The following is a 57,671-nucleotide window of genomic DNA, read 5'->3' on the forward strand; positions in this document are numbered from 1 at the left end:
CCGCTTGGTCTTCATGATATCCTTCTCATGCTCAATCCGTTTCCGCATCTCAAGTGCCACGCAGTCGATCACGGCTTTGCCGTCCCGGTTCCGCCTGATGCCGTTCAAGAGCACGGGAAGATCCTTGCCGTCCTTCGACCGGAACGAGAAATACATCTCGTTCACCTGGCCGTAAAGCTGGATGTAAGGATAGAAATAAGTGTGAAAAAACATCTTATTCGCCACCGACATCGTGGACTCGATATGCCGTTCCAGTAATTCCTCGCGGTCATAACCCAGCATCGTTAACAGTGTCTGATTGACCGATTGAATTAGTCCCTTGTCGGTAATCGAGAAATAGCCGCAAGGAGCTTCATTTAACAGGGTATCCATTCAAATACTGCCTTTCTTCGTCGTTTCGTCGTTTAGGAAATCGCCAAATAATCCTTAATGTACTGCGTGGTTTCTTCCGGGTGACTGAGATGCGGGTAATGTCCGGTTGCCTTCATTTGCCGTAAGGTGCTGTTTTTCAGCTGCGCATGCATGAATTCTCCTACTTCAGGAGGCGAGATGCTGTCGTCCGTGCATTGCAAAATAAGCGTCGGGATTGAAGAGGAGGCCAGCTCTGACCGGCAGTCGGACAAGAAGGTTACTTCCGCGAACTGTCTGGCGATATGCGGGTCTCTGGAGCAGAAGCTTTCCTCCAGCTCGGTGGACAGCTCTTGGCGATCTTGATTCTGCATGACGATTGGGGCGAGGTAGCTTGCCCAGCCGATAAAATTCATCTGCATCATCTGCAGCAGCTCGTCTATCTCGTTGCGGTCAAAGCCCCCGTAGTAGCTTGGGAGATCGTTGACGTAACGCGGCGAAGCGCCTAGCATAACCATCCGCTGAAAATATTTCTTATCCCGAATCGAAGCCAGCATGCCAATCATGCCGCTGACGGAGTGGCCAACGAATATGGCGTCTTCCAAACGAAGCGTATCCATCACGTCAAGCACATCTTCGGCGTAGCCGTACAAGCTGTTATATTTGTCGGGGCTGTAGTCGTTGATTTGGGATGCTCCGGAACCGACGTAATCGAATAGAACGATCCGGTAGTCCTGTTCGAAAAGGGGAAGCATGTGCCGCCACATATTCTGGTCGCAGCCGAAGCCGTGGGCGAAGACGATCGTCTGTTTGCCGTGGCCAAGCACTTTTACGTTATTGCGCGTGAGAACATCCGTATTCATAGACGGTCTCCCCTCTTGAGAGAAGTGTAATACTATGAACATTATATCGGATTATTTTGGAATTGGGATGAACTTTTGTAGATTTGTGTCGAATTTACCAGAGAAAAGAGGAGGTTGTTTTCCGGTTCTTCCTAAGCTGAATAGGGGTGAACTGGCTGAAGGATTTGAATTCCTTCATGAAATGGGACTGGTCAAAATATCCGCTTTCCATCGCTACATCCGTCAAGGAGGACGCGCTTCTGACAATGCCGCTAAGCGAACGCTGGAAGCGGATAATCCGGTTGTACAGCTTGGGGGAGATGCCGAGGGATTGCTCGAATTTGGTTCGGATATAACGCTCGGAGTAGCCGGTATCCTCGGCCAGCTCCCGGATCGTAACGCTGCCGTTTGAACGCTGCATGGAAGTCAGGCAGTAATCGATCATCCGGATGGGACGCGCGTCGCCCGTCAGAAGGGGCATGCAGAGCCTTTCAAAGCCTCTTATCCGCTCGGAGAAGCCTTGAAGCTCGGCGATAATCGCTCCCGTGTCTTTGTATACCGACAAAGAATCCTCGAACGGCGCTTGGACCTCGATAATTTCCTTCAACGGCAGATTTGGCAGCAGAAGACTTAGCCTTGCGGACAGTCGAACCCCGAAATAGGTCGTGTCAGCTTCAAAATAAAGCTCTTTTCCCTGCAGCACGGTACCGCAAACTCTGGCGGATGGCTTCCCGGGCTGGCAGCAGAAGAGAAGGTCGACACAGCCGTCCGGGACAACATGGATCATCCGCCCGGATGCATCCGTCATGAACTGATAATAGATAACGGGCTGTCCGTTATAATGGATTTTCCGCTCCGTATAGCCCGTTGTTTCCCATTCGAAGCCGTATTGGATGCCGCTGACAAGTTCCTCCATCATCTGTGCCCGTTCCTCCCGTAACCTTAATATGCGTACAACAATAGCAAACCCTGTGTTCTCTCGTCAATGAGTGAAAGTTATATTTTCTAACATAATTTTCGGGTTTGTTCCGTTTTTTACAATAATCCGCTCTATTATGTGAGGTAAATTAACGTCACGGGAAAACGTAAGAGAATGGGGAGGCATACCAAGATGAAGAAGCTTAAGGGTTCACTTGCTAAAAAATCGGCGGTCCTGGGCACGGCTTTAACGGTTGCGCTAGGCGGCGGGTTAATCGCACCGCTATCGGCGCCAACGGCCGAAGCGCATGGAGGCTCGGAGGATTTTGTTCCGCTTCGCGCAACCATGGAGGAGTTTGGGGCAGAGGTGAAATGGGACAGCTTTGCGGGAACGATCACAATCACGAAGAACAGCACGTTGGTGAAGGTAAAGCCGAATTCCAATATCGCCCTGGTAAACGGTCAGCGTCTGGAGATGGAAGCTCCGGTCATTATGAAAAAAAGCCTGGCGTACGTATCCCATCATTTTGTCGGCGAAGTGTTCCAGTCGGGTCTGGATCAAACGTTTCAGGTAGAGAAAAAGGCCAATCCGCTAAACCCGCTTACTTCCGCCGAGATAGCGGAGACGGTGAATATTTTGAAGGCGGAAGGGAAATTCGGGGACAACTACCGCTTTACCGAAATTACGTTGAAGGCTCCGCCAAAGGAGCAGGTATGGAGGTTTGCGCTTGACGGCACGGACGTATCGGCTCACCGTTCGGCTGCGGTCGTTATTCTGGACGGCAAGCGTGTCATTGAAGGGACGGTTGATCTCGCAGCCCAAAAAGTAACCGCATGGCAGCCGGTCGAAGGCGCGCATGGCATGGTGCTGCTCGATGATTTCGGTACGGTACAGAAAGCCATCGAAGAAAGCCCGGAATATGCGGCAGCTCTGAAGAAACACGGCATTAACGATGTGAAGCAGGTCGTTTCCACGCCTTTGACGGTTGGTTATTTCGACGGCAAGGACGAGCTTCAGCAGGACAAGAGACTGCTTAAGGTAGTCGCTTACCTGAACACGGGAGACGGCAACTACTGGGCGCATCCGATCGAGAATCTGGTCGCGGTGGTCGATCTCGAGCAGAAGAAGGTGATTAAGATCGAGGATGCCGGCGTCGTGCCGATTCCGATGAAGGCAACCCCGTATGACGGCAGCAATATGACAGCTTCGGCGCCCTCGAAGCCGCTTGAGATTACGGAGCCGGAAGGCAAGAACTACACGATTACGGGCAATACGATTCATTGGCAGAATTGGGACTTCCACCTTCGCCTGGACTCCCGCGTTGGTCCGATTCTGTCGACGGTGACCTATAACGATCAGGGCAAAAAGCGCAAAATCATGTACGAGGGCTCGCTTGGCGGCATGATCGTTCCTTATGGCGATCCGGATGTAGGCTGGTACTTCAAGGCTTATCTCGATTCGGGCGAATATGGCATGGGGACTCTGACCTCCTCGCTTGCCCGCGGCAAGGATGTGCCAAGCAACGCCGTATTGCTGGATGCGACGATCGCCGATTATACGGGCGCCGCGATGAATATTCCGAACGCGATGGCCATCTTCGAACGCTATGCAGGCCCGGAATACAAGCATCAGGAGATGGGACAGGACAACGTCAGCGCGGAAAGACGCGAGCTTGTTGTCCGCTGGATCAGCACGGTAGGCAATTATGATTATATTTTCGACTGGGTATTCGCGCAGAACGGCACCATCGGCATTAACGCCGGTGCTACCGGCATTGAAGCCGTAAAAGGCGTAGAGTCCGGCACGATGCATGACGAGACCGCTGCCGACGATACGAAATACGGCACGTTGATTGATCATAACATCGTAGGTACGACGCATCAGCATATTTATAACTTCCGTCTCGATATGGACGTGGACGGCGAGCAAAATTCCCTGATGGAGATTAATCCGGTGGTAGCGGACAATACGGCCGGCGGCCCGCGCGCGAGCACGATGCAGACCGAGACGCGCATTGTGGGGACGGAGCAGGAGGCGGCTCAGAAGTTCGATGCTTCGACCATTCGCCTGATCACGAATACCAATAAGGAGAACAAGGTAGGCAATCCGGTCTCCTATCAGATTATCCCGTATGCCGGTGGGACGCATCCGATTGCCAAGGGCGCCAACTTCAGCGAGGACGAATGGCTGTTCAACCGCGTTAACTTTATGGATAAACAGCTGTGGGTCACGCGCTATTACGAGAACGAGCGTTATCCGGAGGGCAAATACCCGAACCGAGCGAAGACGGATACCGGTCTTGGATTGTTCACCTCGGACAATGAATCGATCGTCAACACGGACAACGTGGTCTGGATGACGACGGGCACCACCCATGTGGCGCGCGCGGAGGAATGGCCGATCATGCCGACGGAATGGGTGTACACGATGCTGAAGCCGTGGAACTTCTTCGACCAGACGCCAACGCTGAACTTGAACGGCAAAAAGTAGCATAGTAGGTACAGGGGTCTCTTGCGGGACTCCTGTTTTTAGTTGTTCCTTGAAATCTATCAAGCTATAATGTTAGAAAATATAACGTACAGGCTGGGATGCCGGGAAAGAGGAGCTGTCCATGGAGAGGGAAATCATCCAGGTAACTCATGACAACAAGGATTTGCACGAATTAATCCGGAAGCTGGACGAGGATTTGGCGGAGCGCTATTCCAATCCGGACGACGTGTTTACGGTGGATTTTTCGGATCCGAAGGTGAAGGACATGATCTTTATGGTCGCTTATTTGGGTGGAACTCCGGTCGGCTGCGGAGCTATTCGTCCGCTGGACGAGGAATCTGCCGAGCTGAAGCGCTTTTATGTAGATCCCGGCTTTCGGAGACAGGGAATTGCGGGAGCCGTCTTATCCGCTCTGGAGGATCAGGCGGTTGCGATGAACCGCCGGATCATGCGGTTGGAAGCGGGAGCGCCGCAGCCAGAGGCTCTTCGTTTTTACGCAAGCAAAGGTTATTACGAAATCGACCGCTTCGGCGAATATACGGATTGCGAATCCAGCCTCTGTTATGAAAAGGTGCTGTAACGGATAGAAGGTCGACTCCGTCCATAGAGGCAGAGTTCTATTTTGCCTCTGGCTTGCGGTTGGGGCGGGCTCTCGATTAACATTATCGGTAGAAAATGACAAATGCAATTTACCGAGAGGGAGCTGCGGAGGATATGAACGACGGTCTGATTGGCGGAGCGTTAGAGAAGGTCAATCCTTATTATTATGCAGGCGGCATTGTTGGCTGCATGGCCGGCTACGCCATGGCGAAAATTTATTTGATCTGGGCGATGATGTTCATCGATGGCGGGTATGATCGATTTACGAGTGACGCCTGGAACCCTGGCTCTACCCCGCTATGGTATACGGCTACCAGACATACCGGGGCATTTACGTTTTGGGTAACCGTTCTTTTCATCGTAATCGGGGTTCTATTCGTTAAGCTATGCAGGGTTGCCTACGATAGAAATAGAGCTCAAGCCTTCCATAATGGCAAGGAGGAGACGCATGAATACAGTAAATAAAGTTGAGGTGCAACAACCATGACAATCACGCATGACGATAAAGAAAAGGTGATCCGCAAGGCCGAAGAGTTCAGCCGTTCCGTACTGGAGAACGATACAAGCGGCCACGACTGGTGGCATATTCACCGAGTGGTGCAGATGGCGAAGCGGATCGCCGGAGAGGAAGGAGCGGATAGGTTCGTCTGCACGATAGCGGCGCTTTTGCATGATGTCGCGGACGAGAAGCTGAATCCTTCGAAGGAAGCGGGGCTTCGGAAAGTTCAAGACTGGCTGGAAGCCAATCTGCCGGAGGAAGAACACCGCGCACACGTGATGGATATTATCTCGAACATGTCCTACAACGGCGGTAAAAATCCCCCGATGCGCACGCTGGAAGGGAAGGTTGTGCAGGATGCCGACCGGCTTGACGCCATTGGGGCTATCTCCATTGCGAGAGCTTTTGTATACGCGGGCTGGAAGGGCACTCCGATCCATGATCCGGCTATTCCGCCTCGCGGCGAGATGACCGCAGAGGAATACCGGAACGGGAAAGGCACGGCGATCAATCATTTTCACGAGAAGCTTCTGAAGCTCAAAGATCTGGTCAATACGGATGCTGCCAGACGGATAGCCGAAGAACGCCACCGCTATATGGAGCAATTCGTAGAGCGGTTCTACGAGGAATGGGACGGGAACCGGTAGAGTAGGTAGCGGGGGGATTACGACGTTGCACGAATTGCAGGATAATCGTCGATCATAGCCCTATACATAGAAATATCCTGCACGGAGTGCAGGATATTGGCTGCTAAACCGCTCCATTCAGCCGCAATACCTCTAATAGACTGCATTCCGTACAGTATAGTTCACTTAAACGCCCTTACCCAAAGTCCATACCCTGCATTTCATGCAGGATATCTCAACCGGACCCCTATGCCAAAAAAATAAGACCCTTCGAGGTCTTATTTTTTCGCCTTGATTTCATTCCACTCGCTCAAGTACGGGACATAATCCAAGCGCTGCGGCTCGTCGTCCAGCCATGCCATAAATTCGAGCTCGTTGCCGTCATGGTCGTTGAAATAGACGCTTGCTGCCGGCATCCATGCATGCACGAAGGGCTCCGGAGGAGCCTCTGTTTTGCCAAAACCCGGCAGCGGGTAGATTCCCCGTTCAATCAGCCAGTCCGAAGCCGAAAGCAGCTGATCAAGCCGAACGCCAAAAGCGAAATGCCGCGGCTGCAGCTTTTGTCCTTTCGGCAGCTCCTTTAAAGCGAGTAAATCTCTGCGTTCTCCTACATAGAAAAAAGCAGATCTCCGCTCGGGCTTATGCAACGCAAGGGTTAGTCCGAGTTTCTTATAAAACTTGATGGAACGGTCTAAATCCGTCACCTGCAAATGGGTTTCGAAGATGGAATCAATCATGCCGGTATGCTCCTTTTGATAAAGGTCTGTTTGTCCTATTGTACTTATCATATCCATGATATGACATTTGTCATCTGAAAGAGATTACGTTCATGCGTAGGAGCAATCCGCTCAAAAAGGTAAGATGTGTATGTAAGCAAGACGCGGCAACTTGAGACGTAAACGCATAACAAATTATAGATAGCGGGAGTGAAGTTGACAATGAGTTACGCAATCGAATTGGATCAGGTCTCGAAGATCTACCAAGGTAAAAAAGCGGTTGATAATTTATCGCTGAAGGTGGAGAGGGGTACGGTGATCGCGCTGCTTGGGCCAAACGGCGCCGGCAAAACAACAACGATCTCCATGATTCTGGGGCTGAAGCAGCCGACCTCCGGAACGATCAAGCTGCTGGGCGGAAGCCCAAAGGACATCAAGGTGCGCAACCGGATCGGCGCGATGCTGCAGGATGTCAGCGTGATCGATAATTTGAAGGTAGCGGAGACGATTGAACTGTTCCGCAATTATTACAGCAATCCGCTCTCCTTGCAGGAGCTGCTCCGGATCTCCGGCTTGGAGAAGGAAAAGGATAAAATGGCCGCGTCGCTGTCCGGCGGACAACAGCGCCGTCTAGGCTTCGCCCTTGCGGCGGCGGGCGATCCCGAAATTATTTTCCTCGACGAACCAACGGTAGGCATGGACGTTACCTCCCGCCAAATGTTCTGGGATACGATCCGTTCGATGGCGGACAAAGGCCGCACGGTTGTTCTGACGACGCATTACCTGGAAGAAGCGGATAGCCTCGCCGACCGCATCGTCGTTATCAATCAGGGCAAGGTTGTGGCGGACGGCTCGCCAAGCCAGATCAAAGCCGAAACAACCGGCCGCGTCATCTCCTTTACGGCTGGCGCTTCCGTAACGAACGAGCAGCTGCAGGCTTTGCCGGGTGTTATCGACGCGGAATGGAACGGAAGACGCGTTAAGCTTCATAGCCGGGATACCGACCGGTTGATCGTAACGTTGATCGAGCAGCGCATTGAAATGAAGGATATCGAAATTCAAAGTGGCGGCCTTGAGGATGCATTCCAGGCGATTGTCCACTCCACGAACTAAGGGGGATCTATATCAATGAGTCAATCCACAAGCATGAAGGCAACGCTGGCGCAATGCAAAGCGGAGCTGCTGCGTACCGTCCGTAACCGCCGATTCGTTATTTTCTCGTTTATTATGCCAGTTGTGTTCTACTTTATCTTTACCAATACCGTTGGCGATAATGTGCAAGTTGGCAATGTCGATTGGAAAGCCTATTACTTGATGTCGATGACGGTGTACGGCGTAGTAGGGGCGAGCTTAACCTCCTATGCGCAGCGGCTGTCGAGAGAACGGAGCCAAGGCTGGCTGTCTCTCTTGAAAATCACTCCGCTCCCGTCCTGGTCTTATGTAATGTCCAAAGTATTGTCGCAGGCCGTTATTAACCTGGCCATCATTATCGTTATGTTCGTTGTAGGCGGCGTGTTCAAGGATGTTAACCTAAGCGCGTCCACCTGGATCGCTTGCGGGCTGTTTATCTTTATCGGCGGCTTCTCGTTTATGGGTCTTGGCACTCTGATCGGCTCGATCAAAAATGCGGATTTTGTTCAAGTCCTTTCCATGATATGCTATATGGGATTGTCCATTCTGGGCGGTTTGTGGTTCCCGACGGATACCATGTCCAGCACGATGAAGACCATTGCTCACCTGACGCCAACCTATCGTCTTGGGCAAGGGGCTTGGGACGCGGTTGCCGGTGTTTCGATTAACTGGACCGGCGTAGGAATCCTGGTTGCTTACGTGGTGGTATTCCTTGCGATTTCGTCTTATATCATGAAAAAACAGGAAGCGGTGTAATGCAAAAATACTTGCATGATTTACGTCGATTTATAATGAAGCGGCCCCCTGAAGGTGGGCCGCCCATTTTCTTTATGCTGTTATGGCTTGTCTATATCCTATTCCCGGTCATGGCGCTCGCCGAACGGCCGCCTGAGGAGCAGTGGATCGGATTTCCTCTTATTATCTTGTTTATCGTCAGTTACATTACAGGGCATTTGAGCAAAGGCTGGCGTATTTGGGCGGTTATTATTCAATTGCTCGTGATTGGGTACTTCAGCTGGCGGTATGATGAAAGCTTTATGTATATGGGCTTTTTTACGGCTTCGCTCGTCGGCATGCTGCCGAGCCTCCGTCAGATCGGGATTGCCATGTCCGGCGTGCTGCTGTTGTACGGGATGGAGGTCTGGCACTATGAAGAAAGGAACGGTTTGGAAGGACTGTACAATTTATTGCCTGCTATGGTTGCGGTCCTGCTGGTTCCTTTTGTCATGTTCATCGGACGACGCTCCAGAGTGCTTCGCGCGCAGCTCGAGCTTGCTAATGACGAGATTGCCCGTTTATCCATTCAGGAAGAGCGGCAGCGGATCTCCCGCGAGCTTCATGATACGCTTGGTCATACCCTTACGATGATCACGCTCAAAAGCGAATTGGCCGAGAAGCTGATCGTCCATCATCCGGACCGGGCGAAGCAGGAAATAAGGGATGTTCAGCTTACCTCGCGTGCCGCGCTGAAGCAGGTCCGGGAGCTGGTTACAGGCATGAATACGGTAACGCTGCAGGATGAGCTGTCGAATGCGAAGCGTATTCTGGCGGCAGCTTTCATAACCATTAAGGTGCAAGGCGACCCCGCTTCCGCATCCTTAAGCCCGCTTATCGATAATATGCTGGGCATGTGCCTGCGCGAAGCGGTAACCAATGTCGTGAAGCATAGCGAAGCTCGCCAGTGCGTTATTGAATGGGCAATGACGCCCGATCAGTACCGCTTGGCTATTCGGGATAACGGGGTTGGCTGTGATTTGGCAGACAAAGGGCCTGCGCATAACGGACTTAGAGGGATGCAGGAACGGTTAAATCTGGTGGACGGCAAGCTGGACTTCAAGTCCGCGAAAGGCAGCGGAAGCGTTATAACGTTTACCGTGCCTAGAGTACACTCGTCATCGAAGAAGGGAGGCTCCACATAAATGAGAGTGCTTGTAGCCGAGGATCAGGGAATGCTGCGCGGTGCGCTTAGCGCCCTGCTCGATTTGGAAGAAGATATTGAGGTTGTTGGACAAGCGGAAGACGGTGAACAGGCGTTAGAGATGATTCGCAGCCTGAAGCCGGATATCTGCGTGATGGATATCGAAATGCCCAAGCTGACCGGACTTGATGTTGCGGAACGGTTGCGGGCGGATAAGCATCCTTGCCTGGTCGTCATTCTGACCACCTTTTCACGCGCCGGGTACTTCCAGCGGGCTATGAAGGCAGGTGTGAAGGGCTTCCTGCTTAAGGATTCCCCGATCGATGAGCTGTCCGCGGCGCTTCGCAACGTCTATGCCGGGAAGCGGGCGGTAAGTCCGGAGCTTGCCCTATCGTTTTGGGAAGCGGAGAATCCGCTCACCGAACGGGAGCGGGAGGTGCTTAGGCTGGCTCGCGAAGGCTTGCCTGCCGGCGAGATTGCCTCCCGGCTGTTTCTGTCCGCGGGGACCGTACGCAATTACTTGTCCGAAGCCATTCAGAAGCTGGATGCCAAGAATCGGATTGATGCGATCGGAATCGCGGAGAAAAACGGCTGGCTCGATTAGAAGGTTACTTATGCCTGCAAAACGACAGGTCAATTCTAAAATTGAGCTCAATAAATAGAACGGAAATGCAAAAAGTACAGTTCATTCCGACGAAAAATGCTCAATTGAGCATCTGGGTACGGTTTAACTGTACTTTTGCAGTTTAATCGGGTTCCTGCCCGTTACGGGAGAAAGTCACCTGCGTGTTCGCGGCTTAATTGTTGTGGGTTGGGATTATCTTACCCGCTTAATCAGGAACGCGTTATCGGCTTTATCAAAGCCGATCCGAGGGTAATAATCCATGGCGGATGGCGCGGACAGCAGCAGAAGAGCAACCTCTTCGCCAAGGTGCTCCTGCAGCCGGTTCACCAGGTTGGTGCCGATACCAAGACGTTGATGCGTTTTGCTTACGGCCAGATCGGAGAGATAACAGCAATAGGCGAAGTCGGTAACCGCCCGGGCAATGCCGACAAGCTCTTCGCCATCCCAAGCCGAGAGAATAAGATCGGCGTTGTCGATCATTTTTTGAATGCGGGGAAGATCGTCGACGGGTCGTTTGATGCCGGAGCTTCGGAATACTTCGGCGACTTGTACGGCTGTAACGGGAGCTTCAATACGGTATTCAACTGGCATGGGGCTGCACCTCTTTTGTTTTTAGTTTAATAAGAAAAATATAGGGGATTGCGCTTTCTGTCAACGTTCTTTTTCGTCAAGCCTCCGTCAACCAGACCTCTTTGATTATCCCGATAAGCCGCTCGCGCGCAGCCGATGGATATACGGTATCCCGCCGATCGAGCAGGCCAACCGGGATCGTAGGCTCCTCCCAGTCAACGGCAAGCGGTTTTACTTGATCGGACAGAGGGGTTGAAGCCAGGACAACGCCAATAAACGGCGGACGCGCAGCAAAGCCCGGAATCGCAGAGATTTGGCTCACCGAGTGGAGCAGCGGCATGCTGTCGAATCGGGCAAGCTGTCTCGATAAGTGCAGATAGTACAGGCAGGTTGGCCCGCCAACCACCATCGGAAAGGGCAATAGCTCCTGAAAAGGAAGCTTGCCTTCTCCATGCAGGTGAAGGGGATGGTCCTTGGCCGCCGCAAAAACTATTTTCTCCTCATGCAAAGGTTCGAAGCGCAGGCCCTTCAGCTCGGGAGGCTCGCCGCATATCGCCAAGTCCAGCTGTTTGCGGCGAAGCTCGCTGGCTGCCAGATCGGTGTTGCCGATCACGAATTGGCAGGCAATGTGTGGCTTTTCTTCGCGGAACCGACTTAATGCTTCTGGCATGATCTGCCGGGCAAGCATCTCCAGCATGCCGATCCGAAGGGTGCCGGTCTCCTCCCGCAAAATGGCTTTTGCCTGGTCGGACACGTAATGCCAATGCTGAATAAGCCGATCCACCTCGGCGGCGTAGATTTGCCCGGCGGGGGTCAGCTCGGCTTCCCAGCCTCGGTCAAACAGCTGGAAGCCCAGTTCTTTTTCGAGGCGCTGAATCTGGTTCGTTATGGTGGACTGGGCGTAATTCAGCTTGGCTGCCGCCTTCGCAAAGCTGCCTTCCTGCAAGATCGTCTGAAAAGCGGTTAGTTCTTTCAAATCCATCTTCGAAAGCATCTCCATTCGTATATCTGAATGAGTTGATTAATTAATTCAATTATATAAATAAAGAAAACGGATATACAATGAAGTCATCTTACTTTAGGGAGTGATGACAGATGCCTTTTATCCGGGTCGGCTATAGGGAGGATCAATATAAGCAGGAGGAGCTGCCGCCAATCGGCCATGCGATTCATCGGGCGTTAACGGAGTATTTTCGCGTGCCGGAGGATGATTATTTTCAAGTTTTTCATGGCCATAAACCGGGGGAGTTCTATTACGATCCGGCCTATCTGAATGTCTCGCGCACGGATCGGCTGCTCTATATCCACATTACCTTGAAGTCCGGAAGGACGGAGGAGCAGAAAAGAGGCTTTTACGCCAGGCTTGCGGAGCTGTTGCCCGCATGCGGAGTGAGAGCGGAGGATATCTTTGTTGTGCTTGTCGGCACGGAGCTTGAGGACTGGACGTTTGGGAACGGAATCGCACAGATGCTGGGACAGAAGAGGGAGGCATAACCCAATGCATAGAAAAATCGATACGGCTCATATCGGCCCAGCATACGGTGATACCGCGTTTGCCCGTTATAGCGAGGATATTCTGTTTGGAGACTTGTGGCGGAGGGAGGAACTTTCGATGCGTGAGCGAAGCTTGATTACCGTAGCGGCCTTAGTAGCAGGCGGGCATATGGAGCAGCTCCCTTATCACTTGCAGCTTGCCAGGGAGAACGGTTTGACGCAAGAGGAACTGGTTGAAGCGGTCACGCATCTGGCATTTTATGCGGGATGGCCTAAAGCCGCATCCGCAATCGACCGTATACGGTCCCAAGCCTAAAAATAAACCGCAGGGTACGGCATCGGCAGGTGCTTAGCCTGCGGTTTTTCTTTACGATGCAACAACAGACGGGTTATGATGAAATAATAGTAAAAAATGGATATCGTTCATTCTTTATGTATGGAGAGGAGCTGCTGCGATGAATATTACGGCGCTGGAAGGCCAACGGGTTGAGCTGCTCCCTATCGCTGAGGAGCATACCGAGGCGTTATTTGCCTGCTCGCGTTCGGACGAAATATGGGAGCAGCTGCCTGTCAAAGTCCATACCTTGCAGGAAATGGAGCGTTTTGTCCATACGGCGATACAAGGAAGAGAACGGGGTGAAGAATATCCGTTCGCCGTCTTTGACAAACAGCTGAACCGGATTGTCGGGACAACGAGATATCTCCGTATCGCCCCGTCCCACCGCAATCTCAATATCGGCTGGACCTGGTATTCGCCCGAGGTGTGGCGGACGGTCGTTAATACCGAATGCAAATATCTGCTTCTGAAGCATGCTTTCGAGCAATGGGAGGCCGTCCGGGTTGAACTCATCACCACGACCTCGCATCATCGCTCGCAGCGGGCGATCGAGCGGCTTGGGGCAACGCGCGAAGGCGTGCTCCGCAAGAAATATAACGGCATGGATTATGTCATATTTAGCATTGTTTCGGAAGAATGGCTTCCGGTGAAGGAGCGTCTGGAGAAGCTTTTGAACAAGGGGGTACAACCGTGATTTTTGCTCCAAAAAGGGACTTATGGATCTCGAATACGATCTGGGTTACGACGAGGCTCCCGGCTTCTCTGCAATCTCCCCCATTAGGATGGGACCTGCATTTCTCCGCTTGAACGGGACGCCCTCCTAACTGAAGCAAAGCTGCCCGCAGCTGACCGCCGAATAGCCAAGCCCCGATAAAGGGGCTTTCTTTTTTTTATTTATATTGTGTATAGTTATGGCGACAGATATTTGGCGGGGGTGTCCGGGTTGTTTCAGTTTAATCGCATGAACACATTGCGCAATCAGATTTTCCTCGGGTTCGTGCTCGTTATGCTGCTGGTGCTTGCATCGGTAGGCTTTTTTACTTACGGACAAGTATCGGAGCTGCTTCGCAATAATGCCGAGAATCATATTCAGCAGACAGCGGTGCAGGCGACCGGCAAGATGGACGTTCTGCTCCATCAAATGGAAACGTTCACCATGCAGGTAGCCACCAACGCGTCGATTCAGAGTCTGATGGCCAAGGAGGCGGGCGGCACCAACCTCACCTTTGAGGAGCGGCAGGTGCTCCAGCATGAAATCCGCAAGCAGCAGGCGTACGTAAGCGGTGTACAGTCGATCGAATTGTACTCGAATGGCTTCCGGGTATTGTTTCCGCTGACGGATATCAGCCTATACAACCGGGTCCCCAATGAATGGATCCGGGAGGCGGACCGTGCCGCGGGCCAACTGGTATGGTTCGGTATCGATCCTAACAATCCGAATCAGATTACGGCGATCCGCCGCGTGCGCCTGATTGACCAATCCTTTTCCAATGCCGGGTATTTATTGGTCCGAATCGACAAAAAATATTTTGAGCTTATTGATACGAATACCTCCTCTGACGGCAAGGAAGAAATGGGCCTGATCGACGGCTCCGGTCAGATTATCGCGGCAAACTTCTCGGCGGACATTCCGCAGGACGTGCTGCAGAAGACCGACGGAAAGACCGTCAGCATGCACGGCAGATTGTATATCCCGATTCAAAAGCAGCTTGAGGGTGCGGCAGGGTGGCGGGTGTTGATTCTGACGCCGGCCGAATACGCCGCCGAAGGCGTCTCGGTGCTGCGCACGGCGATAATCGTATCGGTCATGGTTGGCGTGCTGTTGTTCCTGATCCTGACCTTTATCCTGTCGATCATGATCACGAGCCCGATTCTTAATTTGATCAAGGCGATGAGAGGCGCAAAGTACGGCTCGCTGAGGCCTATACCGGTAACGTCCTCCACGCTGGAGATTAACGAGCTGAACAATACGTACAACCAGATGGTCGCGTATTTGAACGAGCTGATTGAAGTGGTGTACGAGAAGGAGATTATTCAAAGCCGGACGGAGCTCAAGGCGCTGCAGGCGCAGATCAATCCGCATTTTCTTTTCAACACCCTGGAAGCTTTATATTGGGCGCTTGAGGACAAGGCTGAAGAAGAGCTGTCCCAGGTTGTCGTCGCGATGTCCGGCCTGTTCCGGTATGTGATCAACCGCGCCGACGATGACGAATGGGTAACGGTAGCCGATGAGCTGGAGCATGCGGAACGTTATCTGAAAATCATGGAGATGCGTTTGATCGACCGGCTGAAGTGGAGGATAGAAGGAGACGAAAGCCTTCGGAGCGTTCCGATTCCGAAGCTGCTTGTCCAGCCGCTTGTCGAGAATGCGATCTCGCACGGGGTAGAGCAGAGGATCGGACAAGGCTCGGTCGTCATTGACGTGGAGAAAACCGAGCGGCCGGGCTATATCCGGATTTCCGTTACGGACAACGGTCCGGGCATGAGCCTGGACAAGGTGCAATCGCTGTATGCGGCGATGAAGCAGGGACATGTCCATGACGCGAAGGGGAACGGGGTTGGCATATCCAACGTTGACCGAAGACTAAGGCTTTACTACGGGGAAGAGACGGAAGGCCTGGAGATTCAGAGCGAGCAGGGAATGGGCACTAGGATGTCCTTTGAAATACCGATGAACATGGGGGCGAGGCAAGATGAAGACCATTCTGATCGTAGATGATGAGCCAAGAACAAGGGAAGGCGTGCGGAAGGTGCTGGAGTCATGGTCGGCAGGCCGTTACGAAATCACCACATCCTCAAGTGCCGTGGAAGCATTGGAATGGCTGGAGGCGAATGAAGCCAATCTGGTTATTACCGATATCCGGATGCCGGAGATTAACGGGCTGGAGCTGGTAGAGAAGCTAAGGGATAGGCAGCATCCTCCGGTTGTGATCGTTATCTCCGGCCATCCGCAGTTCGACTATGCCCATAAAGCTTTGCAATTCGGCGTTATCGAATATTTGCTGAAGCCGCTGGACAAGAAGAAGCTGGTGGAAGCCGTGGAGCTTGCGTTCCGCAAGGAGGAGGAGCTGAACCGGATTGAGCGCATGGAGCGGCTTGTCGATACGAAGCTGCTGGAGACTAGCGAGCAGGAGACGCAGTACAGCGCGCCGGTGAAGGAATCGATTCAGTATTTGGATGAGCATCTGCACGAGCCGGTTACGATGAGGGATATTGCCGATCACCTGCACATGAACGCAAGCTATTTCAGCGTCCTGTTCAAGGAGCAGACCGGGCTGACCTTCAGCGATTATTTGACAAGGCGCCGAGTGCAAAGAGCCAAGGAGCTGCTGACCGGCACGCGCCTGTCGATTAACGAGATAGCCGAAAAAGCGGGCTACCAGACGGCGAAATATTTCGTTAAAGTGTTCCGGTCGCATGAAGGCGTAAGCCCTGGGCAATACCGGAAAAACGTCTCGCATGCGGAGGAGACAATCCAATAAAAGTAGTACTTTTCCCAACTCGCAATACCTTATGCTGCTGTGAAAGCGCTGTTACAATTTGTTTAGCAATACAAACACATCAGTCAAAAGGGGTTGTAAACGTGTTCAAAAAATCGAAGTGGATGACACTCGGACTTATTCTCTGTCTCGCCATCGTAACGGCAGCATGCGGCAACAACAGCGGCAGCAGCTCAAATAACGGCAACACGGCTTCTAACGGGGGCTCCTCTGAAAGCGGTTCCGACAAGAAGGTAACGATCAACTTCATGCACCTGTGGCCGGAAGGCGTATCCGCGGGTCAGAACAAAATCGTGAACCAGATCATCAACGATTACCAAAAAGAACATCCAAACGTGACGATCAAGCAAGAGGTACTGGATAACGAGCAATACAAAAACAAGCTGAAGGTCCTCTCGGCATCCAACCAGCTTCCTGATGTAGGCGTAACTTGGGCGGCAGGCTTCCTCAAGCCGTATGTAGACGGCCAGCTGTTCACGCCGGTCGACGATCTGCTGAGCGGCGAGCTGAACGGCAAATTCGTAGCAGGCACAACGGAGGCTTACGCGATCGACGGCAAAACGTATGCGCTTCCGCTGGAGTTCAACATCGCTCCGATCTACTACAACAAAGAAATATTCAAGAAGTACAATCTTGAAGTTCCAACGACTTACGAGCAATTCAAGCAAGTTGTGAAAACGCTGTCCGACAACGGCGTAGCTCCAATCGCCCTCGGCAACAAAGACCGCTGGACGGGTTCCCTGTGGTACATGTACCTGGCTGACCGCATTGCCGGTCAAGAGACCGTAGCCAACGCCATCAAAGGCGCGGCGAAATTCACGGATCCGGGTCTGCAGCAAGCGGCTTCCGAGGTGCAATCCCTGGTTGACGCAAACGCATTCGTGAAAGGCTTTAACGGTCTGTCGAACGAAGAAGCGAAATCCGAATTCCTGAACGGCAATGCCGCGATGTACCTGATGGGTACTTGGGAGCTGCCGAACTTCACAACCAACGAAGACATTCCGCAATCGTTCCGCGACAGCGTTGGATTCTTTAAATTCCCGACGGTTGAAGGCGGCAAAGGCAACGCGGACAGCTGGGTTGGCGGTCCCGGCGTAGGCTTGTTCGTAGCGGAGAACTCGAAAGTGAAAGAAGAAGCGAAAGCATTCGTTCAATACTTCGTAACGAAGTGGGGCGAGCAATCCGTAACCGGCGCGGGCGTTATCCCGGCTACGAAGATCGATACTTCTTCGATTAAGCTGCCGCAGCTGTACATCGACCTGTTCAACGAACTGAACAAAGCAAGCAGCATCACCCTGTTCGCGGACGTTCAATTGCCGGCCAATGCGGCTGAGACTCATCTGAACATGATTCAATCGCTCTTCGGCAAAGCCGTTAACCCAGAGAAATTTGCATCCGAGCAAGATGCGGCCATCGCGAAAGGCAACTAGTTCAGACATCCAAAAATAAAGGGAGGCCTATCCGGACGGACGGGTTCGAAATACCGGATAGGCCGCCCTCCTTATTTTTGACAGAGAAAGGAGTCGGCCAACTTGGATAAGGTGCTATCTAACAAGAAAGTCATCGCATTATACGTTCTGCCATCCCTTCTGCTCATTCTAGCCGTCGTTTATATCCCCATCGTTCTGACGGGCTATTACGGATTGAACGAATGGAACGGCATTGGCGCAATGAAGTGGGTGGGCCTCGATAACTACGCAGCGTTGATTAAGGATCAAGATTTCTGGAGCAGTGCGGGACATTCGCTGCTGCTAGCTGTATTTTCCATGGTCAGCCTTATCATCTATCTCATCGTAGCAATGGTGCTTGCGGCAAAGCTTAAAGGAGCAAACCTGTTCCGCAAAATTTACTTAATCCCGATGCTGCTGTCCTCGGTGGCAATCGCTCAGCTGTGGCTCAAAATCTATCATCCTACCAACGGCATTATGAATAGCTTGCTGGAATCCCTTGGCGTTGCAAATCCTCCCGCCTGGCTTGCAGAGACGGATCTTGTTCTGTTCGCATTGTTCATTCCGATTCTGTGGCAGTACGCGGGCTTCTATATTTTGATCTACTACGCGGCATTGAAGAACATCCCATCTTCCCTTGAAGAAGCGGCTAAGATTGACGGAGCGAATTCGTTCCAGATCGCTTGGAGAATCAAATTCCCGCTTGTTATGGAGGTCGTGAAAGTAACGATTGTCCTGGCGGTCGTAGGTTCCCTGAAGTACTTCGACCTGATTTACGTCATGACGGACGGCGGGCCGAACGGCTCCAGCGAAGTAATGGCGTCGTACATGTACCATAAAGCCTTTAAGGCTTATGACTTCGGTTACGGCAGCGCGGTTGGCTTCTTCCTGCTTGTTATCTGTCTGGTAGCAACATGGATCATCCGCAAGGCAACGGCCAGCAAAGACACGATCCAGTATTCCTAAGTAAAATAAATTCTTTAAGCTAATGCTTACGAGGTAAGAATCATCACAAACAGCCTTATAAAGGCTGTTTGGGTGATAATTCTTTTCAGGAGGTACGCTTCATGTCATCGACAACTATGAAACTGGGCGGAGAAGCGAAATCCGGTTCGAGAATAGGAATGAAGGTCGGCTACGCTGTACTGTACATTGTTCTCATTGCCGTAGCGGTGTTCCAGGTTTATCCGCTCATCTGGCTCTTGTTCTTCTCTTTGAAAAACAACCAGGAAGTGTTTAATCTATCGCCGTTTGCTTTGCCATCGCCTCCGCACTGGAGCAACTACAGCAAAGTGTGGAACGCGGGCAATATCGATACGTATTTCCTGAACAGCGTATGGATTACGGTAGCGGCAACGGCTGCGACGATTGTGCTTGGCAGCCTTGTGACGTTCGCGATTACCCGCATGAAATGGAAGCTCAGCTCGCTTGTCCTCGGTCTTTTTATGGTTGCCATGATGATTCCGGTACACTCGACGCTGATTCCGCTGTTCAGCATGTTCAACAAGGTCCATCTGATCGACAATCCGTTGTCTCTCATCCTGTCTTACGTGGCATTTAACATGCCGATCACCATTATGATTCTGCTTGGCTTCTATGTCGCTCTGCCGAAGGAAGTGGAGGAAGCGGCTATCATCGATGGAGCCAGCATCCATAAGGTATTCTTCAGCATCGTGTTCCCGATGACCAGCTCCGTGCTCGCGACAACGGGCATCATCAACATGATCTACAACTGGAACGAATTTATTTTCGTCAATACGTTTATCAGCTCGGATAAGTTCAAGACGCTTACCGTTGGCGTACAGAACTTTATCGGCCAATACACCACCGATTGGGGCGCAATCGGCGCCACGTTGATGATCAGCATCCTGCCGATCCTTATCACGTTCTTGTTCCTCAGCGACCGGATCGTAGAAGGCATCGCGGCCGGTTCGGTAAAAGGTTAAATTGAAAATCGGCAACGGGGCTGGCTGTGCCAAAGTCATGAATAATGACTTTGGCACAGCCATCTTTTGTTTTCACCCCTAGATATGCGTCGTTTTGCTTCAGCCGTACAGCTTGCTCCCGGACATTTTGAACGAATCCGCCTGTTCTTTCATTCCGGCCTGGAAAGCCTCTTCGTTGTTCAGACCCCGTGCTTCCGCGTATTCCCGGATGTCTTGCGTAATCCGCATGCTGCAGAACTTCGGTCCGCACATGGAGCAGAAGTGAGCCGTTTTCGCCGCCTCGGCTGGCAGCGTCTCGTCATGGTAGGCGATTGCCCGTTCGGGATCAAGGGACAAATGGAACTGGTCGCGCCATCGGAATTCGAACCTTGCCTTCGACAAGGCATCGTCCCGGAGTTTCGCCATGGGATGTCCTTTGGCGAGGTCGGCGGCATGCGCCGCTATTTTGTAGGCGATGACACCGTCTTTAACGTCTTCTTTATTGGGAAGGCCCAGATGCTCTTTCGGCGTTACGTAGCATAACATTGCCGTTCCGAACCAACCGATCATCGCCGCTCCTATCGCCGATGTGATATGGTCGTAGCCCGGCGCGATGTCCGTGGTCAGCGGCCCCAGCGTATAAAAAGGCGCTTCCTTGCAGATTTCCATTTGGAGATCGACGTTTTCTTTGATCAGATGCATGGGAACGTGGCCCGGCCCTTCGATCATAACCTGAACATCATGCTTCCAAGCGATTTCCGTCAATTCTCCAAGCGTTCTCAGCTCCGCGAATTGAGCTTCGTCGTTAGCGTCCGCAATGGAGCCTGGACGAAGGCCGTCCCCAAGCGAAAACGTTACGTCGTAAGCTTTCATAATCTCGCATATTTCTTCAAAGTGGGTATAGAGGAAGTTTTCCTTGTGGTGAGCGAGACACCAGGCGGCCATGATGGAGCCGCCCCGGGAAACGATGCCGGTGACGCGCTTGGCGGTAAGCGGAATGTAACGCAGCAGCACGCCGGCATGAATGGTGAAATAATCGACACCCTGTTCCGCCTGTTCAATTAACGTATCGCGGAACACTTCCCAGCTCAGGTCTTCCGCTTTTCCGTTCACTTTTTCAAGCGCCTGGTAAATCGGCACCGTGCCAACGGGAACGGGGGAGTTGCGGATAATCCATTCGCGGGTCGTATGGATGTTTTTGCCCGTGGACAAGTCCATGATCGTATCCGCTCCCCAGCGGGTCGCCCACGTCATCTTCTCGACTTCCTCTTCAATAGAGGAGGTAACGGCCGAATTGCCGATGTTGGCGTTAATCTTCACATGGAAGCGGCTCCCGATGATCATCGGTTCGAGTTCGGGATGATTGATGTTCGCCGGTATAACCGCACGTCCGCGGGCTACCTCCGAACGGACCAGCTCGGGATCAACACCCTCGCGAATCGCAATAAACTCCATTTCCGGAGTGACGATGCCTTTGCGGGCGTAGTGAAGCTGGGTCACGTTTCGCCCCGGTTGTGCCTGAAGAGGCCGGTGGTTCAGGCCGGGAAATACTTCCGCGCCTTTCTCCTTCGCGCGTTCCTCGTTTGCAAAGCCGTTGTCTTCCGGCCTGACGATGCGGCCGTCGTAGGCTTCCGTGTCGCAACGTTCGTTAATCCACCCGCCCCGCACAATCGGGAGCCCTTTGCGTACATCGGCCTCGTAGGACTCGTCCGTGTAAGGGCCGCTAGAGTCATACACCCGCACCGGTTCATTCGGCTGCGGCTGTCCGTCTTTCCCTTGGCTGTCGGCTAATACGATTTCGCGCACGGGAACCCGAATATCTTCCCTCGATCCTCTCACATACGTTTTGCGGCTGCCCGGCAGCGGCGTCGATAAAATCGGCATCAAAAAACCTCCTTAAGAACATTCGATAGATTCAGGAATGTCCGCTAGGAGGCCGTTGTTAGGGGAAATGAGAATGTACGCGTTAGGCACGACGAATAGGCAGAGCTCGCCCCGGCAGGGCAAAGCTCGCATCCCCCCGGCCGCTCCCACAAAGACAGCTTTTGATGCGGCCGGACGATATCCGGCAACGAAAAAAGCCGCCCCGTCGGGAGCGGCTTGAGGTGTCGAAATCCGTGCAAATCGAAACGGACGAATGACAATAGCATCCGTTTCTATCGCATATGGCTGACGCGCACAAGACCACTTTCCTACGCTGGCATGACCCAGATCAGGTTCGAAGGGACCAAGGCTAAGCCTTATCTCAGCCCTTGCGGGCGCCCCTAGTGGAATTCCTAGTGACAAGAGTACACTCGTATCCAGTTTCTGTCAAGCAAGCTTTCAAGCGGATTTTTCATTTCATGGCTCATAGGCAGGATGATTTGGCCGTGTATGGAATAGTAATATACAATCTCGTACTTGATCAGGGGAGGTTGGATGAATTGGACAATCAGCCATTCAAGCATGCGGTCAGAAACCCTTCGGGCGTTAAGAACATTTTCGGGATGACGGTGCTGTGTTCACTCTTTCTTGTTAGTACGCTGCGGGGGAAAGACGACGGTACCGCCTTGTCTATTTTCGGAATCGCGGTGTTCTGCTTCTGCGCTGCCGCATTGCTTTGGTCGCTGTACCGGGCCGTTCAGAAGCCGATTGATCTCTGCCTGCGGGAGGATGCGCTTTTGCTCAATGGAAATACGATTGCTCCGGAGCAAATTAAGGTCATCATGATCAGAAGGGACTCGGTTCACCCCATTATCGGGATCAAGCCTCATGGCGCGAGAATTGTTCCTGTCCGCATGTGCTTCAGGTACGTGGATAAAGAGGAGCAAGGCTTCGCTGATATCGCTGACTGGGCGAAGAAGAATAACGTAAAAGTCGATTACGGTTTCTTTTTTAGATGGATATAGGATTTGCACCCAGCTTTACCTATTGGTCGTACAATAAAGATAACCCGCTTCTTCTAAAACGGATCAACCAAGCGATGAAAAAGCTTTAACGCCATTTGAACGGTGTAATATGGAGGGCTGCCATGAAGTCTATTACGATGAAAGCGCTGGTCTATGAAGCTTACGGTTCGCCGGAGGTTCTCCGGATCAAAGAAGTGGAAGTCCCTGCGCCGAAGGAGCATGAAGTGCTGATCGAGGTTCATGCCGCTTCGGTCAATTCATGGGATTGGGATCTGCTCCGCGGCAAGCCGTACATAACCCGCATTGGCGGCTTCCGCAAGCCGCGGTATCCGATTCTTGGCGCGGATATTGCCGGGAAAATAATTGCCGTTGGCGCCTCCGCCACGCGGTTCCGGCCCGGTGATAAGGTGTTCGGCGATCTATCCGGCTGCAACTGGGGAGGATTTGCCGAATATGTATGCGCGCGTGAGGATGCCTTGACCCCAATGCCGAAGCGGTTAAGCTTCGAGCAAGCGGCCGCGATTCCGCAAGCCGCCGTGCTTGCCCTGCAGGGGATGCGCGATAAAGGGAATTTGCAGAAGGGTCAGCATGTGCTTATCAATGGAGCAGGGGGAGGCGTTGGGACGTTTGCGATCCAATATGCCAAGCTGCATGAGGCTGAAGTAACCGCCGTGGACCGTGCAAGCAAGCGGGACATGCTGCTGTCACTCGGAGCGGATCATATGCTGGATTACGAGAAAGAGGACTTTACCGCGACCGGAAGGCAATACGATCTTATCCTCGATGTAGTGGGGACCCGTTCGGTCTTCAAGGTAAAGCGTGCGCTTAAGAAAGGCGGTACGTACGTCATGATTGGCGGCTTAATGCCGCGTCTTCTCCAGACCCTGCTGGCCGCACCGCTAATCCGCAGGCTTGAGAAGAAGAACATGACCATTCTGGTTCATAAGCCGAATCAGGCGGATCAACAGGTATGGCTGTCGCTTGCTGAGGCGGGCCGGATTGCTCCCGTCATTGACCGGCTTTATGGCCTGCAGGATGCCGCCGAGGCTCTCCGGTACTTCGGGGAAGGGGAGTTTAAAGGCAAAATCGTTGTCCGCATGAAAAGCGAAAACCCCAAGCCATAAGGCTTGGGGTTTCTTGACGTTCGTTTTTTATCCCATTATTTCGTGACAGTAACGAATGGTATCGCTTGTGGTAACGCCTGCCGCATTCACTAGCTCGCAGCGGTATTCGTAGGTGCCGGGCTTTTTCTCCGAAACGGCGGTTACGGCGGTTTGCGCCGCGGGAGTAGCTTCCTTCAGCGATTGCGTATCAATTAGCACGCCATTCTCGTATAAGCGATATTCCGATGCGTTTGTGCCCCACCATAGGTTCATCGTTACTTTGTAGCTTCCGTCTTGATCCCAGTTGTCATGGGACAGGACGGCTTTGCCCGGTGAAGCGTCGGTTACTTGAACGACCAGCGTGCTGCTGGACGTTTTGCCGTAGGCATTCATCAATTCCGCGGTGTACGTGTAGGTTCCGTTAGCTTTGCCCGCGATTTTGGTTTGAACGGATTGGGCGAAAGGAGAGGCGTCCTTCAATTGGGCGGTATCGACCAGTACGCCATTCTCATACAGTCGGTACTCTGTGCCGTTATTGCCCCACCACAGGTTCATCGTTACCGTATAGCTACCGTCTTGAAGACCGTTATCCCAGCCGTTGTTATGGGATAAGACGGGCGTTCCCGGAGCACCGGCGGCAAGCGGCTTGCTTGTCACTTTGAACGCGTAGCTTGCGGTGGACGTATTGCCTGCGTTGTCGGTTACCGTATATTTGACCGTATGGCTTCCGATACCAAGCTTGGAGGCTGCGATAGAATATCCATTTGCAATTACGCTATTGTCCAAGAGTAGCTGCTCCGAAGCAACACCGGAAAGCGAGTCGCTGCTTGCAATTTCATAGACAAGAGTCGCCGTCTCAACAACGTCTGCCACTTGTCCGCCGGATTGCGTTAACACCGCAGTTGGAGCGGTCTTGTCCAATGGGACATGGACCGAAGCCACGCTGCTTTTGTTGCCTGCCGCATCAACCGCGTAATAAGTAAATGTATGATTGCCCTCAGCGGTTACGGTAACCGGCGTTGTGTAATCGGAAAAGATATCGTTGTTTAACGCGTAAAACGATTCTACTTTACCTTCCGAGTTGTCTTTAGCGGTTACGGCCACTTGAACATCCCGATTAAACCAGCCTTCCGCATTAGGGGAAGCGGACAGCGAGGCTTCAGCGGTTGGCGGCGCGTTATCCGCCGGTTGAGAAACCGTGAAATCCGCGAGGCTGCGCGGTTTGAGCTGGTACAAGTCTTTGAAAATAGCGGACACGCCGGTAATCGTTACCTTCTGGCCAACGGCGTAAGGGAAGCTGCTTTGCGTAAGGCCCGTGCGACCGTCAACACGGATATGATTAACCGTTCCGTTATCGCTGACCGCATCAAATTCGAAGGAGCCGGATGGCGTAGCGGAGACGATATTGGCAATCGCGACGTCCCTCAGCTGAAGCAGCTGGCCTTGATTGGAGCCGTCCGCTGCGTTTACCGCGCTTGGGGCCGGCAAAGCCGCCGTCCCTGTTTTTTCGATCGCCACAATATCCCCAAGCTCAAGCTCTGTATTATAGAGTGCGGTGGTTGCCGTTACTTTGACAACATCGCCCTGATGATAACCGGCTGCGTTCTGGTACACGTAAATACCGCCTGTCTCATCCTGCAGGTAGAAGGTTTGCCCGCCAAAAATCCCAGGCTCCGTCGTCACCACGCCTTCAACCGTAACGGTGGCGCCTACGGCTGCGGCACGGGATTCCGCAATGGTGCTCTTGGCCGGGATTCCGCCTTCGTCGCCCGGAAGCGGCTCAGCCGGTACGTTGCCGAGCGTAACGGCTTCAGTCAGCAGGTTCGTGCTGTTTTGTCTAAGCCGAAGATTAGCGGCACCGGTGGATCCGGCTTTTAAGCGGATGGTTAAATCCTTATAAGCATGTCCCGCGGCGTCGGCCGTAACGCTGAAGTTCGCGCTGTAGCCGTAAGCCGTCGGCCAAGTTCCGTCCGCATTTTGCACCTGAGCGATTTGGGTGCCGCCGCTCGTTAAATAAACGCCAATCTGATAATTGCTGACGGTCGAATTAGGAGCCAGGTTGTTAAATACGACACGAACCGGGAACGACGTTCCGCTGCTGGGCAGCGTTGACTGGTGGACAAAGCTGTATGCCGGATTCGAGACAGCCGTCGCGCCGCCGTATGAACCAGCCTTAAACGTCGAGCGGTCATACCATTTGTAGCCTGCATTCGGAGCTGCCCATGGTTCAGGCTGCGGCTCCGTGGACAAGGATGGCGTCTCGAAAGGAAGCAGGGCAGTAGGCTGGTCGAGCTGCAAGCCATTTACTTGGCTGAGGCTTGTATAGCTCTCTTTTGTCGACAGCCAGTCGATCAGGTTCACGAGCAATACGCCGTCATTCGCTTCTTTGAAGCCGTCGTAAGTGGTTTTCTTAGCGCCCGTATCTTCACGCAAATATTTAGGCGTGACGTCCTCAACGGGGGAGGAATCGCCGATAAAAGCCGCTTTCCCGCCGCCAAGCTTGGAGACGGCTACATAAGGGCCTTCCGCTGTGCCGCCGCCGTTGTATACCCCTTGGTCAACCGCGCTTGCCCATGCTTCGTTTGTTTGAGGCAGGTACACAATGCCTTTTGCTTTTGCCGGATCAATAATGGCAAGCGTCGAGCCGGCATGCATGGCGACGGCCGATACGCCTTCCGTAATGCCAAACGCCTGATTCGGAGCGACAATGTTTGTTGCGTTAATGTCGCCAAGCGCATTGTAACGGAAGCGGATGCCGAAGTGATCGGCCAGCCAGTCCGAGCTTGCGACATTTTGCATGGCTGAGGAATTGGCTTCCTCCGTGCTCATGCCTTGAGCCGGATTCGCCCATGCGCCGCGGCGGTAGCCGTTAATGGACTCCGAGCCGTCCCAGCGGTTTTTATTCCGGTCCGCGTTGTAATGGTCGCCGATGAAGAAGATGCTGCCGCCGCCTTCCACATATTGCTCCATGGCAGCTTGCTCCGAGGTTTTGAACGGAATGTTGGGTTCAGCTATAACGAATACGTCATAGCCTTTCAAATCGTCATACGTAAACGGGGTCGACTTGCGAAGCTCTTGGACAAAATAGCCATTGTTAGCAAGCCCGTTGGCGAAATCCGAGAAGCCGCCGTCGATAACCCAATCCGCTGCTCCAGCCGTTTGCGCATGCGTGTTGTCGAACAGCACTTTTTTGCCCGCATTCTCGTTGACGACCTTTGCGTTGATGTAAGGGGCAGGATCCGATGGTCCCTCCGCATGAGCGCTATTGCTTGTCCATTGATACTGAACCGGTACAACCAGCAGCAGCATCAGCAGCAACTTGAGCCATTTGTGTCTCACTTGAAGCAATCTCTCCATAACCATACCTCCCATTGTATGTTTCCGGCGTTAGTTTACCACGTGCTTCCAGATTTGTGTGATAGGGTATTGTAAAAGAGGGACCGCTCGGACTAGTTCTAAGGTAGGGCTGCGTACGGCTGTATAATGGCGAGTACTACGATTCCATTCGGATTTGCGCGAGGAATGGGAAGGGCGATAAAATTTGGGCGCTTGCCATAGAATCGCAAGAGCATATTTAAATCCTTATAGTGGGAATAAATATAATATCCCAACATTGAGGTGTTTGCTATTGAAAAAGTGGATATGGACAATTGCGATAATTCTCGGATTTACTTATCTATTCGGGACGCCTGCTTTTGCGAAAGAGAACGACCCCGCTGTTGAATTCGCCAAGGCCATTACGCGCAATGACTATAAAAAAGCACAAAGCTGCATCGATCAAGATTATGTGCGTATTCCCGAGATACCGGAACATGTTTCCGCGCAAAGCTATCAGCTTGTACCCTCGCCTATAAGCGGAGTGCAAGTCCTTATGGTGAACCTTTATGACGAGAAACGAAAAACCGAGCGACTGGCTTATATCTGGGAGTTGTCGGTTAATTACGGCCGTATTACGCAGATCCGTGTTTTATACGAGGGATTCAACCCGCTGGCGGAAGAGGCTCGCTTAATAAGAGAATATCAATACAAATTCAAGCGTCATCTCTTAGCGCCAACCGAGCTGCCTTTTAAGAAGGTGACTGAATTTCATGGCTACATCGAGGAGGACAGCTCAATCGAGCTGTTGTATCGGAACGATGAAATAAACGGTTTTTTCAAGGTTAAAGCGTCTCCCGTAACCGTGGATTTGGATCGCTTCAAGTTTGATAAAGATGATGTGTACTACACGCTGAAAGACGGAACCAAGGCGCTTTACAGAGTGAATTATGATTTAGGCTATGAGTTGAGGTTTCAGAAAAATGGGATGCAGTATATGCTTGGCATCGGCAACAAGAAATATTTGAAGGTCAAATACAAGCCGGAAACCTTGCTGAAAATCGCGAATTCCATGGTTTAACCGGGGCTGTCTCCCGCCGCAAGGGGACAGCTTTTTTATTTGGCTTCTTATTGCGCGATAAGTAGGATATTATTTGCTTTATACCGTATTTTTCTAGAAACCATCACAACTTAACGTTGAAAGCAGGGGCAGTAATGAAGAGGAATAGACTATTGGCATTTTTTATTGATTATATCTTGGTTCTGCTTATTTTTGTTCCAATTAGTATCCTCATCAATTTAAATTCGACTGAAGAAAACTCTAATAGACCTTTTGAAATCTTTTATCCGCTTCTGTTCCTGGTTCTGTTTGTTTTCTATAACAGAGATCTTATAGACGGCAGAAGCATCGGGAAACGAATCGTAGGGATAGGTGTAAGGGATCAATCCAATGTTCAACATACCCCGGGGATCATCAGGCTTTTTTTTAGAAATGTACTTTTGATATTGTGGCCCCTTGAACTTTTGTTTTTCATTATCACGGGGAGAAGACTAGGGGACAGGCTCTTGAAAACTAAGGTAGTCGAATTGAAAAAAAAGGTTCTCTCAAAAGAGGAAGAGACCCCCGAATAATTCGAGGGCTTGAAAAGGTATGCTTCAATGAATGATTGCAATGATAAAACGCTGCTCGACGATAGCCTTCTGTTTATTCCGCGGTTTCGTCAAGATCTTCATTGTAAGCCAATATTCCGCGTTTGAAGTAATGAAGCTTTTCGTCGGTGGTGCTTTCCATCAGGTTCGTGATCAGAAGTCCCACGCTTTCCTTATAGCTGTGGCTATTATACAGGGCCATGGCCAGAAATACTTGAATGGCGCGGTTCCCGGGGAATTCCTTCATGCCTCTCCGCAAAGTCTCGACGGCTTTGTCGTATTGTCCCCAATAACGGTAGGTACTCCCCAGTCCCATCAGGCATCTTTCCAGGTCAGGACCGGATAACCCTAATTCAATTGCTCGTTCGTAATAGGGAATCGCCTTATTACCGAGACCGGAGTTATCGCAGGCGATCCCCATTTGGTAATTAATTTCCGCATCATCGGGATAATGGCCAAGCAACTCTAATAATTGCTCGCGTACTTCGCTTAGAATCCCTTGATCCTGCTTTGCCCGGCCTTCTTCGCGGCGTTCAATGAGTCTTTTCAAATCGTCTCTTGTCATTGTCTCATCATTCCTTTTAAAACTCTTTATTTCAAAGTAAATGAATGCCCTGACAATAGCAAGAAATACTATGTAAATAAAAAATTGCGGGGTAAGAATATGAAGACAATACATAAGCGTTTATTTTCAATCATTCTAGCCTTTGCAGTTGCGGTCTTATGCGTCGAGTCAGCTAGAAGCGGTGGAGTGCTTGCCGCTCAACCTATGCATAGAGACATCAGTTATCTAGGGGAAATCGGCCCTTTAATTACAGAAAAGATTAAATCGGCCGATATTACTAGTCCGCACAATAAGAGATCTCATCTTACTGAAGATGAGATAAGTAATTTTATTGATTTCTTCAAGAAGTTATCAAAGAAGGATGTTACCCGGTACTATGGACCAGCTCCAAAGGGTGGGCCGCCAAGGTTACAAATCACGTTAGGATCAGACGAAAAGGTTTCCCTGTTACTTAACGGTGATTACATATTGTTTTATGGTGATGGAAAAAAAGTATCTCAGGTCTATAAACCGGGCTTAGGTATGTTTACTGTATATAAAATAAGGCATTACAAATAACGAAAGGAAGGCCCATTAAAGCGGCCTTCCTTTTCTTTCGGTCCCCCAAAAAATAAGACAACGGGCGGCGAGGAATAGAGGTAAAAGTTTCTCCTGGAGGAGCGGAGCGTCTGCCTTTGCCCGGAGGGCAACAGCCACACCGAATTTCGGCAACGAACTAGATGTTGCGAAATTCCGGTGAACCGGAAGGAGAACTTTTACCGCCATGACGAGCGCACTTGTCTCCAACCCCCGCCATGACGAGCTTAGTTGTTAACTCCAGGTTTTAGATGTCTTTATAAACAAAATAGTCAAAGTCCGCATGCAAACCTCTGCCCGAGGTATCCTGGCATTGCATGCCGACAAATGCGCCGGTGAAGAAGCCGCCGCCTTGGATATAATCATCCGACAGCTTATGCGACTCGAAGGTGACCGGCAGCGTTGTCCAGCTGTCGCCGTCGAACGAATAGGAGTAGCGGTACGTCAGCTCCGTAACCTCAACGCGGAGGAATACGTACTCCACGCTGTCCGGGATAACAACCTCGGAGCCTTGCAGCGGCTGCGAGAACGAGAAGTTATCGCAAGCAACCAGCTCCAGAATCCTGCCTTTCTCTTCATGCCGGGTAATCTGGCAGGACGTCCAGTTCTGCGTATTGTAATAGTTCACGAGACCCGCGGATTGCTGGAACGTACTTGGGTTGAAGGCAACCTTCGTCTCCGCGGTGAAGTTGAAATGCTGCCAACGGCGGGCAACGAATGCCTGAGTGAACTTCGAAGTGAGCGATTCTTTTCCGTAGATGCGCAGATGGCCCGGGTTGTCCTTCAAGGAGACAATCTTCTCGCCAAGCGGAATACGCAGCGTCTGGAAATGCGGGTTAAGCGTCTCGGAATCGAAATCGTCCTTCTCCGGGAAGTCCGGTCCCCACACGACCTCTTCGATGTTTGGTCCTTCAATGGTCAAGGACGGTTTATTGCCGCCAACCACGTACGGCCAATCGTTATGCCATTCAAGACGTTGAATCGCGGTCTCTCTGCCAAGCGGGCAATAGCCGCGCGGATCGAGCAGCGGTTGTCCTTCACGGGAGAGCGGGCGTCCCACCAGATGGACAAGGAACCACTCATCCGTATGCGTCTGGACGATCGAAGCATGTCCCGCTTTTTGCAGCGCAATCCGCGGATGAGCGTGCGAGGAGATGAGCGGATTTTCCGGGTGAACCTCATAGGGTCCGCGAATATCCTTGGAACGCGCAATGGTCGCCTGATGGTCGTATTTTGTGCCGCCCTCAGCGGTCAGCAGGTAGTAATAGCCGTTGATTTTATACAAATGCGGTGCTTCGGTCAGCTTAATGTCGGTGCCTTTGAAGATCACCTCCGCTTTGCCGACCAGACGCTGTTCAGCCGCATCATACTCCTGCAGCACGATCCCGTAGAACGGATGATTGCCCACGCGCTGATCCCACAGCATATTCACGAAATATTTTTTACCGTCCTCGTCATGGAAGAGGGAAGGGTCAAAGCCGGAGCTGTTCATAGGAATCGGCTCAGACCATTCGCCGTCAATCGTATCGCAGGTAACGAGGTAGTTGTGGCAATCCTTCCATTGGCCTTCGACAACCTTCACGTCGGTGTAGATCAGCCAGAATTGATTGTCGCTGTACGACAATTGAGGCGCCCAAATACCGCCGGAATCCGGATTGCCCGTCATGTTCAGCTGGCTTAGACGGTTCAGCGGACGGGACGCAAGCCGCCAGTGTTTCAGATCCTTGGAATGGTAAATTCCCACGCCCGGAAACCACTCGAAGGTCGATACCGCAATATAATAATCTTCGCCTACGCGGCAAATGCAAGGATCCGGATTAAAGCCCGGCAGAATAGGATTCGTAATAGTAGCCATTTCGACAAAATTCTCCTCTCGTCAGGTCAGCAAATATGCTATTAGGAAGACTGGGATTACTTAGAAATTACCCTTCTTGATCACAGAGCTTCACTTGCTGATATGTTATAATATCTCTATATTATCAAGGGTCTTCAGGTTATCCCATATCCATAGCGGGATACTATTTACCCAAATCGATTAAGCTGATGGCGACACTGGAGAGGAGAAGGAAATGGAGCAAAAAGATCGTCAGAAAAAAGAGTATATGCTGCCCGACATGGACTCGACCTTTCGCGTGTTTGGGGCCCATTCCCGGACCGTGGAGCCGGATTGGAGTTATCCCCTGCATAAGCATCCGATGTTCGAAATCAATCTCGTGCTGACGGGTACCCAGCAGTTTAGCGTTGAACGGACAAGCTACACGCAGCAAGCAGGGGACCTGCTGTTATTCAGGCCAGGAGACCAACACGAAAGCCGGGTGTCGGGGGAAGGAGACATGACGTATTATTGTCTTCATTTTGACGTGGACGAGCCTTCGTTCCGAGAGCTGCTCAACAGGAGCCCGAGATGCTTCTACCCTGCGGACAGCGAGCTGGCGGTGGCTATAAGGCCTGCATTAAATAAGCTTATCGGATTAACGGTTTCGCAAGAAGCGGTGCTGCGAACGGAAGCCCGCATGCATGTCCTGTCTGCATTATTCGAGCTGTTCGCCGCCCTTAGCGGTACGTTGTCCAAGCTGAATCAGGACCCTCCCGGCCTTAGAAGCTCCGAGCTGGCCTCGCGAGTTGCCGTCATGCTGGAGGAGGCGCTGGACGGTACGGCTTCCCCCGGCCATATAAATGACAAGGATACGATCACCTCGATTGCCGCTGCGGTCGGGTATAGCACCTCGTCGGTTAACCGTTTGTTTACTAGGTCCTTTGGCGTATCCCCGAGGCAATATTTATCCACGATTATGCTGAGGAAGGCAAAGCTGATGCTGATGGATCCCGAGCTGTCCGTCGAAGAGATCTCCGCGAGACTCGGCTACAACAATATTGCCCATTTCAGCAGACAGTTCAAGCGCTGGACCGGAGAATCGCCAAGCCGATTCAGGGATAGATTCCACGATTAGACATATAGTGGTAAACTATAGGAAGAAGAATCCTTCGCGAAACGCATGCTTTCGGCAGTCGTTTACGCGTGGATTGTTGAAGAGGAGTGACGCTAGCTTGCATAACTTTAGTCGTATGCGCTCCCTGTTAGGACTGCTATTAGGCATGCTGTTTATCCTATCGGCATGCAGTAGCACGGAACTATCCATGAAGCCGATCTCCTCGTCCAAAACCGTTAATATCGGAGTAACGTACTCGCCAAATACTCTTAATCCCTTGTCGCCTGTTGGACAGGTCTCTTCTTATATTTCCGGTTTAATGTATTTGCCGCTTTTTGAACTCGATCAGGACTTGACCTTTAAGCCAATGCTGGCCGATTCCATTACAACAATGGACCATAGGTTATTTACGGTCAATCTGAATCCGTCCGCCGAATGGAGCGACGGGAGTCCTGTCACCGCGGACGATGTTGTTTTTACGCTGGAGCTGATGACAAGCAGGGAGATTGCATCAAGTTATGCGTATATGTTTGCCATCATAGAGGGGACGGATTCAACAGGCTTCAAGCTGGAAGGAAAGTCTGCATTGGCCGGCGTTCGAGCCGTGGACAAGCATACGTTGACGATTAAGACCAAAGAGCCAACAACGTTAACCATTGTGCAGGATACCATAGGGCGGAACTTGTTTACGCTGCCGAAAAAGGCGCTTGAAAGTGTGCAGGTTGATCAACTCAGAAACGGTGATTTCGTGCAAAAATCGGCTGTCGTCAGCGGTCCTTATCGGTTCGACAGCTATGAGCGGGATCAGCTTGTGCAGATGAAGGCAAACGCTGCTTATTTCAAGGGAGCCCCAAGAATCGGCCGGTTGAACTTTAAAATAGTGAAGGACGAGGCGCTTGCCGATCAGTTCGAAAGCGGGGATGTTGATCTCAATATCCCGTCGTTTGGGGTTATCCCTATTAACGACTACGGTAAAATCAAATCGCTCCCGAATGTGACGGCTGTTAACGGGCCATCCATTACGACCCAATTCATGTATATCAATGAACAAGAGCTGCCGGATGCCAGGCAAAGGCAAGCGATCTCTTACGCGATTAACCGGGAGAGGATCGTAAACGATTTGCTCCGGGGGGCGGGAGAGACGGTCGACGGCTTGTTCACCAGCTACAGTCCTTACCTTGACCCGTCGGTCAAACAGGCGGAATACGATCCGGACAAGGCAAAAAGCCTGCTCGCCGAGTCAGGCTGGGTGCCCGGTACGAAGCTGACGTTATCCGTCTTGTCCGGGGACAGCACGCTGGAGCAGGCAGCTCAAATGGCAGCCAATGATTTAAAGGATGTTGGAATAGACGCCGAGATTCAAGTGATTAATCTAGCCCCGCTTATCCATAAAATCGTCGAAAAGGACTACGATCTTGGCGTAATGACAGTCTCGATGTCGCTCGTTAATCCTCTGCCTGACGTAAGCTATTTCCTGCAGGAGGGGAATCCTAACGGATACCGAAATCCAGAAGTGGACAAGCTGCTTGCTGCGCTGAAATCAGAGACCCGGGAGGCGGATATGAAGCGGACTTACAGCAGGCTGCAGCAAATTATGGCGAAAGACGTACCGATGCTGTCCATTTACGCGACCCGTTCCCTGGGGGTTGTTAATCATGCCGTCACCGGCGTACATCCTTCCGACTACGGCATGTTTATTGATGTGCAGGATTGGGACATTAAGCGTTAAGCTTGATGTCCTTTTTCCATGTTGAGGGTCAGAACAACCGGGCAATGGTCGCTGCCGAGAATCTGAGAATCGATGCCGGCATCAACAATGGCCGGGGCAAGTCTTGCGGATGCTAGGAAATAGTCGATGCGCCAGCCGACATTCCGTTCTCTGATCTTCGGCATAAAAGACCACCAGGTGTACGCATCCGTCCGGTCCGGATACAGGTAGCGGAAGGAGTCGATAAATCCGGCGTCAAGCAGACGCGTCATTTTCTCCCGTTCCTCGTCCGTGAAGCCGGAGTTGCCGCGGTTCGACTTCGCATTTTTCAGATCGATTTCCTGATGAGCCACGTTTAAATCTCCGCATACGATCACAGGTTTACGTTCATCCAGCTTAGTGAGATAACCTCTAAACATGTCTTCCCAAGCCAGCCGGAATTCCAGCCTCGACAGGTCCCGTCTGGCGTTAGGCGTGTACACCGTTACGAGATAGAAGCTCTCGTACTCAAGCGTAATGACCCGCCCCTCGTTGTCCTCGTCTTCTTCGCCCAGGCCGTAGCTTACGGACAGAGGCTTATGCTTCGTGAAAATCGCGGTCCCGGAGTACCCCTTTTTCTCGGCGTAATGCCAGAATAAATGATAGGCTTCGCCAAGCTCCAGCCGGATCTGTCCTTCCTGAAGCTTTGTCTCCTGCAGGCAGAAGAAATCCGCATCCATCTCGTTAAAATAATCCAAAAATCCTTTATTTACACAGGCTCTAAGGCCGTTCACATTCCAGGAAACAAACTTCATCGCTCGCGAATCTCCTTCTCTATTAACTCTCGTACTCTAGTGTAACATACGCCCGTCTGCTCGAAGGCTTTAAAATTTTGCCTATGCGGCATACGCCGTGGCGGACAGTTCTGTTACAATAAAGGGACTTAAAGACGAGAAAGAGGAGATCGCATGAAGTTCAGACCGTGTATTGACCTGCATAGCGGGAAAGTGAAGCAAATTGTCGGAGAAACGCTGGATGCCAATCCAGGGCGCGTGGTTGAAAATTTTGTGTCCGAGCATGACTCGGCTTACTATGCTTCGATGTTCAAGCGGGATGCGCTGACCGGCGGTCACGTCATTATGCTGGGCGGCGGAAATGAAGAGGCGGCGTTATCCGCTTTGCGCGAATACCCGGGGGGCCTGCAGATCGGAGGGGGAATTACGGCGGATAATGCGGCCAAATACCTCGAAGCGGGCGCTTCGCACATCATTGTGACGTCGTATATTTTTCGTGACGGCGAGCTGAATATGGACAACCTGAAGCGGATTGTCTCCGAGGTTGGCAAGGACAAGCTTGTCATCGATTTGAGCTGCAAGCAAAAGGACGGCAGCTGGTATGTCGTGACGAACCAATGGCGGACCTTCAGCAGCTTCCAGGTGAACGAAGCGAATCTTCGCGAGCTGGAATCGTATTGCAGCGAGTTTCTCGTGCATGCGGTAGACGTGGAAGGGAAGCGGACAGGCATTCTGGAGAGCTTGGTGAAGCAGCTGGCGGATGGGGTGACCATCCCGACGACTTATGCCGGCGGCGCCCGCTCGCTGGAGGATCTGGAGCTGTTCCGCCGTTTGACGGACGGCAAGCTGGACATCACGATCGGCAGCGCGCTGGATATTTTCGGCGGCAATCTGTCCTACGATGAGGTCGTGGCTTACTGCTCGCATGGATAAGCGGTCGTTTTAATCGCTAAATAGAGGATAAGCGGAAAATGTATCTCCTGGAGAGCGTCAGCGCCTGCCTTTGTCTTCCCTTTGCAACCATATAAATTGTTCAGGCAAAGGGGAGACAACAGCAGCGGAAGGAGATACATTTTTTGCGTTCCGATTATGGCGGAATTAATCTGACCTTATTCTTTGCCGTGGCGCATAAACAGCCACACGCCGAAGAGGATCACGATGCCCGCGCCTAACTGCCAGCCTGTTAGAGCTTCCTTGAGCAGCGCCCAGGCCAGCAGCGAAGCGATGACCGGCTCGCCCAGCACGGACATGGAGACCGCCGTCGCGTTCATATACTTCAGCAGCCAGTTGAACAGATAATGGCCGAACAGCGTTGGCACAATCGCGAGCAGCAGGAAGATGCCCCACTCATGCGAGCTGTAGCCGGTAAACCGGTAGCCTTGAATAAGGTTATAGACGGCAAGCGTTGTCGCGGCAATGGCAAACACAAGGAAGTTGTAGGCGAAGGCGCTCGTATTGCTCCGGAGCTGCTTGCCGATCAGCATATGAAGCGCTACCGCAATCGTGCCGAGAATCGACAGGACGTCGCCGTACAACGCTTCCTTCGACAAGGCCAGATCGCTAGAGCCGATAATGACCGTGCCGATCATGGCAATTCCCATGCCCAGCAGCATCATTTTGTTTGCTTTTGTCTTGAAGATGAGATAAGAGCCCAGCATCACAAGCACCGGTTCAAGCGCCAGGAAGATCGTGGAGCTGGCCACCGTGGTATGCTTCAGCGACGACATCCAGAAGAGGAAATGCAAGGCAAGCATAACGCCCGAAGCGAACAGCAGCAATAGCTGGCGAACCGTATGATAGAGCAGCTCCTGCTTATATCTCCATGCCAGCGGCAGCATAATCAGGACGGTCAGGTAGAGACGGTACATGCCGATGACCGAAGGCTCGGCACTGGACCATTTGATGAAGATGGACGAGAACGAGATGGCGATGATGCCGACGACGTAGAGGAGCTCGTAGGCGGAGAATGACTTGGATGCGCGATTCATGAATGATACTTCTCCCATGCAATAAATTCGTATAAAACCCCAACATGTAATACTACTACAGGCGGACAACCGGGGCAATTTGTAACTGTTGGTTATGGGCTTTAAAAAACGATTGACAGTCTTTTCCCAACCCGCTATGATCTTATCATCAGATACGGATTGACGAAAATGTCAGTCTGTAGCACGGAGATCGAATCGACTGGACCAACCAGAGATTCAATGGAGATGTCTGCATGGACTTCCATTGGATCTTTTTTTACGCCTTAATCCCAACTATTCCAATGCGTTAAAGTAAGTTTAAGAAGAAAACAATCAAACAGAGGAGGTGCCGGCTATGTCGACGGCATTATTGGAGATTGTAGACGTAAGCAAAACGTTCCGTAATTCTAACGAGGCGGTTCCCGTGCTGGACCGGTTGAAGCTGACCGTCAATCAAGGGGAAATTGTATCGATCATAGGACCAAGCGGCTGCGGGAAAAGCACGCTGCTTAAGATTGTAGCGGGACTGGATGTCGATATCGAAGGTCGCGTGTTGCTTGAAGGGGAGCAAGTGAAAAAGCCTTCCCAGGAGAAAGGGTTTATTTTTCAGGAGCATCGCTTATTCCCTTGGTTGACGGTTGAACGCAACATCGCGGCCGATCTGTCTCTTCGCAATCCGGAGACCCGCAAGAAGGTGGATCAGCTAATTAAGCTGGTCAAATTGGAAGGCTTCGAAAAAGCATACCCGAAGCAGCTGTCCGGTGGCATGTCGCAGCGGGTCGCTATTGCAAGAGCATTGCTCCGCAATCCGAAGGTGCTGCTTCTCGATGAACCGTTTGGCGCGCTGGATGCGTTCACCCGCAGCCATATGCAGGAGGCGCTGCTCGATATTTGGCGCGAAAACCGCACAACGATGCTGTTCGTCACCCACGATATCGACGAAGCGGTCTTTCTGTCGCACCGGGTCATCGTGCTGGATCCTCGTCCCGGCCGAATCAAGACGATCGTCCCGATCGATCTTCCGTTCCCCCGCAAAAGAACGGGATCTGCTTTCCAGGATCTCCGCACTCTAATCCTCCGGGCTCTCGATCACGAGGAGCCGGATAAAGAAACGTATACCATTTAGCTCCGCCCGAATGTATCGGCCTGTTGTGACTCTTGTTTAAGCGTCCAGCGGAGATTGTTTCGGCGGAATGTGACTTTGCGTGTTTGTATCGGCCAGCGTAGGTTGTTTGGTTGAATGTGGCATTGTGGTTTAGCGGCTAGCGTAGGTTGTTTGGTCGAGTGTGACTATTGCGCGTTTGTTTCAGCCTATAAAAAATTCAAATCAAGAAACAAACCGCAAGGAACAATCGACCGAACAACCGAAGCCTCAGCGCCGAACAAGCCGCAAAGGAACAATCGACCGAACAACCGAAGCCTTAGCGCCGAACAAACCGCAAGGAACGCTTGCCCTAAACAACCGGAGCACAGAAAGGAAGATCAACCATGTCCAATCCTGCAACTGAAGCATTACAAGGAGCAACGCCGTCCCCGGCGGCTTCCAAGCCGATCGCGGCTGTTCGCGCCGCGAGGAAGAAAGGGGACTTCAAGGGAAGAAAGCTGCTGATGGGCAGCCTGCTGCCGCTTGTTATTCTTGGAGGCTGGCAATACGTCAGCGGCACGGGAATCGTAGACGCCATGCTGTTCCCGGCGCCATCCTCCATTATTAAAGAGTTTTACGAAATGATCGTCTCCGGCGAGTTGTTCCGCCATCTGGAGATCAGCGTGCTCCGGGCGCTGCTTGGCTTTCTGCTTGGCGGCAGTCTCGGGCTGCTCTGCGGCCTTGCGGTAGGCATGTTCAGCAAGGTAGAGGAGATCGTGGATCCTACCGTTCAAATGATCCGAACCGTACCGCTCCTTGCGATCACGCCGCTGTTTATTTTGTGGTTCGGGTTTGGGGAGACTTCGAAAATCCTGTTAATCGCGCTGGGAGCGTTTTTCCCGCTGTATGTAAATACGTTTCTTGGCGTACGGAACGTGGATTCCAAGCTGTTTGACGTGGCGAGGGTATTGGAATTCAAGCAGGTGAACCAGATGATCCGCCTTGTCCTTCCGGCGGCTATGCCGAACGTGCTGCTCGGACTTCGGCTTTCGATCAGTATTGCGTGGCTGGTGCTTGTCGTGGCGGAACTGATGGGTGCCGACCGGGGCATCGGCTACTTGATTCAAGATGCCCGGTCGTTTATGCGCACCGAGGTGGTGTTTATCGGCATTATTCTGTTTGCTGCCGTCGGCAAGCTGACGGACTCGCTGGTACGGATACTGGAGCGGCGCCTGCTCAAATGGCGCGACAGCTATAAGGGTTAGCTGCCGGCAGGGCTTTGCTGCGGCGGAGCCTGCCGCGGCGGAAGCTTGGCGGCCTCCGCTTCGAAATACTCCTTCAGCTCGGCTTCCTTGCGAGGATCCGTCAGGGCAACCTTGCCCTCCAAGTGCTTGCTGACCAGCAGCTCCCATGTAGGGGCTGCCTTTTGAGTACGCATGGCGCGCACGGCGTTTTTAACCATGCGGCGTTCCTTCGCATTCGTGTACAGGTCTTTGTATTTCTGCTTGTAAGCTTCGAGATCCAAGTGTTCGAAGATGGCGCGGAACACGTCGGCCGTCATGATCGCATCGTCCAGCGCCCGGTGGGCATTTCCTCCGGAGACCAGGTTAAGATCGGTCAATGCGGCTTCAACGCTAACGTCGTTTGTGATATTTTTATAGCGGAGATAGCCCTTCAGCAGGTCGAAATAATCGATGGAGAGCCAGAAGGCGTCATCCAGCTTATGCATCCGGGTATCGTAGACGATCCGTTTCAGGTCTTCGCCGCCCCAAGTAAAGAGCATAAAGGGCTCTCCGCGGTCCAGCCACTTCATGAACTCGCCGATCACGCGCGGAAATTTCGGTGCTATATCAATCTCTTCCTGCGGAATGCCCGTCTTTTTCTTAATAAAGGAATTCAGCTTGGAGAAGTAGACCGGCTTGATCAAGGAAGAAAAAATATCGGTCTGCTGCAAATCGGCATTCAGCCGCACGGCGCCAATCTCAATGACTTCCATGGGGAGGTCGCTTGCGAATTTGCGTCCGTTAAATTCAATGTCCAGAATAATATAATCCATTTATTAACCCCCGATAAATTGCTCATGCCTATCCATTCTAACAGAAATGCGAAGGAAACAGGAATGAGCGTGTGAGAACCTCTTGAGAGGATCATGGCGAAGGAGCAGATATTATGGCCAGGAACGTCATCAAAGACCAGCAGCAAAGGGAACTGCGCCGCAATCAGATATTGTCGGCAGCGGCTTCCGTCTTTACCGTGCGCGGCGTAGCCGTAGCGAAAATATCCGATATCGCGACCGAAGCGGGATTAAGCTACGGCCATGTTTATAATTTTTTCGAATCGAAGGAGAAGATTCTATTGGCACTCGTACAGTCCTCGCAGGAGAGGTATACCGAGCTGCTGCTCGAAGCGCGCGGCGGCGGCGGAACCGCACCCGAGAAGCTTAGGTGGCTCATCGAACAATATCTGCAGAAGGGCAGGACGTCCACGCATTTCTGGGTCGTGCTCCAGGCGCAGGCGACCGAGGTGCTAAGTCCGGAGGAGAAAGCGGAGATCAATGAGAAGGCCCAGGCTAACCGCGATCTGCTCGCTGATATTATACGCGACGGGCAGACGGAAGGCACAATCGTGGATGGGGATGCGGTTGAGCTGGCAACGCTGCTGTTATCGCTGTTTCAGAGCACGTCGATATGGGGTTACCGCGGCTTCGGCGAGCCTTCCGGTCATGCCGTCGATATCATGCTGCGGCTTGTTTTAAGAAAGTAAACCAAACGGATTGGAATAATCGGAAAAAAGTGGTTGACAGCAAAAAAGTCAGCTGTTATGATCAAAATCACCAAATGACAAATTGATCAATTTATCAGTTTGTCGAGCGCAGAGAATGAAGAGTCGACTGGTCTACCGGAGATTCGATTTCTTAACCTTTACCTAATCACAGGGGAAGGTTAAGAATCGAATCTTTTTTATTCTCTAAATCCGATTAAACAAATAAGTTAAGTTTCATTAAGGGAGATGAAGCATGATGAAGAGAAACAAGTTTCGGGCTTTAACGCTGACGGCTTTATCGGTGATAGCGCTGGTTACGGTGCTGGCCGGCTGCGGCGGCAAGGCGTCGAAGGATTCAACCGCATCGGCGGCTTCGGCTAACGGAGGCACGGCTGAACGGCCGCATGTGACGGTCAACGTAGCTATCAACGGAGGATTGTCGCCGCTGCTTCTGGCCAAGGAAAAGGGGTGGCTTGTGGAGGAGTTCAATACGCTTAACGCCGACGTCAGCTGGAGTGAATTCCAGAGCGGGCCTCCGCTGCTTGAGTCGCTAGCTTCCAAACGCGTCGATCTCTCCTTCCTGGGGGATGGCGCAACGATTTCCGGTTTATCGGCAAACCTGCCTTTCGAGGTCATCGCTCTTCTAAGCGACGGCAAGCTGTCCAACTCGATTATTACGCCGAAGGATAAAGGGATCACGAAGGTCGAGGATCTGAAGGGCAAGTCGATTGCGGTTGCCAAAGGCACAACGGCGCATGTGTTCCTGCTCAAAGTGCTGGAGAAATACGGATTGAGCGACAAGGACGTCAATCTGATTGCGCTGCAGCCGGAGGATGCGCTGCCGGCCTTCGAGACCGGCAAGGTGGATGCTTGGGTAACATGGGATCCTTACACGACGAAGGAGACCGCATCGGGCAAAGCGACGGTTATCGCGGGATCCAACGAAGGCATTGCCGCACCGGTATCGGCTATCGCGAGAACGGATTTTGCCAAGAGCAATCCGGAGCTTGTCACGGCGTTCCTGAAAGTTTACAAGCAGGCGATTGATTGGCAGAACGCCCATAACGACGAGGCGGTGCAGATCTATGCGGATCTGAAAAAGATTGATGCGGGCGTGGTAAAAGCGCTGCTTGCCAGCTCCGCGCCTAGTCTTCGCGCTTATTCGCAAGAAGAGCTGGACGCCCAGCAGAAGTCGGCAGAGCTCCTGCTCAGCAACGGCTTCATTAAGAATAAGATTAGCTTCCAGGAGCATGTCGACTCGAGTTTTCTTGAGAAGCTGTCCCAATAAATCATTTATTTAAAAAGGAGCGATTAACCATGACTCAATTAACCGTAGACACATCCCGTCAATTCGATCTTTTTGCGAAACGCACGATTCAAGGCGGCCCGCGTTACCTGCAGCGTTTGGCCGACGGCTTGGAAGACCGTCCTTATACGTTGTTTACGCTGAAGCCGCTAGGTCCGGTCATCGGTGCCGAGATTGAAGGAGTAGATCTCAGAGAGCAAGTATCGCCGGAGGTTAAGGCAGAGCTTCACCGCGCGCTGCTGGAATGGAAGGTTCTTTTCTTCCGCAATCAGGACATTACGAGCGAGCAGCAGCTGAATTTTGCGAAACAATGGGGAGAGCTTGAGAATCATCCGTTCCTGCCAAAGGGCGCAGCGGCCGAGATTACCCGTTTCGAGAAGGATGCGAACATGAAAGGGCAGGAGAACAACTGGCATACCGATGTAAGCTGGCGCTTGGAGCCGTCCCTCGGCGCCGTTCTGCGGTTGTCCGAGGTGCCTCCTCAAGGCGGAGACACGCTGTGGGCGGACATGGGGGCTGCTTACGATAACCTTCCTGAAGCCGTGAAGGAGCGGATTGACGGTTTAACCGCTATTCATGATTTTACGCCGACCTTTGGCCGAAACATGCCGCCGGAGCTGCTTGCGCAGAAGCAGGCTGAATTCCCCGCGGCGGAGCATCCGGTAGTCCGTACGCATCCGGAGACGGGACGCAAGACGTTGTTTGTAAATCCGATTTTCACGACGCGTATTGTTGGCCTGGCTGAGGAAGAAGGGGAGAAGCTGCTTCAGTACCTGTTCCGTCAGGCGGAAATTCCGGAATACCAAGTGCGCTTCCATTGGGAGAAAAATTCGATCGCGCTGTGGGATAACCGTTCGACCCAGCATTACGCCTCCTCCGATTATTATCCAAACCGCCGCGTAGCGGAACGAATTTCCATTCTTGGCGACCGCCCTTATTAATTATATACTTAGGGCAGGCTTGGCCTATCATAGCGTTATAAAAGGAGAGGAAGCACTTGCCCAGCGCAACATGGATTCAGCATTCCGTTATTTTTACCTTGAAGCATGAAGAAGGCTCGGAGCAGGAACGTCAGTTTCTCGAGGACGGCAAAGCGATTCTCAGCTCCATTCCCGTGGTTCGGCAGTTCCGGGTTTTCCGTCAAGTAAGCCCGAAGAATGACTATAAGTTCGGGTTCTCGATGGAGTTCGCCGATCAGGCGGCTTACGAGTCTTATAATGCGCATCCGCTGCATACTGCCTTCGTAGCGGAGCGTTGGGAGAAGGAAGTAGAAGCGTTCCTCGAAATCGATTATTCGGAAGCTTAAAGAAATATAGACAATGGGAGGGTGTTCCTTTGGGGCCGGTTATGGCTGCCGGGAACACCCTCTTTTCGCTTGCGCAAAGCGATTAATAGGCCGGTTCGAAGGTAAATGAGGCAATATTCATGACAAGCACGTATTTGGTCTGGTTCGTATCCGTGGTCAAGGTGAGGTAAGCAGGGTCGAAAGCCGTCAGAATGCCTTGTACATCGCCGGCTGCGGTCGATACGGTCATTAACTGGCCCTTGTGGCGGGTCATCAGGGAGAAGAGGGTGGAGCCCGGCGTAATAAGATGGGAAGCGGATGGCGTTGTCATTGGATTCATTCCTTTCTTGGTAGGTCTGACTCGTATATTATAAGTATCCGCTTACAAGCAAAAACGGAACCAGTTTTTTTGCAGGGTTGTCCGAATGTGAAACATAGGCCTATAATGGAGCGGGAATGTTCAATCTTTTTGCGTTTATTTCACTTATGACTATGGGAGGTCATTTTTCATGAAGAAGCTGAAAGTACTTGGGCAATTAACGGAGGCGGGTGTCGTTGCGGTTCTGCGCGCGGATTCTCCGGAGGAAGTAGCCGAAATGGCGCGCCGTGCCATTAAAGGCGGCATTAAAGCGATTGAAATTACGATGACGGTACCGTTCGCGCTACGCGCGATTGAACAGCTGTCGAAGGAGTATTCCAGCACGGCTTCGCCGGATGCGGACAACTTCGCGATTATCGGCGTAGGCACCGTGCTTGATCCGGAAACGGCGCGCGCGGCGATTATGGCCGGAGCGGAATTTGTGGTAGCGCCTGCTTTTAACCCGGATACGATTAAGCTTTGCAACCGTTACGCGATTCCGGTTATGCCGGGCACGATGACGGTTCATGAAATTCAAAGCGCGCTTGAGATGGGGGTTGACGTAGTCAAGCTGTTCCCTGGCAACCTGTTCTCGCCAAGCATTATCCCGTCGATTAAAGGTCCGCTGCCGCAAGCGAACATTATGCCGACTGGCGGCGTATCGCTCTCCAACCTGAAGGATTGGATCAAGGCTGGAGCCGTTGCGGTAGGTATCGGTTCCGACCTGACGAAGGATGCCGTGGCAACGGGCGACTTCTCGCTGATCGAGCAAAAAGCAAGCGCCTATATGGAAGCCTATCGCGCCGCGAAAGGGCTGTAAGTGATTGAAACGTCCCGGAGATGGAGAGCTTTGCTTCTTCCTCTTGGGGCGTTTTTGCTTGCTGGGCCTGAAATTATGCCGTCCCGGCATGGATATGAGGCGGTAATCGTATTGAAATGACCGGGTGCTTTTGTATAAAGTAGTACTATGTGCATGTAAACATGAAGGAGGCCGTTAAAGAGCATGGAATACCGGATTGAGAAAGACACAATGGGCGAGATTAAAGTTGCTGCGGACAGAATGTGGGGGGCTCAAACCCAACGCAGCTTGGAAAACTTCAAAATCAGCGGCGAAAAAATGCCGCTTCAAGTCGTATATGCGATGGCGATCATCAAGAAAGCGGCTGCGAACGCAAACCTGAAGCTGGGCAAGCTCGACGCGGAGAAAGCCGGCGTAATCGGCGAAGCGGTTGACGAGATTCTGGCCGGCAAATGGGACGAGCATTTCCCGCTTGTCGTATGGCAGACAGGCAGCGGCACGCAAACGAACATGAACGTGAACGAGGTTGTTGCTCACCGTGCGAACCAATTGCTTGCCGAACGCGGCAGCGAAGCCCGCATCCACCCGAACGATGACGTTAACCGTTCCCAAAGCTCGAACGATACGTTCCCGGCAGCTCTTCACATCGCGGGCGTAATCGACGTGGAAGACAAGCTGATCCCGGCAATCGACGTGCTGGCCGGCACGTTTGTCGAGAAGATGGAGAAGTTCGATAACATCGTCAAAATCGGCAGAACGCATTTGCAGGATGCTACTCCAATCACGCTTGGCCAAGAAATCAGCGGCTGGCATGCCATGCTCGAGAAAACACGCGCGATGCTGATCCAAAGCATTGATCAAATGCGCGAGCTGGCGCTTGGCGGTACGGCGGTTGGCACGGGCCTGAACGCTCATCCGGACTTCGCGGTGAAGGTAGCGGAAGAAGTAACGGCTCTGACGGGCAAAACGTTTATCACGGCTCCTAACAAATTCCACTCGCTGACAAGCCATGACCAAATCGTGTACGCGCACGGCGCGGTTAAAGCGCTCGCTGCGGATCTGATGAAAATCGCGAACGACGTTCGCTGGCTGGCAAGCGGTCCTCGCTGCGGCATCGGCGAGATCACGATTCCGGAGAACGAGCCGGGCAGTTCCATTATGCCGGGCAAAGTAAACCCTACGCAAAGCGAAGCGCTGACCATGGCCGCTTGCCAAGTGTTCGGCAACGACGCAACGATCGGCTTCGCGGCAAGCCAAGGCAACTTCGAGCTTAACGTGTTCAAGCCGGTTATTATCTACAACTTCCTGCAATCCGTTGCTCTGATGGCGGACGGAATGATCTCGTTCAACGACAACTGCGCGGTTGGCATCGAGCCAAACGAAGCGGTCATCAAGCGCAACCTGGAGCAATCGCTCATGCTGGTTACGGCGCTGAACCCGTACATCGGCTACGAGAACGCGGCGGCAATCGCGAAAAACGCGCACAAAAAAGGACTGACGCTGAAGGAATCCGCGATCGCAAGCGGCCTCCTCACTTCGGAGCAGTTCGACGAATACGTGAAGCCGGAAGCGATGGTCGGCAAGCGTTAATATTAGATAGGGCAGGCTCCGGGGTTCCCGGAGCCTGTTTTTTGTATGCATGCCTTCCGGGGAGGCGCACCGCGCGGCTGGCGGATCTGCGCCGAAAAGTGAGGGTTAATAAGGTCCCTAAGGGGCCTTAACGGTGTTCGGCGGCGTGTGAATTGTTCTCTTAAGGCCCTTAAAGGGCCTTAGGGTTGGCCAAGGCAGCAAGAAACCGGCTTTGGTTGCAGTCAACGGGCTAAGCTTAACGATGTGGGACATCGTTAAAGTGACTATTTAGTGGAAGGTCAGCGGACTTAGCGATGTGCGACATCGTTAAGGGAAGAGAAAAGTCGGGGAAATGAGCAAAATGGGCGGTTTTGACTGGGCTTAACGATACGCGACATCTATAAGCTGTTTGCGTGAGGCGTGAGGCAGGGCTGCTGAGGTTTCCTGCTGGATGGGTCCGGGTGCCAGCGGACGGCGGAATATGGTATGATACGGATGGCAGATGCCGCAAGCGGCGGCTGCACATTTTGGGTGTAAAGTAGGGTAACTTATTATGCATTTATTATCGGTTGAACATATAACGAAAAGCTATGGCGAGAAAATGCTCTTCGAGGACGTGACCTTTGGCGTCGAAGAGGGCGACAAAATCGGCATTATCGGCGTCAACGGAACGGGCAAGTCGACGTTCCTGAAGGTTATCGCCGGAATAGAACCTGCCGATTCCGGCAGTATCTCGATCGGCAACCGCGTCGTTGTGCGGATGCTGGCGCAGGACCCGACGTTTGCGCCGGGCGAGACGGCGCTCGAGCATGTGCTTGGCGGCGATTCGCCGCAGCTGCGCGCCGTGCGCGAATATGCGGCTTCGCTTGAAGCGCTTGAGCTGAAGCCAAGCGACGAGTCGCTGCAGGAGCGCCTGATCAAGGCTAACCAGAAGATGGACGAGCTGGACGCCTGGACGCTGGAAAGCGAAGCGAAGACGGCGCTTGGCCGGCTGGGGATCCAGAACTTCAACGATAAGGTAGAGACGTTCTCCGGCGGTCAGAGAAAGCGCGTGGCGATGGCGGCGGCGCTGCTGCAGCCTTCGGATATCCTTATTCTGGACGAGCCTACCAACCATATCGATAACGAATCCGTTGCTTGGCTGGAAAGCATGCTGCAAAAGCGCAGAGGCGCGCTGCTCATGATTACCCATGACCGCTATTTCCTGGATCGGGTAAGCAACCGCGTGATCGAGCTGGATAAAGGGCGGGCATTCTTCTATGAAGCGAACTACAGCCGTTTCCTTGAGCTGAAGGTAGAACGCGAGGAGCGGGAAGCGGCTTCGGAGGACAAGCGGCAGAATCTGCTGAGAAGCGAGCTCGCTTGGATCCGGCGCGGAGCGAAAGCCAGATCGACCAAGCAGAAGGCTCGGATCGACCGGTTCGAAGCGCTTAAGGCGCAAGCGCCGAAGCAAGCAGGCGGCAAAATGGACGTATCGGTAGCATCCACGCGCCTCGGCAAAAAAATCGTGGAGATGGAGTCGGTCAGCAAACGGTTTGGCGACCGCACGCTTATTCGCGATTTCAGCTATATCGCCGTGCCGGAAGACCGAGTCGGCATTGTTGGCCGAAACGGCGAAGGCAAATCTACGTTGCTGAAGCTCATCGCGGACAAGCTGCAGCCGGATGAAGGCAAGATCGAGCTTGGCATGACGGTTAAGCTGGGATGGTTCTCGCAGGAGCATGAAGAGATGGACGAATCGCTTCGCGTCATCGAATATATCCGCGAAGGAGCGGAACAGGTGAAAACGGCAGACGGCACTACGATCTCCGCCGGCCAGATGCTGGAGCGGTTTCTTTTCCCGCCTGCGATGCAATGGTCGATTATCGGCAAGCTGTCCGGCGGCGAGAAGCGCCGTCTGCAGCTGCTGCGCGTCCTGATGAACGCGCCTAACGTGCTGCTGCTCGACGAGCCTACCAATGATCTCGATATCGCGACGCTGTCGGTGCTCGAGGATTACCTCGACGATTTCCCGGGCGTTGTGTTTGTGGTATCCCATGACCGTTACTTCCTTGACCGGACCGTAGATAAAATCTTTGCCTTTGAAGGCAATGGCGTGATTACGCAGCATGTCGGCAACTACACCGAATACCAGGAGTATGTGGAGAAGTTCGGCGTCTCTACGGAAATGGCGGGCAGCGTAAAGCCGGCACAGGCGGCAGCTAAGCCTGCAGCAGAACCTTCTGCGGCAGCCGCGGACAGCGGAAGCAAGCCATCCGGCGAACGTTTGCGCATGTCGTACAAGGACCAGAAGGATTTCGAGCAGATTGACGGCTGGATCGCCAAGGCGGAGGAGCAGCTGGCGGCCGTGACGGAAAAAATGAACAACGCGGGCAGCGACTCAGCGCTATTGCAGCAATTAGTGGAAGAGCAGCAGCAGCTGGAGTCCAAGCTGGAAGAGCTGATGGACCGTTGGGCGGAGCTTAACGAGCTGGCCGAGAAGATCGAGGCGCAGAAGAAATAAGTTTATGCATACGAAGCAAGAATGGCTTCGCAATTCTTTTCTAGGAGGATCCCCATTCATGGCAAACGAAATTCGCAACATCTACTGCATCGGCCGGAACTACCGGCTGCATGCGCTTGAGCTTGGCAACGAAGTGCCGGAGGAGCCGCTTGTCTTTACGAAGCCTTCTCATGCGGTAGCGCCGATGAACGGCAACGTCGTCGAAATTCCGGGTGGGCGCGGGGAAGTGCATTTCGAGCTGGAGCTTGTGCTTCGCATTGCGCGTCCGCTTGAGCCGGGCATGTCGCCGGACGAGATTATTGACGGATTGGCGCTTGGACTCGACCTGACGCTCCGCGATGTGCAAAGCAAGCTCAAGGCCAAAGGCCAGCCTTGGCTGGATGCCAAAGGCTTCAAAGCTTCCGCGCCGCTTGGCGAATGGATGGCTTATCCGGGCGAGGAAGGGCTGAAAGCATTCGATTTTGCCCTGATGCGCAACGGGGAGCAAGCGCAGCTTGGCAATTCGAAGGATATGCTGTTTAGCATCTCCGAGCTGGTGCGCCATATCGATTCGCGTTACGGCCTTGGCGAAGGCGACATTATCTTCACCGGCACGCCTGCCGGCGTAGCCGCTTTGCATGACGGCGACGTGCTTGAAGCGCTGTGGAACGGCGAAAAAGCAGCCAGCTGTACGGTGAAGCTGGTTTAGCGTCCCATAAACCGAACTAGACTGTCGAGATCAAGATGATCGACAGTCTTTTTTTTTATTCTGCTTCGGTTTAAATTCCGTTTAAATTCGGCGGGTATGATGATTCCAGATCAACGAAGTAGAGAGGTGCTTAACGGTGACTGTGAATAAAAACAATAAAACGCTCATCCTGATCGGCTTGCTGCTTGGCCTTATATTTGCCGAGATGGATGAGACCGTCGTTTCAACGGCGATGCCAACGATTATCCGCGAGCTGCACGGGTTATCGCTGTACGGCTGGGTAGCCGGCGTGTATATGCTGGCAATGACGATTGCTATGCCGATATTGGGCAGACTTGCCGATGTATTTGGCCGGAAAAAAATATACATGAGCTGTATGGCCTTGTTCTGTCTCGGTTCCATCGTATGCGGCTCCGCCGACTCCATGGCCCAGCTGCTTATCGGCAGAGGCATTCAAGGCATCGGCGCCGGCGGATTAATGCCTATCGCGCTTGTTATTATCGGTGAATCCTTCCCGCTGGAGCAGCGCGCGAAGGTGCAAAGCCTCATTGGTCCATTGATGATTCTGCCGCAGCTAATCGGACCAACCATCGGCGGTTATTTTGTCGGAAATCTCAATTGGCATTGGCTGTTCCTGATCAATATTCCCGTAGCGGTTATCGCGGTTGCCTTCTTGTTCAAAGGACTGCATGAGTCCAAAGGGGAAGAAAAGCATGCCATCGACTGGGCAGGGGCGGGAACGCTTGTCGCCGCGCTGCTGTCCTTCCTGATTGCGCCCGTATTGATCGATAATCAGGGATTAAGCTGGTCGTCTCCGATCATCATCGGCCTGCTGGTTTTATCTGCCGCTCTGATCGCCCTGTTTATTCGGATTGAGTCGAGAGCGAAGGAGCCGATCATTCCGCTTCATCTGTTCCGCAACCGGAATGTCGTTGTCTTATCCCTTCTTGTCTTTACGTTAATGCTTGGGCTAATGGGCGGAATCGCAACCTTCCCGTTCTTTGCGCAAAATGTGATGGGACTTACGCCAACCGAAGCGGGTTATCTGATGTTCGCCTTTATGGCGGGAGCCATCCCGTCCAGTATCGTAAACGGATTTTTAATTACCCGTGTCGCTTATCGCAACCTGTTTATTACCTGCTTCCTCCTGCCGCTTGTGGGAATATTCATGCTCACGCAGCTGGCCGTAAGCACAGCTCCGCTGTTTGTTATCATTGCCTTCTTTGTCATGGGACTAGGCATCGGAGCGTTGTTTGGCGGAGATAACCTGATCGTGCAGGAGTCCGTAGAGAAAAGGCATAGCGGCGTAGCGCTAGGCACGGTACAGCTGTTCCAGTCGCTTGGCGCTACGGTTGGTCTCAGCGTATTCGGCAGTGTTCTCGCCAAGAGTATTAAAGACGGCGTAAACAGCTTGTCGAGCGGAATGGATCCGGGGACGGTCGATTCGATCAAGACGGGCGGGATTCCGGCCGGATTGCCATCTGATCTCGTGCTGAAGATCCAAACGGTATTTGCCCATTCCTTCGACCATATCTTCGCTATCGCGCTTGGATTCGCGGCGGTCTCCTTTGTCATCACCTGGTTCTTGAAGAAGGAAGTGCTCACGAAACATGAGGAGTCAGAAGAGGAGGCAGCTGGACAAACGGTTGCTTGAAACTTTCCGGCATCCTAACAAATACCCCCGCCGAGGCCGGTAGCCTGAAGCGGGGGTGTTTGGTCTTAGGGCGGGAAATCACGCGTTAAACGCGGTCAGCATCCAGACATGCTTCTCGAGGGTGGTGTGGATGGCAAGCAGCATATCGGCGGTGGTTTCGTCGCCTGCGTCTTGCGCGATATCCATGCCTTCCTTCAACTCGCTGATGATAATAGAGAAGTCGTTAATCAGCGCTTCGACCATCTGGTGGGCCGATTCGCTGCCGGAGGCTTCCTTGATGCTGGCGATTCGCAGGTATTCCGCCATCGTCGCAACCGGTGCGCCTTTTAACGCCAGCAGCCGTTCGGCAAGCTCATCGACGTGAAGAGCCGCCTCCTCGTAGAACTCCTGGAATTTGACATGCAGGGTGAAAAACTGAGTGCCTTTGACATACCAATGAAAGTTGTGCAATTTGATGTACAGGACGCTCCAGTTGGCGATTTGTTTATTGAGAACGTCATTTGTTTGTGTCATAGGGTTTCACATTCCTTTCCTAGGCAGTAGTGTGCGTCAAGGAAAGGTTTTGCATACTTAAAAACCGCGGCTGGCGGCAAGGCGGACGGACGATTCGCGAACGATCAGCCGGTGCGGGATAATGACATTCGCCTGATGGATCGGCTCGCCCTGGATCTGGCGGATCAGCAGCTGCGAGGCTGTATAGCCAAGCTGGTACGTGCCGATATCTACCGAGCTGATCGGCGGCGTGGCAAGCTCCGACAATGCAATATTGTTAAAGCTGACAAGGCTGATGTCATCGGGCACTTTATAGCCGATTTCCGTTAAGCCGCGAAGCACGCCAAACGCCACCACATCGTCAATGACCACAAGCCCTGTCGGGCGTTCCGGCAGCCCCATGATAAACGACATCGCGCGGAAGCCGCTTTCCTGCAGGAATTCGCCTTCCACAATCCACTCCGACTGCATGGGCAGTCCTGCTTCGCGCATCGCTTTTTTATAGCCTTCCATCCGGTCGTTCGAGACGGTCAGATTGGTTGGTCCGCTCACAAAGCCGATTCGGGCATGGCCTTGCTTGATCAGATGCTGGGTAGCGTCATATGCAGCTTGTACGTTATCGTTGTTGACCGTCATCACCCGGCTGTAATCTTCGCCGGCGCGGCCGATCAGAATGCTCGGGAACTCCTGCTCGTTCAAATACCGGATAAGCGGATCGTTCACCCTTGCGGACAGCAGGATGACCCCGTCTACGCGTCTGCCGAACACAAGCCGGGAGATCGTCTCGGTCTCGTCATGCGCGCTTGTTGCCGTCGTAAGCAGCATATCATAGCCCGCTCTGGTGGAGTGGGTCAATATTCCTCTTAACAGTTCTCCGAAAAAGAAGTCCTGGAACAGCTCTTCCGCCGGGCGGGGGAGCATGATGGCTAACGTCTTGGTTGTCTTCGAGACCAGGCTTTTTGCCATGACGTTCGGGTGATAGCCCATTTCCTCCATGATCTTTTTAACTTTCGCGGACGTTTCCTTGCTGATTCGAGGATGATTGGATACCACCCGCGACACGGTCGAAGGGGAAACTCCTGCGGCTTTCGCAATATCTTTTATGGTTACCATCGTTATCGTGATCCCCTTACTCTTATGCAATCGTTTGAACTCTATGCATCCATGTTACTTGAATGGTTCTTTAAAGTAAACGGGCAAGTCAGGACTTGGCCATGCAATAAGTGAGATATTGGGTAAAAGCAAGAAAACCGAAGAAAACGGGAGATAACCATAAAATTACTTGCACAGATCATCTGTGCAAACGTTTTAACAAACGCAATAGGCTGTTGTATGATGAATCCGTGGATATAACGCTTTCATGATGAGTTTTGGCGTTAAAAGGGCCAAAAACAGACGAAAACGACAGATGCCCTTTCTTTTCTATTGCCATTTGCACAAACGTTTGCACAAATCGACGAATAGCAGCATTCCTGCTGCAGGCATGGAAAGCGGGTAAGATCGGGCGCGGCTATCCCAAGTCATACAATACGGAAGGGGATCATTAAGGATGAAAAAATGGTTTGTAACGACGATGATTACGGCATTGTTCATCGTGTCGGCTTGCGGAGGCGGCGGCAGCAATAACAACGGCAATTCCGCGGCAACAAACGCTCCTGCGGCAACGGAAGAAGCTTCGGCTAACGCAGGCAATGGAGGCGCAAGCGAGGAGCCGGCAGACGAAGCAATCGTGCCGGAAGAAGGCGCAACGCTTACCGTATGGGATTCGAAGAACGAACGCGGCTTCGTGGAAGAAATGGCGAAGGAATTTACGGCGCAATACAATATTCCGGTCAAAATCGAAGAGGTAGAGTCGCCGGACCAAGTGAAAAAGCTGACAACCGACGGTCCTGCAGGCATCGGTGCCGACATCGTAACGTTCCCGCATGACAACCTTGGCCAAGCGGTAGCGGCCGGACTTATCCTTCCTAACGATTTCTTCGAAGAAGAGACCAAAACAGCAAACGCCGAAGCTGCGGTTAATGCGGTAACTTCGGGCGGTATCCTGTACGGTTACCCGCGTTCGGTCGAAACGTACGCTTTGTTCTACAACAAAGACCTGGTACAGACGCCTCCGGCATCGTTTGACGACATCGTTACCTTCTCCAAAACATTCAATGACCCTGCAAAAAATAAATACGCTCTCATGTGGGAAATGGGCAACTTCTACTTCAACTACATCTTCTTCGCATCAACCGGCGGTTATGTGTTTGGCGAGAACGGCACAAACGCTGCCGATATCGGCCTGAACAACGACGGAGCGGTTGAAGGCCTGAAGTACTTCCAGTCCTTGAAGCAAATTCTGCCGATCAAGTCCGGCGACGCTTCCGCGGACATTATCCAAGGCAAATTCGCGGACAAATCGCTGGCGATGACGATTACGGGTCCTTGGAAAGTCGGCGACTTCAAGAACCTGGGCATTAACTTTGGCGTAGCGCCAATCCCGACCGTTAACGGTAAACCGGCTGTTTCGTTCTCCGGCGTTAAAGCTTGGTACGTGAACTCGTTTACGAAATATCCGAATGCTTCCCGTCTGTTTGCTAACTTTATTTCTTCCAAAGCAGGCCAGCTGAAAGATTACTCGCTGACCGGCGCGATTCCGGCGAACAAAGAAGCAATGGAAGATCCAACGTTCAAAGCCGATGAGATCTCGAGTGGCTTTGCTGCTCAATTCGTAAACTCGCAGGCGATGCCTTCCATTCCGGAAATGGGCAAGGTATGGGATCCGATCGGCGCGGCTCTGGCTGATATCTGGAACGAGAACAAAGATCCGAAGGCGTCTCTCGACAATGCGGTGAAGCAAATCCAAGATGCGGCTAAAGGTACGACAAAATAACGAAATAGCGAAATAAGAGACAGATGGCTCGCCCGCCGAAAGCATGTTTCGGCGGGCGTAAGCTATGGAAGGAGTACACGGGTATGAATGGTCGTCGCAGTGCTATTTTGTCCGCCGTATCTATGGGGCTTGGCCAACTGTACAACCGGCAATACATGAAGGGAATATTGCTGCTCCTGACGGAGGCAGCGGCGCTTGTTTATTTTATCCCTCGCCTTGTGCATGATCTGTGGGGGATTTGGACGCTTGGCGATACGCCATCCAAGATGGTGAAGGTAGGCAAGGTTTATCAGACGGTCAAAGGGGATCATTCGGTCTTCTTGATGATTAACGGACTAATTACGGTTTTGGTATTGGCGCTTTTTATCACCATTTACATTATGAATATCCGCGATGCGTACCGTACGGGGGCGAAAAGAGAGCAAGGCATTCGGGCCGCGACCTTCCGGGAGTCCATCGGCTATGTGTGGGACCGCAAATTCCCTCATTTGCTGCTCACCATTCCGGGCCTCGGCGTATTGTTCCTGACGATTATGCCGATTGTTTTCATGATTTTGCTTTCCTTCACGAACTACTCATTGCCTCAACATATTCCGCCGGCGAAGCTGGTCGATTGGGTTGGCTTCAATACTTTTAAGGACCTTCTAACGCTGAAATCCTGGAGCAGAACGTTTTTTGGCGTCTTTACGTGGACGATTATTTGGGCCGTGCTTGCGACCGCAACCTGCTATTTCGGCGGCCTGCTTGTCGCTCTGCTTATCGAACAGAAGGATGTGAAGTTTAAAAAGCTGTGGCGGACGCTATTCATCCTGCCTTACGCGATTCCGCAGCTGATCTCGCTGCTTGTGATGCGCAACCTGTTTAACGGACAGTTCGGACCGATCAACCAGTACCTGTCGTATTTCGGCTTTGGCAAGCTGCCTTGGCTGACGGATCCGACTTGGGCGAAGGCGACCGCTATTCTCGTTAATATGTGGGTGGGCATTCCGGTGTCGATGGTACTCATTCTAGGCGTGCTGACCGCCATTCCGAAGGATCTCTACGAAGCGGCGGATGTGGACGGAGCTTCCGGCTATCAGAAGTTCCGCATCGTAACGCTGCCGTTTGTCCTGTTCGCGACGGCGCCGATTCTGATCACGCAGTTTGCGGGCAACATCAACAACTTCAACCTGATTTTCCTGCTGACGAACGGCGAACCGCTGAACGGCAATTATCAATATGCGGGCAGCACTGACCTGCTTGTAACGTGGCTGTATAAACTGACGCTGAACAACAGCCAATTCAATATGGCTTCGGCGATTGGCATTATTATTTTCATCATTATCGCAACGTTCTCGATCATTAACTACCGTCGCACGAAGTCGTTCAAAGAGGAGGATATGATCCAATGAAGGCTGGTCAATCGAGAAGCCGTTATATTCGGCTGACGCTCAGCTACGTGGTGCTGACCGTCCTTGCGGTTTGTTGTCTTTATCCAGCTCTTTGGGTGCTGCTGTCCTCTTTCCGGCCGGGCACCTCGCTGTACAGCGATTCGTTTATTCCGAAGACGTTTACGCTGTCGCATTATACGGAGCTGTTCCATTCGAAGGTATTCCTGTATGGCAGATGGTATCTGAATACGCTCAAAATTGCTTTCCTGTCCATGGTCTTCTCGACGATTCTATCGACGATGAGCATGTACGCGTTGTCGCGCTTCCGGTTCAAGGGGCGGAAAACCCTGCTGACGACCCTGCTTGTCCTTGGCATGTTCCCTGGCTTTATGAGCTTGGTGCCGGTCTACATTTTCCTGCTTCAGCTTAATCTGCTCGATACCCATACGGCGATTATCATCGTGTATTCCGCGGGCTCGGTATTGATGAACGGGTTTGTGATCAAAGGGTTTTTCGATACGATTCCGCGCAGCCTTGACGAGTCCGCGCGGATTGACGGCGCGAACCATCTGCAGATTTTCTACCGGATCATGCTGCCGCTTGCGCGTCCGATTCTGATTTATGTCGCGCTGACGACGTTCGCGGGAGCTTGGGTCGACTTTATTTTCGCCCGGCTGGTGCTTCGCTCGAAAGAGAATTGGACGCTTGCCGTCGGCATGTGGGATCTGGTCAGCTCGTATCAGAACTCGAACTTTACGATGTTTGCCGCCGGGGCCGTGCTTATTGCGGTTCCGATCACGCTGCTCTTCGTCTTCCTGCAGAAGTTCCTTGTTCAAGGGCTTACGGCAGGCGCTTCGAAAGGATAAAGGGCGATTATGGCTTATGGAGGTTGGTGCGCCCGTGCTGCGATTGCTGCCGCTTTGGCAGCTTCGCTTGCGGGCTGCTGGGAGAATGATGCCGGTTCGGACGGGAAGATAGAAAACGAGGCTGTTGCCTCGGCAGCGCCGACGGCTGCCGCTGTTGTGAAGAAAGCCGGTGCGGAGCCGGTGGATGAACAGCCGGGTACCGTTTATTATGAGATTTTTGTCCGGTCCTTCTACGATTCGAACGGCGATGGGGTTGGCGATCTGAACGGCGTGACCGCCAAGCTGGACTATCTGCAGCAGCTGGGCATCGGCGGGATTTGGCTGATGCCGATTAATCCGTCGCCAAGCTATCACGGATATGATGTCACGGATTATCGGGCGGTCAATCCGGATTATGGCACGCTTGAAGATCTTAAGAAGCTGACGGATGAGGCGCATAAGCGCGGCATCAAGGTCATTTTGGATCTGGTCGTGAATCACACCAGCACGGAGCATCCATGGTTTAAGGAGGCGCTTGCGGATCCGGACAGTCCTTATCGGAGCTGGTACCATTTTGCCGGGGCTGATGAGGAAGTGAAGGCGGACGGGGCTGTCGG

At 52.4% G+C, this 57,671-nt stretch carries 55 protein-coding genes and 1 riboswitch (2 of these 56 cut by a window edge); of the genes, 39 read left to right on the forward strand and 16 right to left on the reverse strand.

What is annotated here, in order from left to right; all coding sequences use genetic code 11:
- The 3 genes from EV294_RS19860 to EV294_RS19870 form a co-directional block, all read right to left on the reverse strand.
- Positions 1-372, reverse strand: the start of a protein-coding gene (locus EV294_RS19860; protein WP_132309938.1) for a sensor domain-containing diguanylate cyclase. Its footprint begins 603 nt before the window's first position; 372 of the gene's 975 nt are visible here — the first part of the coding sequence; it begins with the start codon at positions 370-372; its stop codon lies off the left edge, out of view.
- Positions 373-404: 32 nt separating this feature from the next.
- Positions 405-1,211 (reverse strand): alpha/beta fold hydrolase, encoded by an 807-nt coding sequence (locus tag EV294_RS19865; RefSeq protein WP_132309940.1) that lies wholly within the window; start codon positions 1,209-1,211, stop codon positions 405-407.
- Between the two features lie 94 nt (positions 1,212-1,305).
- Entirely contained in the window at positions 1,306-2,109 is an 804-nt protein-coding gene (locus tag EV294_RS19870; protein WP_132309942.1) for a helix-turn-helix transcriptional regulator, read from the reverse strand.
- A 192-nt stretch (positions 2,110-2,301) separates the two neighbouring features.
- Here EV294_RS19870 and tynA point away from each other — a divergent pair, with 192 nt between their 5' ends.
- From tynA to EV294_RS19890, 4 genes are all read left to right on the forward strand, one after another.
- Positions 2,302-4,599, forward strand: coding sequence for a primary-amine oxidase (gene tynA / locus EV294_RS19875; protein WP_132309944.1), 2,298 nt, complete (start codon positions 2,302-2,304; stop codon positions 4,597-4,599).
- 121 nt (positions 4,600-4,720) lie between these two features.
- Complete coding sequence (locus tag EV294_RS19880; RefSeq protein ID WP_132309946.1) at positions 4,721-5,179, forward strand: GNAT family N-acetyltransferase; 459 nt, start codon at positions 4,721-4,723, stop codon at positions 5,177-5,179.
- 134 nt (positions 5,180-5,313) lie between these two features.
- Positions 5,314-5,664: a hypothetical protein gene (locus EV294_RS19885; protein ID WP_132309948.1), complete on the forward strand. Its 351-nt coding sequence runs from the start codon at positions 5,314-5,316 to the stop codon at positions 5,662-5,664.
- 18 nt (positions 5,665-5,682) lie between these two features.
- Positions 5,683-6,345, forward strand: coding sequence for an HD domain-containing protein (locus EV294_RS19890; RefSeq protein ID WP_132309950.1), 663 nt, complete (start codon positions 5,683-5,685; stop codon positions 6,343-6,345).
- A gap of 257 nt (positions 6,346-6,602) precedes the next feature.
- Here EV294_RS19890 and EV294_RS19895 read toward each other — a convergent pair whose 3' ends face one another.
- On the reverse strand, positions 6,603-7,061 hold the full coding sequence (locus EV294_RS19895; protein WP_132309952.1) for a VOC family protein: 459 nt from the start codon (positions 7,059-7,061) through the stop codon (positions 6,603-6,605).
- Positions 7,062-7,262: 201 nt separating this feature from the next.
- On the opposite strand from EV294_RS19895, the gene EV294_RS19900 reads away from it, so the two are divergent.
- The 4 genes from EV294_RS19900 (at position 7,263) to EV294_RS19915 (ending at position 10,693) form a co-directional block, all read left to right on the forward strand.
- The gene (locus tag EV294_RS19900) at positions 7,263-8,153 is read left to right on the forward strand and encodes an ABC transporter ATP-binding protein (protein WP_132309954.1); all 891 of its coding nucleotides are present in this window, start codon (positions 7,263-7,265) and stop codon (positions 8,151-8,153) included.
- 15 nt (positions 8,154-8,168) lie between these two features.
- Positions 8,169-8,927 carry an ABC transporter permease gene (locus tag EV294_RS19905; RefSeq protein WP_132309956.1) on the forward strand — a complete coding sequence of 253 codons (759 nt, stop codon included), beginning with the start codon at positions 8,169-8,171 and terminating at the stop codon, positions 8,925-8,927.
- A gap of 74 nt (positions 8,928-9,001) precedes the next feature.
- The gene (locus EV294_RS19910; RefSeq protein ID WP_243711726.1) at positions 9,002-10,090 is read left to right on the forward strand and encodes a sensor histidine kinase; all 1,089 of its coding nucleotides are present in this window, start codon (positions 9,002-9,004) and stop codon (positions 10,088-10,090) included.
- The gene (locus EV294_RS19915; RefSeq protein ID WP_132309960.1) at positions 10,091-10,693 is read left to right on the forward strand and encodes a response regulator transcription factor; all 603 of its coding nucleotides are present in this window, start codon (positions 10,091-10,093) and stop codon (positions 10,691-10,693) included.
- Positions 10,694-10,906: 213 nt separating this feature from the next.
- Here the strand turns inward: EV294_RS19915 and EV294_RS19920 are convergent, their stop codons facing one another.
- A complete protein-coding gene (locus EV294_RS19920; RefSeq protein ID WP_132309962.1) occupies positions 10,907-11,305 on the reverse strand; it encodes a GNAT family N-acetyltransferase in 399 nt (132 codons plus the stop codon).
- Between the two features lie 76 nt (positions 11,306-11,381).
- Positions 11,382-12,266, reverse strand: a complete 885-nt coding sequence (locus EV294_RS19925) for a LysR family transcriptional regulator (protein WP_132309964.1) — start codon at positions 12,264-12,266, stop codon at positions 11,382-11,384.
- A 113-nt stretch (positions 12,267-12,379) separates the two neighbouring features.
- Here EV294_RS19925 and EV294_RS19930 point away from each other — a divergent pair, with 113 nt between their 5' ends.
- The 8 genes from EV294_RS19930 to EV294_RS19965 all read left to right on the forward strand — a co-directional run bounded on the left by EV294_RS19930 (position 12,380) and on the right by EV294_RS19965 (position 20,009).
- Positions 12,380-12,778, forward strand: a complete 399-nt coding sequence (locus EV294_RS19930) for a tautomerase family protein (RefSeq protein WP_132309966.1) — start codon at positions 12,380-12,382, stop codon at positions 12,776-12,778.
- A 4-nt stretch (positions 12,779-12,782) separates the two neighbouring features.
- On the forward strand, positions 12,783-13,094 hold the full coding sequence (locus tag EV294_RS19935) for a carboxymuconolactone decarboxylase family protein (protein WP_132309968.1): 312 nt from the start codon (positions 12,783-12,785) through the stop codon (positions 13,092-13,094).
- Positions 13,095-13,233: 139 nt separating this feature from the next.
- Complete coding sequence (locus EV294_RS19940; protein WP_132309970.1) at positions 13,234-13,809, forward strand: GNAT family N-acetyltransferase; 576 nt, start codon at positions 13,234-13,236, stop codon at positions 13,807-13,809.
- A 249-nt stretch (positions 13,810-14,058) separates the two neighbouring features.
- A complete protein-coding gene (locus EV294_RS19945; RefSeq protein ID WP_132309972.1) occupies positions 14,059-15,834 on the forward strand; it encodes a sensor histidine kinase in 1,776 nt (591 codons plus the stop codon).
- Positions 15,809-16,597 (forward strand): response regulator transcription factor, encoded by a 789-nt coding sequence (locus EV294_RS19950; RefSeq protein ID WP_132309974.1) that lies wholly within the window; start codon positions 15,809-15,811, stop codon positions 16,595-16,597. Before EV294_RS19945 ends, EV294_RS19950 begins: the two co-directional genes overlap by 26 nt.
- 101 nt (positions 16,598-16,698) lie before the next feature.
- Positions 16,699-18,045, forward strand: coding sequence for an extracellular solute-binding protein (locus EV294_RS19955; RefSeq protein WP_132309976.1), 1,347 nt, complete (start codon positions 16,699-16,701; stop codon positions 18,043-18,045).
- Between the two features lie 102 nt (positions 18,046-18,147).
- Entirely contained in the window at positions 18,148-19,029 is an 882-nt protein-coding gene (locus EV294_RS19960; protein ID WP_132309978.1) for a carbohydrate ABC transporter permease, read from the forward strand.
- A 101-nt stretch (positions 19,030-19,130) separates the two neighbouring features.
- Positions 19,131-20,009 (forward strand): carbohydrate ABC transporter permease, encoded by an 879-nt coding sequence (locus EV294_RS19965; protein WP_132309980.1) that lies wholly within the window; start codon positions 19,131-19,133, stop codon positions 20,007-20,009.
- A gap of 99 nt (positions 20,010-20,108) precedes the next feature.
- Here EV294_RS19965 and thiC read toward each other — a convergent pair whose 3' ends face one another.
- Complete coding sequence (gene thiC / locus EV294_RS19970; RefSeq protein WP_132309981.1) at positions 20,109-21,872, reverse strand: phosphomethylpyrimidine synthase ThiC; 1,764 nt, start codon at positions 21,870-21,872, stop codon at positions 20,109-20,111.
- Positions 21,873-22,160: 288 nt separating this feature from the next.
- Positions 22,161-22,264: riboswitch (TPP riboswitch) on the reverse strand.
- Between the two features lie 147 nt (positions 22,265-22,411).
- On the opposite strand from thiC, the gene EV294_RS19975 reads away from it, so the two are divergent.
- The gene (locus EV294_RS19975; RefSeq protein WP_132309982.1) at positions 22,412-22,876 is read left to right on the forward strand and encodes a hypothetical protein; all 465 of its coding nucleotides are present in this window, start codon (positions 22,412-22,414) and stop codon (positions 22,874-22,876) included.
- Between the two features lie 122 nt (positions 22,877-22,998).
- On the forward strand, positions 22,999-24,000 hold the full coding sequence (locus EV294_RS19980) for an NAD(P)-dependent alcohol dehydrogenase (RefSeq protein ID WP_132309983.1): 1,002 nt from the start codon (positions 22,999-23,001) through the stop codon (positions 23,998-24,000).
- Positions 24,001-24,027: 27 nt separating this feature from the next.
- Here EV294_RS19980 and EV294_RS19985 read toward each other — a convergent pair whose 3' ends face one another.
- A complete protein-coding gene (locus tag EV294_RS19985) occupies positions 24,028-27,288 on the reverse strand; it encodes an OmpL47-type beta-barrel domain-containing protein (RefSeq protein WP_243711737.1) in 3,261 nt (1,086 codons plus the stop codon).
- A 319-nt stretch (positions 27,289-27,607) separates the two neighbouring features.
- On the opposite strand from EV294_RS19985, the gene EV294_RS19990 reads away from it, so the two are divergent.
- Both EV294_RS19990 and EV294_RS31125 read left to right on the forward strand, forming a co-directional pair.
- Entirely contained in the window at positions 27,608-28,375 is a 768-nt protein-coding gene (locus EV294_RS19990) for a hypothetical protein (protein WP_132309985.1), read from the forward strand.
- A gap of 134 nt (positions 28,376-28,509) precedes the next feature.
- Positions 28,510-28,926, forward strand: a complete 417-nt coding sequence (locus EV294_RS31125; RefSeq protein WP_132309986.1) for an RDD family protein — start codon at positions 28,510-28,512, stop codon at positions 28,924-28,926.
- 73 nt (positions 28,927-28,999) lie between these two features.
- On the opposite strand, the gene EV294_RS20000 is transcribed toward EV294_RS31125, so the two are convergent.
- Positions 29,000-29,509 (reverse strand): tetratricopeptide repeat protein, encoded by a 510-nt coding sequence (locus EV294_RS20000; protein WP_132309987.1) that lies wholly within the window; start codon positions 29,507-29,509, stop codon positions 29,000-29,002.
- Between the two features lie 99 nt (positions 29,510-29,608).
- On the opposite strand from EV294_RS20000, the gene EV294_RS20005 reads away from it, so the two are divergent.
- Positions 29,609-30,067, forward strand: a complete 459-nt coding sequence (locus EV294_RS20005) for a hypothetical protein (protein WP_132309988.1) — start codon at positions 29,609-29,611, stop codon at positions 30,065-30,067.
- A 265-nt stretch (positions 30,068-30,332) separates the two neighbouring features.
- On the opposite strand, the gene EV294_RS20010 is transcribed toward EV294_RS20005, so the two are convergent.
- The gene (locus tag EV294_RS20010; RefSeq protein ID WP_132309989.1) at positions 30,333-31,940 is read right to left on the reverse strand and encodes a glycoside hydrolase family 43 protein; all 1,608 of its coding nucleotides are present in this window, start codon (positions 31,938-31,940) and stop codon (positions 30,333-30,335) included.
- A gap of 214 nt (positions 31,941-32,154) precedes the next feature.
- On the opposite strand from EV294_RS20010, the gene EV294_RS20015 reads away from it, so the two are divergent.
- Positions 32,155-33,036: an AraC family transcriptional regulator gene (locus EV294_RS20015; RefSeq protein WP_132309990.1), complete on the forward strand. Its 882-nt coding sequence runs from the start codon at positions 32,155-32,157 to the stop codon at positions 33,034-33,036.
- A gap of 97 nt (positions 33,037-33,133) precedes the next feature.
- Positions 33,134-34,744: an ABC transporter substrate-binding protein gene (locus EV294_RS20020; RefSeq protein ID WP_132309992.1), complete on the forward strand. Its 1,611-nt coding sequence runs from the start codon at positions 33,134-33,136 to the stop codon at positions 34,742-34,744.
- Here EV294_RS20020 and EV294_RS20025 read toward each other — a convergent pair.
- Complete coding sequence (locus EV294_RS20025) at positions 34,741-35,517, reverse strand: exodeoxyribonuclease III (RefSeq protein ID WP_132309993.1); 777 nt, start codon at positions 35,515-35,517, stop codon at positions 34,741-34,743. The two genes, EV294_RS20020 and EV294_RS20025, sit on opposite strands and share 4 nt — an antisense overlap.
- 153 nt (positions 35,518-35,670) lie before the next feature.
- On the opposite strand from EV294_RS20025, the gene hisA reads away from it, so the two are divergent.
- Positions 35,671-36,429, forward strand: coding sequence for a phosphoribosylformimino-5-aminoimidazole carboxamide ribotide isomerase (gene hisA / locus EV294_RS20030; RefSeq protein ID WP_132309995.1), 759 nt, complete (start codon positions 35,671-35,673; stop codon positions 36,427-36,429).
- 176 nt (positions 36,430-36,605) lie between these two features.
- On the opposite strand, the gene EV294_RS20035 is transcribed toward hisA, so the two are convergent.
- The gene (locus EV294_RS20035; protein WP_132309996.1) at positions 36,606-37,484 is read right to left on the reverse strand and encodes a DMT family transporter; all 879 of its coding nucleotides are present in this window, start codon (positions 37,482-37,484) and stop codon (positions 36,606-36,608) included.
- Positions 37,485-37,818: 334 nt separating this feature from the next.
- On the opposite strand from EV294_RS20035, the gene EV294_RS20040 reads away from it, so the two are divergent.
- Together EV294_RS20040 and EV294_RS20045 are read left to right on the forward strand one after the other, a co-directional pair.
- Positions 37,819-38,589 carry an ABC transporter ATP-binding protein gene (locus EV294_RS20040; protein WP_132309998.1) on the forward strand — a complete coding sequence of 257 codons (771 nt, stop codon included), beginning with the start codon at positions 37,819-37,821 and terminating at the stop codon, positions 38,587-38,589.
- Between the two features lie 362 nt (positions 38,590-38,951).
- Positions 38,952-39,812 (forward strand): ABC transporter permease, encoded by an 861-nt coding sequence (locus EV294_RS20045; RefSeq protein WP_132309999.1) that lies wholly within the window; start codon positions 38,952-38,954, stop codon positions 39,810-39,812.
- Here EV294_RS20045 and EV294_RS20050 read toward each other — a convergent pair.
- Positions 39,809-40,603: a 3'-5' exonuclease gene (locus EV294_RS20050; RefSeq protein WP_132310001.1), complete on the reverse strand. Its 795-nt coding sequence runs from the start codon at positions 40,601-40,603 to the stop codon at positions 39,809-39,811. The two genes, EV294_RS20045 and EV294_RS20050, sit on opposite strands and share 4 nt — an antisense overlap.
- Positions 40,604-40,716: 113 nt before the next feature.
- On the opposite strand from EV294_RS20050, the gene EV294_RS20055 reads away from it, so the two are divergent.
- The 4 genes from EV294_RS20055 to EV294_RS20070 all read left to right on the forward strand — a co-directional run bounded on the left by EV294_RS20055 (position 40,717) and on the right by EV294_RS20070 (position 43,922).
- Positions 40,717-41,310, forward strand: coding sequence for a TetR/AcrR family transcriptional regulator (locus EV294_RS20055; RefSeq protein WP_132310002.1), 594 nt, complete (start codon positions 40,717-40,719; stop codon positions 41,308-41,310).
- Positions 41,311-41,563: 253 nt separating this feature from the next.
- Positions 41,564-42,598, forward strand: coding sequence for an aliphatic sulfonate ABC transporter substrate-binding protein (locus EV294_RS20060; protein ID WP_243711727.1), 1,035 nt, complete (start codon positions 41,564-41,566; stop codon positions 42,596-42,598).
- A 29-nt stretch (positions 42,599-42,627) separates the two neighbouring features.
- A complete protein-coding gene (locus EV294_RS20065) occupies positions 42,628-43,557 on the forward strand; it encodes a TauD/TfdA dioxygenase family protein (protein WP_132310004.1) in 930 nt (309 codons plus the stop codon).
- 56 nt (positions 43,558-43,613) lie between these two features.
- Entirely contained in the window at positions 43,614-43,922 is a 309-nt protein-coding gene (locus EV294_RS20070; RefSeq protein WP_132310005.1) for a Dabb family protein, read from the forward strand.
- A gap of 82 nt (positions 43,923-44,004) precedes the next feature.
- Here EV294_RS20070 and EV294_RS20075 read toward each other — a convergent pair whose 3' ends face one another.
- Positions 44,005-44,232 carry a DUF2642 domain-containing protein gene (locus tag EV294_RS20075; protein ID WP_162862767.1) on the reverse strand — a complete coding sequence of 76 codons (228 nt, stop codon included), beginning with the start codon at positions 44,230-44,232 and terminating at the stop codon, positions 44,005-44,007.
- Positions 44,233-44,410: 178 nt separating this feature from the next.
- Here EV294_RS20075 and EV294_RS20080 point away from each other — a divergent pair, with 178 nt between their 5' ends.
- The 5 genes from EV294_RS20080 to EV294_RS20100 all read left to right on the forward strand — a co-directional run bounded on the left by EV294_RS20080 (position 44,411) and on the right by EV294_RS20100 (position 51,472).
- Positions 44,411-45,079 (forward strand): bifunctional 2-keto-4-hydroxyglutarate aldolase/2-keto-3-deoxy-6-phosphogluconate aldolase, encoded by a 669-nt coding sequence (locus EV294_RS20080; RefSeq protein WP_132310007.1) that lies wholly within the window; start codon positions 44,411-44,413, stop codon positions 45,077-45,079.
- A gap of 183 nt (positions 45,080-45,262) precedes the next feature.
- The gene (gene fumC, locus EV294_RS20085) at positions 45,263-46,648 is read left to right on the forward strand and encodes a class II fumarate hydratase (protein ID WP_132310008.1); all 1,386 of its coding nucleotides are present in this window, start codon (positions 45,263-45,265) and stop codon (positions 46,646-46,648) included.
- Between the two features lie 532 nt (positions 46,649-47,180).
- The gene (locus EV294_RS20090; RefSeq protein ID WP_132310010.1) at positions 47,181-49,130 is read left to right on the forward strand and encodes an ABC-F family ATP-binding cassette domain-containing protein; all 1,950 of its coding nucleotides are present in this window, start codon (positions 47,181-47,183) and stop codon (positions 49,128-49,130) included.
- A gap of 58 nt (positions 49,131-49,188) precedes the next feature.
- Entirely contained in the window at positions 49,189-49,818 is a 630-nt protein-coding gene (locus EV294_RS20095) for a fumarylacetoacetate hydrolase family protein (protein ID WP_132310011.1), read from the forward strand.
- A 136-nt stretch (positions 49,819-49,954) separates the two neighbouring features.
- Positions 49,955-51,472, forward strand: coding sequence for an MDR family MFS transporter (locus EV294_RS20100; RefSeq protein ID WP_132310013.1), 1,518 nt, complete (start codon positions 49,955-49,957; stop codon positions 51,470-51,472).
- A 78-nt stretch (positions 51,473-51,550) separates the two neighbouring features.
- On the opposite strand, the gene EV294_RS20105 is transcribed toward EV294_RS20100, so the two are convergent.
- Positions 51,551-51,985: a Dps family protein gene (locus tag EV294_RS20105; protein WP_132310015.1), complete on the reverse strand. Its 435-nt coding sequence runs from the start codon at positions 51,983-51,985 to the stop codon at positions 51,551-51,553.
- Between the two features lie 57 nt (positions 51,986-52,042).
- Positions 52,043-53,077, reverse strand: coding sequence for a LacI family DNA-binding transcriptional regulator (locus EV294_RS20110; RefSeq protein WP_132310016.1), 1,035 nt, complete (start codon positions 53,075-53,077; stop codon positions 52,043-52,045).
- A gap of 436 nt (positions 53,078-53,513) precedes the next feature.
- On the opposite strand from EV294_RS20110, the gene EV294_RS20115 reads away from it, so the two are divergent.
- The 4 genes from EV294_RS20115 to EV294_RS20130 all read left to right on the forward strand — a co-directional run.
- Positions 53,514-54,839, forward strand: a complete 1,326-nt coding sequence (locus EV294_RS20115; RefSeq protein WP_132310018.1) for a sugar ABC transporter substrate-binding protein — start codon at positions 53,514-53,516, stop codon at positions 54,837-54,839.
- Positions 54,840-54,922: 83 nt separating this feature from the next.
- Positions 54,923-56,230 carry a carbohydrate ABC transporter permease gene (locus EV294_RS20120; RefSeq protein WP_132310020.1) on the forward strand — a complete coding sequence of 436 codons (1,308 nt, stop codon included), beginning with the start codon at positions 54,923-54,925 and terminating at the stop codon, positions 56,228-56,230.
- The gene (locus EV294_RS20125) at positions 56,227-57,075 is read left to right on the forward strand and encodes a sugar ABC transporter permease (RefSeq protein ID WP_132310021.1); all 849 of its coding nucleotides are present in this window, start codon (positions 56,227-56,229) and stop codon (positions 57,073-57,075) included. The genes EV294_RS20120 and EV294_RS20125 overlap by 4 nt, the downstream gene beginning before the upstream one ends.
- Positions 57,076-57,084: 9 nt before the next feature.
- A protein-coding gene (locus EV294_RS20130) for an alpha-amylase family glycosyl hydrolase (protein WP_132310022.1) crosses the window boundary here: on the forward strand, positions 57,085-57,671 show its 5' portion. 1,072 nt of this gene lie beyond the right edge of the window; 587 of the gene's 1,659 nt are visible here — the first part of the coding sequence; its start codon is at positions 57,085-57,087; the stop codon falls past the right edge of the window.

The organism is Paenibacillus sp. BK033 (assembly GCF_004345425.1).
GTDB lineage: Bacteria > Bacillota > Bacilli > Paenibacillales > Paenibacillaceae > Pristimantibacillus.

Coding starts and splice junctions, on each gene's coding strand:
- EV294_RS20000 (WP_132309987.1), bottom strand. CDS start 29,509: ATGACAAGAGACGATTTGAAAAGACTCATTGAACGCCGCGAAGAAGGC.
- EV294_RS20065 (WP_132310004.1), top strand. CDS start 42,628: ATGACTCAATTAACCGTAGACACATCCCGTCAATTCGATCTTTTTGCG.
- EV294_RS20035 (WP_132309996.1), bottom strand. CDS start 37,484: ATGAATCGCGCATCCAAGTCATTCTCCGCCTACGAGCTCCTCTACGTC.
- thiC (WP_132309981.1), bottom strand. CDS start 21,872: ATGCCGATTTTATCGACGCCGCTGCCGGGCAGCCGCAAAACGTATGTG.
- EV294_RS19950 (WP_132309974.1), top strand. CDS start 15,809: ATGAAGACCATTCTGATCGTAGATGATGAGCCAAGAACAAGGGAAGGC.
- EV294_RS19910 (WP_243711726.1), top strand. CDS start 9,002: ATGCTGTTATGGCTTGTCTATATCCTATTCCCGGTCATGGCGCTCGCC.
- EV294_RS20005 (WP_132309988.1), top strand. CDS start 29,609: ATGAAGACAATACATAAGCGTTTATTTTCAATCATTCTAGCCTTTGCA.
- EV294_RS20075 (WP_162862767.1), bottom strand. CDS start 44,232: ATGACAACGCCATCCGCTTCCCATCTTATTACGCCGGGCTCCACCCTC.
- EV294_RS19890 (WP_132309950.1), top strand. CDS start 5,683: ATGACAATCACGCATGACGATAAAGAAAAGGTGATCCGCAAGGCCGAA.
- EV294_RS20010 (WP_132309989.1), bottom strand. CDS start 31,940: ATGGCTACTATTACGAATCCTATTCTGCCGGGCTTTAATCCGGATCCT.
- fumC (WP_132310008.1), top strand. CDS start 45,263: ATGGAATACCGGATTGAGAAAGACACAATGGGCGAGATTAAAGTTGCT.
- EV294_RS19930 (WP_132309966.1), top strand. CDS start 12,380: ATGCCTTTTATCCGGGTCGGCTATAGGGAGGATCAATATAAGCAGGAG.
- EV294_RS19940 (WP_132309970.1), top strand. CDS start 13,234: ATGAATATTACGGCGCTGGAAGGCCAACGGGTTGAGCTGCTCCCTATC.
- EV294_RS19885 (WP_132309948.1), top strand. CDS start 5,314: ATGAACGACGGTCTGATTGGCGGAGCGTTAGAGAAGGTCAATCCTTAT.
- EV294_RS19980 (WP_132309983.1), top strand. CDS start 22,999: ATGAAGTCTATTACGATGAAAGCGCTGGTCTATGAAGCTTACGGTTCG.
- EV294_RS20105 (WP_132310015.1), bottom strand. CDS start 51,985: ATGACACAAACAAATGACGTTCTCAATAAACAAATCGCCAACTGGAGC.
- EV294_RS19965 (WP_132309980.1), top strand. CDS start 19,131: ATGTCATCGACAACTATGAAACTGGGCGGAGAAGCGAAATCCGGTTCG.
- EV294_RS20040 (WP_132309998.1), top strand. CDS start 37,819: ATGTCGACGGCATTATTGGAGATTGTAGACGTAAGCAAAACGTTCCGT.
- EV294_RS19985 (WP_243711737.1), bottom strand. CDS start 27,288: ATGCTGCTGCTGGTTGTACCGGTTCAGTATCAATGGACAAGCAATAGC.
- EV294_RS20015 (WP_132309990.1), top strand. CDS start 32,155: ATGGAGCAAAAAGATCGTCAGAAAAAAGAGTATATGCTGCCCGACATG.
- EV294_RS19880 (WP_132309946.1), top strand. CDS start 4,721: ATGGAGAGGGAAATCATCCAGGTAACTCATGACAACAAGGATTTGCAC.
- tynA (WP_132309944.1), top strand. CDS start 2,302: ATGAAGAAGCTTAAGGGTTCACTTGCTAAAAAATCGGCGGTCCTGGGC.
- EV294_RS19905 (WP_132309956.1), top strand. CDS start 8,169: ATGAGTCAATCCACAAGCATGAAGGCAACGCTGGCGCAATGCAAAGCG.
- EV294_RS19915 (WP_132309960.1), top strand. CDS start 10,091: ATGAGAGTGCTTGTAGCCGAGGATCAGGGAATGCTGCGCGGTGCGCTT.
- EV294_RS20045 (WP_132309999.1), top strand. CDS start 38,952: ATGTCCAATCCTGCAACTGAAGCATTACAAGGAGCAACGCCGTCCCCG.
- EV294_RS20125 (WP_132310021.1), top strand. CDS start 56,227: ATGAAGGCTGGTCAATCGAGAAGCCGTTATATTCGGCTGACGCTCAGC.
- EV294_RS20080 (WP_132310007.1), top strand. CDS start 44,411: ATGAAGAAGCTGAAAGTACTTGGGCAATTAACGGAGGCGGGTGTCGTT.
- EV294_RS20115 (WP_132310018.1), top strand. CDS start 53,514: ATGAAAAAATGGTTTGTAACGACGATGATTACGGCATTGTTCATCGTG.
- EV294_RS20110 (WP_132310016.1), bottom strand. CDS start 53,077: ATGGTAACCATAAAAGATATTGCGAAAGCCGCAGGAGTTTCCCCTTCG.
- EV294_RS19895 (WP_132309952.1), bottom strand. CDS start 7,061: ATGATTGATTCCATCTTCGAAACCCATTTGCAGGTGACGGATTTAGAC.
- EV294_RS19900 (WP_132309954.1), top strand. CDS start 7,263: ATGAGTTACGCAATCGAATTGGATCAGGTCTCGAAGATCTACCAAGGT.
- EV294_RS20055 (WP_132310002.1), top strand. CDS start 40,717: ATGGCCAGGAACGTCATCAAAGACCAGCAGCAAAGGGAACTGCGCCGC.
- EV294_RS20025 (WP_132309993.1), bottom strand. CDS start 35,517: ATGAAGTTTGTTTCCTGGAATGTGAACGGCCTTAGAGCCTGTGTAAAT.
- EV294_RS20060 (WP_243711727.1), top strand. CDS start 41,564: ATGATGAAGAGAAACAAGTTTCGGGCTTTAACGCTGACGGCTTTATCG.
- hisA (WP_132309995.1), top strand. CDS start 35,671: ATGAAGTTCAGACCGTGTATTGACCTGCATAGCGGGAAAGTGAAGCAA.
- EV294_RS20095 (WP_132310011.1), top strand. CDS start 49,189: ATGGCAAACGAAATTCGCAACATCTACTGCATCGGCCGGAACTACCGG.
- EV294_RS20120 (WP_132310020.1), top strand. CDS start 54,923: ATGAATGGTCGTCGCAGTGCTATTTTGTCCGCCGTATCTATGGGGCTT.
- EV294_RS20090 (WP_132310010.1), top strand. CDS start 47,181: ATGCATTTATTATCGGTTGAACATATAACGAAAAGCTATGGCGAGAAA.
- EV294_RS19935 (WP_132309968.1), top strand. CDS start 12,783: ATGCATAGAAAAATCGATACGGCTCATATCGGCCCAGCATACGGTGAT.
- EV294_RS19870 (WP_132309942.1), bottom strand. CDS start 2,109: ATGATGGAGGAACTTGTCAGCGGCATCCAATACGGCTTCGAATGGGAA.
- EV294_RS19865 (WP_132309940.1), bottom strand. CDS start 1,211: ATGAATACGGATGTTCTCACGCGCAATAACGTAAAAGTGCTTGGCCAC.
- EV294_RS19925 (WP_132309964.1), bottom strand. CDS start 12,266: ATGGATTTGAAAGAACTAACCGCTTTTCAGACGATCTTGCAGGAAGGC.
- EV294_RS31125 (WP_132309986.1), top strand. CDS start 28,510: ATGAAGAGGAATAGACTATTGGCATTTTTTATTGATTATATCTTGGTT.
- EV294_RS20050 (WP_132310001.1), bottom strand. CDS start 40,603: ATGGATTATATTATTCTGGACATTGAATTTAACGGACGCAAATTCGCA.
- EV294_RS19920 (WP_132309962.1), bottom strand. CDS start 11,305: ATGCCAGTTGAATACCGTATTGAAGCTCCCGTTACAGCCGTACAAGTC.